Origin of the sequence: Leptospira wolffii serovar Khorat str. Khorat-H2 (assembly GCF_000306115.2) — a bacterium.
GTDB classification, from domain to species: domain Bacteria; phylum Spirochaetota; class Leptospiria; order Leptospirales; family Leptospiraceae; genus Leptospira_B; species Leptospira_B wolffii.
Window position 1 is genome coordinate 1 of sequence record NZ_AKWX02000020.1, and the last position, 57,212, is coordinate 57,212.

Annotated in this window: 56 protein-coding genes, 1 tRNA gene and 1 pseudogene (1 of these 58 running past the window's edge); 28 read left to right on the forward strand and 30 right to left on the reverse strand. The window is 45.9% G+C overall.

Features of this window, described 5'->3' with window-relative positions; genetic code table 11:
* Together LEP1GSC061_RS21695 and LEP1GSC061_RS13215 are read left to right on the forward strand one after the other, a co-directional pair.
* Positions 1-944 (forward strand): polymorphic toxin type 50 domain-containing protein (locus LEP1GSC061_RS21695; protein ID WP_040508828.1); only part of this gene is annotated, 944 nt, incomplete at its 5' end.
* A gap of 27 nt (positions 945-971) precedes the next feature.
* Entirely contained in the window at positions 972-1,259 is a 288-nt protein-coding gene (locus LEP1GSC061_RS13215; protein WP_040508830.1) for a hypothetical protein, read from the forward strand.
* Positions 1,260-1,362: 103 nt separating this feature from the next.
* Here LEP1GSC061_RS13215 and LEP1GSC061_RS22050 read toward each other — a convergent pair.
* Positions 1,363-1,545 (reverse strand): annotated as a pseudogene (locus tag LEP1GSC061_RS22050) (IS481 family transposase); the annotation flags it as partial.
* 116 nt (positions 1,546-1,661) lie between these two features.
* Between LEP1GSC061_RS22050 and LEP1GSC061_RS13220 the strand changes: the two are divergent.
* Positions 1,662-1,916: a hypothetical protein gene (locus LEP1GSC061_RS13220; protein ID WP_040508832.1), complete on the forward strand. Its 255-nt coding sequence runs from the start codon at positions 1,662-1,664 to the stop codon at positions 1,914-1,916.
* Positions 1,913-2,446, forward strand: a complete 534-nt coding sequence (locus LEP1GSC061_RS20865) for an Imm63 family immunity protein (RefSeq protein ID WP_052006552.1) — start codon at positions 1,913-1,915, stop codon at positions 2,444-2,446. Before LEP1GSC061_RS13220 ends, LEP1GSC061_RS20865 begins: the two co-directional genes overlap by 4 nt.
* 177 nt (positions 2,447-2,623) lie before the next feature.
* On the opposite strand, the gene LEP1GSC061_RS13230 is transcribed toward LEP1GSC061_RS20865, so the two are convergent.
* From LEP1GSC061_RS13230 to LEP1GSC061_RS13240, 3 genes are all read right to left on the reverse strand, one after another.
* Positions 2,624-3,751 carry a glycerate kinase gene (locus tag LEP1GSC061_RS13230; RefSeq protein WP_016546609.1) on the reverse strand — a complete coding sequence of 376 codons (1,128 nt, stop codon included), beginning with the start codon at positions 3,749-3,751 and terminating at the stop codon, positions 2,624-2,626.
* A gap of 310 nt (positions 3,752-4,061) precedes the next feature.
* Positions 4,062-5,171 carry an alkene reductase gene (locus LEP1GSC061_RS13235; RefSeq protein WP_016546169.1) on the reverse strand — a complete coding sequence of 370 codons (1,110 nt, stop codon included), beginning with the start codon at positions 5,169-5,171 and terminating at the stop codon, positions 4,062-4,064.
* 77 nt (positions 5,172-5,248) lie between these two features.
* On the reverse strand, positions 5,249-5,725 hold the full coding sequence (locus tag LEP1GSC061_RS13240; RefSeq protein ID WP_016546047.1) for a MarR family winged helix-turn-helix transcriptional regulator: 477 nt from the start codon (positions 5,723-5,725) through the stop codon (positions 5,249-5,251).
* A gap of 140 nt (positions 5,726-5,865) precedes the next feature.
* Here LEP1GSC061_RS13240 and LEP1GSC061_RS13245 point away from each other — a divergent pair, with 140 nt between their 5' ends.
* The gene (locus tag LEP1GSC061_RS13245) at positions 5,866-6,702 is read left to right on the forward strand and encodes a DUF4097 family beta strand repeat-containing protein (RefSeq protein WP_016546879.1); all 837 of its coding nucleotides are present in this window, start codon (positions 5,866-5,868) and stop codon (positions 6,700-6,702) included.
* A gap of 2 nt (positions 6,703-6,704) precedes the next feature.
* Here the strand turns inward: LEP1GSC061_RS13245 and LEP1GSC061_RS13250 are convergent, their stop codons facing one another.
* From LEP1GSC061_RS13250 to LEP1GSC061_RS13265, 4 genes are all read right to left on the reverse strand, one after another.
* On the reverse strand, positions 6,705-7,850 hold the full coding sequence (locus LEP1GSC061_RS13250; protein WP_016546252.1) for a CapA family protein: 1,146 nt from the start codon (positions 7,848-7,850) through the stop codon (positions 6,705-6,707).
* 34 nt (positions 7,851-7,884) lie between these two features.
* Positions 7,885-9,006, reverse strand: a complete 1,122-nt coding sequence (locus LEP1GSC061_RS13255) for an LIC_10091 family lipoprotein (protein ID WP_016546555.1) — start codon at positions 9,004-9,006, stop codon at positions 7,885-7,887.
* A gap of 163 nt (positions 9,007-9,169) precedes the next feature.
* A complete protein-coding gene (locus LEP1GSC061_RS13260; RefSeq protein ID WP_016546003.1) occupies positions 9,170-9,955 on the reverse strand; it encodes a hypothetical protein in 786 nt (261 codons plus the stop codon).
* 121 nt (positions 9,956-10,076) lie between these two features.
* Positions 10,077-11,261, reverse strand: coding sequence for an acyl-CoA dehydrogenase family protein (locus LEP1GSC061_RS13265; RefSeq protein ID WP_016546061.1), 1,185 nt, complete (start codon positions 11,259-11,261; stop codon positions 10,077-10,079).
* 231 nt (positions 11,262-11,492) lie between these two features.
* Between LEP1GSC061_RS13265 and LEP1GSC061_RS13270 the strand changes: the two genes are divergently transcribed.
* From LEP1GSC061_RS13270 to rsmA, 9 genes are all read left to right on the forward strand, one after another.
* Positions 11,493-13,910, forward strand: a complete 2,418-nt coding sequence (locus LEP1GSC061_RS13270) for a glycosyltransferase family 39 protein (protein WP_016546244.1) — start codon at positions 11,493-11,495, stop codon at positions 13,908-13,910.
* Positions 13,911-14,060: 150 nt separating this feature from the next.
* Entirely contained in the window at positions 14,061-14,357 is a 297-nt protein-coding gene (locus LEP1GSC061_RS13275; protein WP_016546280.1) for an LIC10362 family protein, read from the forward strand.
* Between the two features lie 97 nt (positions 14,358-14,454).
* A complete protein-coding gene (locus LEP1GSC061_RS13280; RefSeq protein ID WP_016546583.1) occupies positions 14,455-15,216 on the forward strand; it encodes an electron transfer flavoprotein subunit beta/FixA family protein in 762 nt (253 codons plus the stop codon).
* An 11-nt stretch (positions 15,217-15,227) separates the two neighbouring features.
* A complete protein-coding gene (locus tag LEP1GSC061_RS13285) occupies positions 15,228-16,187 on the forward strand; it encodes an electron transfer flavoprotein subunit alpha/FixB family protein (protein WP_016546755.1) in 960 nt (319 codons plus the stop codon).
* 32 nt (positions 16,188-16,219) lie between these two features.
* Complete coding sequence (locus LEP1GSC061_RS13290) at positions 16,220-16,810, forward strand: LolA family protein (RefSeq protein WP_016546690.1); 591 nt, start codon at positions 16,220-16,222, stop codon at positions 16,808-16,810.
* On the forward strand, positions 16,811-18,640 hold the full coding sequence (locus tag LEP1GSC061_RS13295; RefSeq protein ID WP_198014275.1) for a hypothetical protein: 1,830 nt from the start codon (positions 16,811-16,813) through the stop codon (positions 18,638-18,640).
* Positions 18,637-19,614: a tryptophan--tRNA ligase gene (gene trpS / locus LEP1GSC061_RS13300; protein ID WP_016546440.1), complete on the forward strand. Its 978-nt coding sequence runs from the start codon at positions 18,637-18,639 to the stop codon at positions 19,612-19,614. The genes LEP1GSC061_RS13295 and trpS overlap by 4 nt, the downstream gene beginning before the upstream one ends.
* A gap of 69 nt (positions 19,615-19,683) precedes the next feature.
* Positions 19,684-21,579, forward strand: coding sequence for a ComEC/Rec2 family competence protein (locus LEP1GSC061_RS13305; RefSeq protein WP_016546044.1), 1,896 nt, complete (start codon positions 19,684-19,686; stop codon positions 21,577-21,579).
* Positions 21,551-22,432 (forward strand): 16S rRNA (adenine(1518)-N(6)/adenine(1519)-N(6))-dimethyltransferase RsmA, encoded by an 882-nt coding sequence (gene rsmA, locus LEP1GSC061_RS13310; RefSeq protein ID WP_016546303.1) that lies wholly within the window; start codon positions 21,551-21,553, stop codon positions 22,430-22,432. Before LEP1GSC061_RS13305 ends, rsmA begins: the two co-directional genes overlap by 29 nt.
* Position 22,433: 1 nt before the next feature.
* Here rsmA and rsgA read toward each other — a convergent pair whose 3' ends face one another.
* The 4 genes from rsgA to LEP1GSC061_RS13330 all read right to left on the reverse strand — a co-directional run bounded on the left by rsgA (position 22,434) and on the right by LEP1GSC061_RS13330 (position 27,074).
* Positions 22,434-23,555: a ribosome small subunit-dependent GTPase A gene (gene rsgA / locus LEP1GSC061_RS13315; protein WP_040508839.1), complete on the reverse strand. Its 1,122-nt coding sequence runs from the start codon at positions 23,553-23,555 to the stop codon at positions 22,434-22,436.
* Positions 23,556-23,715: 160 nt separating this feature from the next.
* Entirely contained in the window at positions 23,716-25,236 is a 1,521-nt protein-coding gene (locus tag LEP1GSC061_RS13320; RefSeq protein WP_016546594.1) for an HDOD domain-containing protein, read from the reverse strand.
* Between the two features lie 84 nt (positions 25,237-25,320).
* Positions 25,321-26,142: an ABC transporter permease gene (locus LEP1GSC061_RS13325; RefSeq protein WP_016546622.1), complete on the reverse strand. Its 822-nt coding sequence runs from the start codon at positions 26,140-26,142 to the stop codon at positions 25,321-25,323.
* Complete coding sequence (locus tag LEP1GSC061_RS13330; protein ID WP_016546486.1) at positions 26,139-27,074, reverse strand: ABC transporter ATP-binding protein; 936 nt, start codon at positions 27,072-27,074, stop codon at positions 26,139-26,141. Before LEP1GSC061_RS13330 ends, LEP1GSC061_RS13325 begins: the two co-directional genes overlap by 4 nt.
* Positions 27,075-27,241: 167 nt before the next feature.
* Here LEP1GSC061_RS13330 and sixA point away from each other — a divergent pair, with 167 nt between their 5' ends.
* Together sixA and LEP1GSC061_RS13340 are read left to right on the forward strand one after the other, a co-directional pair.
* Positions 27,242-27,724, forward strand: coding sequence for a phosphohistidine phosphatase SixA (sixA, locus tag LEP1GSC061_RS13335; protein ID WP_016546369.1), 483 nt, complete (start codon positions 27,242-27,244; stop codon positions 27,722-27,724).
* Between the two features lie 53 nt (positions 27,725-27,777).
* Positions 27,778-27,849 (forward strand) — tRNA-Pro (locus tag LEP1GSC061_RS13340).
* 35 nt (positions 27,850-27,884) lie between these two features.
* On the opposite strand, the gene LEP1GSC061_RS13345 is transcribed toward LEP1GSC061_RS13340, so the two are convergent.
* Positions 27,885-28,724 carry a penicillin-binding transpeptidase domain-containing protein gene (locus LEP1GSC061_RS13345; protein WP_016546228.1) on the reverse strand — a complete coding sequence of 280 codons (840 nt, stop codon included), beginning with the start codon at positions 28,722-28,724 and terminating at the stop codon, positions 27,885-27,887.
* 28 nt (positions 28,725-28,752) lie between these two features.
* Positions 28,753-29,010, reverse strand: a complete 258-nt coding sequence (locus LEP1GSC061_RS13350; RefSeq protein ID WP_016546230.1) for an LIMLP_16025 family protein — start codon at positions 29,008-29,010, stop codon at positions 28,753-28,755.
* Between the two features lie 118 nt (positions 29,011-29,128).
* Here LEP1GSC061_RS13350 and LEP1GSC061_RS13355 point away from each other — a divergent pair, with 118 nt between their 5' ends.
* A complete protein-coding gene (locus LEP1GSC061_RS13355; RefSeq protein WP_040508841.1) occupies positions 29,129-30,169 on the forward strand; it encodes an arylesterase in 1,041 nt (346 codons plus the stop codon).
* Positions 30,170-30,190: 21 nt separating this feature from the next.
* Entirely contained in the window at positions 30,191-30,688 is a 498-nt protein-coding gene (locus tag LEP1GSC061_RS13360) for an acyl-CoA thioesterase (protein ID WP_040508844.1), read from the forward strand.
* On the opposite strand, the gene LEP1GSC061_RS13365 is transcribed toward LEP1GSC061_RS13360, so the two are convergent.
* From LEP1GSC061_RS13365 to LEP1GSC061_RS13380, 4 genes are all read right to left on the reverse strand, one after another.
* Entirely contained in the window at positions 30,669-31,301 is a 633-nt protein-coding gene (locus LEP1GSC061_RS13365; protein ID WP_016546478.1) for an SGNH/GDSL hydrolase family protein, read from the reverse strand. The genes LEP1GSC061_RS13360 and LEP1GSC061_RS13365 overlap by 20 nt on opposite strands.
* Position 31,302: 1 nt before the next feature.
* Positions 31,303-32,799, reverse strand: a complete 1,497-nt coding sequence (locus LEP1GSC061_RS13370) for an ArnT family glycosyltransferase (RefSeq protein ID WP_016546743.1) — start codon at positions 32,797-32,799, stop codon at positions 31,303-31,305.
* A gap of 23 nt (positions 32,800-32,822) precedes the next feature.
* Positions 32,823-33,158, reverse strand: coding sequence for an STAS domain-containing protein (locus tag LEP1GSC061_RS13375; protein WP_040509148.1), 336 nt, complete (start codon positions 33,156-33,158; stop codon positions 32,823-32,825).
* Positions 33,159-33,338: 180 nt separating this feature from the next.
* Entirely contained in the window at positions 33,339-33,923 is a 585-nt protein-coding gene (locus tag LEP1GSC061_RS13380; RefSeq protein ID WP_016546533.1) for a tyrosine-type recombinase/integrase, read from the reverse strand.
* A gap of 262 nt (positions 33,924-34,185) precedes the next feature.
* Here LEP1GSC061_RS13380 and LEP1GSC061_RS13385 point away from each other — a divergent pair, with 262 nt between their 5' ends.
* On the forward strand, positions 34,186-35,280 hold the full coding sequence (locus LEP1GSC061_RS13385) for a hypothetical protein (RefSeq protein WP_016546289.1): 1,095 nt from the start codon (positions 34,186-34,188) through the stop codon (positions 35,278-35,280).
* A 67-nt stretch (positions 35,281-35,347) separates the two neighbouring features.
* Here the strand turns inward: LEP1GSC061_RS13385 and LEP1GSC061_RS13390 are convergent, their stop codons facing one another.
* The 3 genes from LEP1GSC061_RS13390 to LEP1GSC061_RS13400 all read right to left on the reverse strand — a co-directional run bounded on the left by LEP1GSC061_RS13390 (position 35,348) and on the right by LEP1GSC061_RS13400 (position 39,068).
* Complete coding sequence (locus LEP1GSC061_RS13390) at positions 35,348-35,911, reverse strand: hypothetical protein (RefSeq protein ID WP_016545972.1); 564 nt, start codon at positions 35,909-35,911, stop codon at positions 35,348-35,350.
* An 82-nt stretch (positions 35,912-35,993) separates the two neighbouring features.
* Positions 35,994-38,447, reverse strand: coding sequence for an ATP-binding protein (locus LEP1GSC061_RS13395; RefSeq protein WP_016545998.1), 2,454 nt, complete (start codon positions 38,445-38,447; stop codon positions 35,994-35,996).
* Between the two features lie 189 nt (positions 38,448-38,636).
* Positions 38,637-39,068 carry an SET domain-containing protein gene (locus LEP1GSC061_RS13400; RefSeq protein ID WP_016546756.1) on the reverse strand — a complete coding sequence of 144 codons (432 nt, stop codon included), beginning with the start codon at positions 39,066-39,068 and terminating at the stop codon, positions 38,637-38,639.
* Between the two features lie 383 nt (positions 39,069-39,451).
* On the opposite strand from LEP1GSC061_RS13400, the gene LEP1GSC061_RS13405 reads away from it, so the two are divergent.
* From LEP1GSC061_RS13405 to LEP1GSC061_RS13420, 4 genes are all read left to right on the forward strand, one after another.
* Positions 39,452-39,934 (forward strand): RNA pyrophosphohydrolase, encoded by a 483-nt coding sequence (locus tag LEP1GSC061_RS13405; protein WP_016546242.1) that lies wholly within the window; start codon positions 39,452-39,454, stop codon positions 39,932-39,934.
* Positions 39,931-40,377 carry a globin domain-containing protein gene (locus tag LEP1GSC061_RS13410; protein WP_016546359.1) on the forward strand — a complete coding sequence of 149 codons (447 nt, stop codon included), beginning with the start codon at positions 39,931-39,933 and terminating at the stop codon, positions 40,375-40,377. Before LEP1GSC061_RS13405 ends, LEP1GSC061_RS13410 begins: the two co-directional genes overlap by 4 nt.
* A gap of 22 nt (positions 40,378-40,399) precedes the next feature.
* On the forward strand, positions 40,400-40,687 hold the full coding sequence (locus LEP1GSC061_RS13415; protein ID WP_016546638.1) for an acylphosphatase: 288 nt from the start codon (positions 40,400-40,402) through the stop codon (positions 40,685-40,687).
* Positions 40,688-40,802: 115 nt separating this feature from the next.
* Positions 40,803-41,918, forward strand: coding sequence for a hypothetical protein (locus LEP1GSC061_RS13420; protein ID WP_016546750.1), 1,116 nt, complete (start codon positions 40,803-40,805; stop codon positions 41,916-41,918).
* Positions 41,919-41,924: 6 nt separating this feature from the next.
* On the opposite strand, the gene LEP1GSC061_RS13425 is transcribed toward LEP1GSC061_RS13420, so the two are convergent.
* Positions 41,925-43,205 (reverse strand): MFS transporter, encoded by a 1,281-nt coding sequence (locus LEP1GSC061_RS13425; RefSeq protein ID WP_016546735.1) that lies wholly within the window; start codon positions 43,203-43,205, stop codon positions 41,925-41,927.
* Between the two features lie 179 nt (positions 43,206-43,384).
* Here LEP1GSC061_RS13425 and LEP1GSC061_RS13430 point away from each other — a divergent pair, with 179 nt between their 5' ends.
* The 3 genes from LEP1GSC061_RS13430 to LEP1GSC061_RS13440 all read left to right on the forward strand — a co-directional run bounded on the left by LEP1GSC061_RS13430 (position 43,385) and on the right by LEP1GSC061_RS13440 (position 47,266).
* A complete protein-coding gene (locus LEP1GSC061_RS13430) occupies positions 43,385-45,316 on the forward strand; it encodes a gamma-glutamyltransferase family protein (RefSeq protein WP_016546024.1) in 1,932 nt (643 codons plus the stop codon).
* A 97-nt stretch (positions 45,317-45,413) separates the two neighbouring features.
* The gene (locus tag LEP1GSC061_RS13435; RefSeq protein ID WP_016546138.1) at positions 45,414-46,433 is read left to right on the forward strand and encodes an aldo/keto reductase; all 1,020 of its coding nucleotides are present in this window, start codon (positions 45,414-45,416) and stop codon (positions 46,431-46,433) included.
* Between the two features lie 125 nt (positions 46,434-46,558).
* Positions 46,559-47,266: a hypothetical protein gene (locus tag LEP1GSC061_RS13440; protein ID WP_016545980.1), complete on the forward strand. Its 708-nt coding sequence runs from the start codon at positions 46,559-46,561 to the stop codon at positions 47,264-47,266.
* A 71-nt stretch (positions 47,267-47,337) separates the two neighbouring features.
* Here the strand turns inward: LEP1GSC061_RS13440 and LEP1GSC061_RS13445 are convergent, their stop codons facing one another.
* The 5 genes from LEP1GSC061_RS13445 to LEP1GSC061_RS13465 form a co-directional block, all read right to left on the reverse strand.
* The gene (locus LEP1GSC061_RS13445) at positions 47,338-48,042 is read right to left on the reverse strand and encodes a DUF4136 domain-containing protein (protein ID WP_016546660.1); all 705 of its coding nucleotides are present in this window, start codon (positions 48,040-48,042) and stop codon (positions 47,338-47,340) included.
* Between the two features lie 82 nt (positions 48,043-48,124).
* Entirely contained in the window at positions 48,125-48,811 is a 687-nt protein-coding gene (locus LEP1GSC061_RS13450) for a potassium channel family protein (protein ID WP_016546150.1), read from the reverse strand.
* A gap of 9 nt (positions 48,812-48,820) precedes the next feature.
* The gene (locus LEP1GSC061_RS13455; RefSeq protein WP_016546084.1) at positions 48,821-50,617 is read right to left on the reverse strand and encodes a TrkH family potassium uptake protein; all 1,797 of its coding nucleotides are present in this window, start codon (positions 50,615-50,617) and stop codon (positions 48,821-48,823) included.
* Between the two features lie 5 nt (positions 50,618-50,622).
* Positions 50,623-51,399 (reverse strand): hypothetical protein, encoded by a 777-nt coding sequence (locus LEP1GSC061_RS13460; RefSeq protein ID WP_016546447.1) that lies wholly within the window; start codon positions 51,397-51,399, stop codon positions 50,623-50,625.
* Positions 51,400-51,413: 14 nt separating this feature from the next.
* Entirely contained in the window at positions 51,414-52,739 is a 1,326-nt protein-coding gene (locus LEP1GSC061_RS13465; RefSeq protein WP_016546330.1) for an amidohydrolase family protein, read from the reverse strand.
* A 98-nt stretch (positions 52,740-52,837) separates the two neighbouring features.
* On the opposite strand from LEP1GSC061_RS13465, the gene LEP1GSC061_RS13470 reads away from it, so the two are divergent.
* Both LEP1GSC061_RS13470 and gmd read left to right on the forward strand, forming a co-directional pair.
* Positions 52,838-54,202: an MATE family efflux transporter gene (locus LEP1GSC061_RS13470; protein ID WP_016546677.1), complete on the forward strand. Its 1,365-nt coding sequence runs from the start codon at positions 52,838-52,840 to the stop codon at positions 54,200-54,202.
* 122 nt (positions 54,203-54,324) lie between these two features.
* A complete protein-coding gene (gene gmd, locus LEP1GSC061_RS13475) occupies positions 54,325-55,347 on the forward strand; it encodes a GDP-mannose 4,6-dehydratase (RefSeq protein ID WP_016546625.1) in 1,023 nt (340 codons plus the stop codon).
* A 62-nt stretch (positions 55,348-55,409) separates the two neighbouring features.
* Here gmd and LEP1GSC061_RS13480 read toward each other — a convergent pair whose 3' ends face one another.
* The 3 genes from LEP1GSC061_RS13480 to LEP1GSC061_RS13490 form a co-directional block, all read right to left on the reverse strand.
* Positions 55,410-56,291, reverse strand: coding sequence for an LIC_13355 family lipoprotein (locus LEP1GSC061_RS13480; RefSeq protein ID WP_016546023.1), 882 nt, complete (start codon positions 56,289-56,291; stop codon positions 55,410-55,412).
* A 280-nt stretch (positions 56,292-56,571) separates the two neighbouring features.
* Positions 56,572-57,180, reverse strand: coding sequence for a DNA-3-methyladenine glycosylase family protein (locus LEP1GSC061_RS13485; RefSeq protein ID WP_016546616.1), 609 nt, complete (start codon positions 57,178-57,180; stop codon positions 56,572-56,574).
* A gap of 8 nt (positions 57,181-57,188) precedes the next feature.
* Positions 57,189-57,212 carry the 3' portion of a Crp/Fnr family transcriptional regulator gene (locus tag LEP1GSC061_RS13490; protein ID WP_016546753.1) on the reverse strand. 1,194 nt of this gene lie beyond the right edge of the window, so the window shows 24 of its 1,218 coding nt (coding positions 1,195-1,218); its start codon lies beyond the right edge, outside the window — the gene reads right to left on this strand; the stop codon is at positions 57,189-57,191.

The following is a 57,212-nucleotide window of genomic DNA, read 5'->3' on the forward strand; positions in this document are numbered from 1 at the left end:
ATTATGATGCAAGTATTGCGAGGTTTGTCACCGCGGATTCGATTATCGACGGACAGGAAGACACGCAAGGCTGGAACCGGTATATGTATGTCCGGGGGAATCCGATCCATGCGAAGGATCCAACCGGGCATGAGAGCCTTAGTGAGAAAAAAGCCAGATTTGAAAAAAGTTCGCAGATTAACATAACCGGGGCTGCTCCAACACTTTCGGATAAAGCATTGGCTTTCGGAAAGGGGTTCGCTATCGGAATAGTTGTAGGAGCGATACTTGGCTATGGAGCGACCGCATTGGTCACTGCCATATCGATGGCTTGTCCCCCTTTGGGCATAGCGGTAGCGTTTGGACTTTTTGCAACGGGTATGCTGATGGCATATTCAGAAGGGAAAGCCCTGTATCAAAATACGGATCAGAGCGGACGACCCATTGGAGATCTTGAATGGTGGGAGCGAGCAGGTGGTTTAGCTAGTGGCGTCGGGGTTGGAATGGCGACGGCTAAATTTGCCTCGAGATCGGCATCCGAAGTCGGTAGTAAAATTGGAAACGCAGCCAAGAATTTCTTTAAATCAGGAACGAGTGAAAGTGCAGGTACCAGTGGCGGAGGAATTGGAACTGGACAAGCGGGGGGAGGGGCAGTATCCCCAAATATTCTGTCGAAAATTCCTGGAAACATAAATGTTACGGCACAAAGCAGGCACATTCCGGGCCCAACTTATTCAAAAGGAAGATCTATCCTAACTGAAAGGGCTACGAGCTTGCTATCTGACTTGCATGCCGGGAATGCTAAGATTCTAAGAGAAAACCAAAATAATATTGTCGTTGATTTTGGCAAAACGATCGGGAGACATTTAGATAAAGGAGTCGATAAGGGGGCAACGCGATATGGGACAGTCCATTTTGGGGACAAGGGTGCCCATATTGTGCCAGCATCTCCCAATCAATATTAGCTTATGACAGAAAGAGGAGAATATATCTTGGCACTTAACCAATCTCTTATTGGTACAATATACGATTCAATTCGAGCTGTAACGATTAGAATAGTCGACCATGATGTTTTGGTAAGATCTTATTTAGATAAAATTCCGGATGCAGATGACGAAGAAGAGCTTTCCTCTATAATGGCTGAATTTATGTCATTTTTCAAATATAACGAGTTTGAGAGTTTGAAGTGGGAATGCAAATACTCGAAGGGAAGACTTAACAATTTGGAAGATCCAGATGAGATATTTGTTTTCCTTCGAAAAGAAGCAACCATGGAATAGTGAATTTAGCGAATAGTCTGGAATAAATCGCCCTCTAATAATGTTGATATTCCAAATGTGTACAGAGCTAGTATTCACCTGACACTTCTTCTGAACGCTTGTTCTAATTTTCTACTTGGTGGACCTCCGGCTGTTTTGTCTTAATGCCCTCAATGAAGACTTGGAAAGGAGTTTTTCCGTTCATATTTCTACCTTGATGAGCTCGCTTGTAATTGTATTCATCAAAGAAGATTTCCAAATCGATCTGCATTTCTTCAATTGACTCGTAGAATTTTGTTCTGCCAGCTTATATAGTTTTGCTATTGAAAAATTCATTGCATCTTCTCTAGTATATTTTCATTCAAAGGTAGTTTGTATATTTCGATTACTTCGTGTCACAAATGAACTCCAAAGGTATCAAGAATGATTGTGAAAGTAATTGGCCAAGGTGAGAATGGAAAAGTTTTGGTAGAGACCGAATATGGCCGGATGACTACCAATTGGGAAGGGACTCTTCCTACTTTTGGAATGGAATGCCCTGTCGAAATTTCGTTAGATAATGTATCTATTACAAACGTTAGCGAATTTGGCGCCAAAGGAGGAAACACTCAATACAAATTCGAAGGTGGAATTCAAAAATGGATCGATAGCGGACATATCAAGGAGCTTAAGCCATGAAACAAGAAGGAGCAAAAAGAATAACGATTAAAACGATAGAGGCACTTGTACACAAAATGGGTAAGACGATCAATGCGAAGACGATAGATTTACCGAAATTTAGATATTCTGGAGATTTCGCATTCCCATATGTTGAAGTTAATGATAAGGGACTGCACTATATGATAGCCGAACGCGGAGAAGAGATTCGGAGAGATACGACAAATAATCTTGATGATCTTTTGTATATTATCTTTAAAGACGTTGCATTCAATATTGCCGCCAGGTATGAACTTGCCAACAGGATTCCTGATTCAGATCCTCGAAGACAAACCTTTGCCATGAGGAAAGAAATACTAGAAAAGTTAAATTTCAATTGGGGTAAAAAGATTCAAATAGAACTGAATAAGATTTTGAGTGAGTATCCTTTTGATGATTTTGCTCAAAAAAGGGGAGGTCTCTGCAATGAATATAGGAAGAACGGCTTATCTAATGCTGAGACATGGGCGAAGGCATGTGAGAAGTATCCACTACCAAAACCTAGTATTTAGTTTTTAAAGGCGAATTATTCTTCTATATGCGAATTTCTCTTTTCCCTCTTCATACTAAACCAACTCCATTGTCCCACTTCCCTCTCGCCGCTTTTTCCGACAGCGAGAGATCCATGTCTCATAGCACCTTCATCTATTTTTATGGATCATCCTAACTTCGGATTTCGTGAAATAAAATTATTTCATCACGGATAGAGCTCGTGTAACGGCTCTAGAAAGCTCATCAGCTGCTGCTTTACGTGACGGCACACTACCATCGGTTGAAACAGCTATTGTCTTTGGATAATTGGCTGCGTCTAACTTGTCTCGATCGGCCACGGCTCCGCTGACAACCAAACAGTCCGCTCCAACCTTACGGCAGAGGTGGACTACTGCATCTACGAGCTTACCTGCCAAGGTGCCTGCATCTGTTCTGCCTTCCCCGGTTAGGACCAAATCACCCGGACGGATCATGTCGGCCAATCCGGATTCCTCCAAAAAGAAAAGAGAGCCCGAGCCGAGCGTTGTCTGCTTTTTTGCCATTCCAAGAAAAGGAAGCGCAATTCCACCTCCTGCACCGACTCCGGCCGGCCAATTTGAGTCACTTTGTTCGGCGAATTCAGCCCACAAACGGGAGAGTTGCTCGAGTCCATCTTCTAATAAAGCCACATCGCTTTGCGTAGCTCCTTTCTGAGGGGCAAACAATTTGGGAGCGCCCATCGGACCCAATAGAGGATTGGTTACATCCGAAAGCATTTTGATATTGGCTCCTATCGAGGTAAATGCGGCAGGAGATACGAGTCTCCGCGCATTCGGCAAATTTCGAAGAGAATGCACCGGGTTACCTTTGCCATCCAATAGCTGAAATCCTAATTCAAGTAAGATTCCTAGTCCACCGTCGCATACTGCCGTGCCTCCGAGAAACAAAAACAACTCCCTTTTTTGCAAGGTCAACATATGGCAAACCCAACGCCCAAGGCCACTGCTCGTTCTGTCGAGAAGAGGAAGTCGGCGATTCCCTCTAAAGTTTAACGAAAGTAGTCGCGCGGATTCAAAGTAAGCATCGGTCTCGCCAGTGAGATAACAAACAGAGCGCTTGAGCCCTCCTGCATCGGGGAGGATTTCTGCCTGAAGATTCAGCTTTGGTCGCAGCGAGTGAAGAGCAACAAGACTCCCCTCTCCACCATCCGCTAGAGGGAGTTCGACCACCTGGACCGCGTCACCCCAGGCAAAGCGAACACCTGAACACATTGCCCTTGCGGCACGCGTTGCACTAAGAGTTCCTTTGAATTTGTCGGGTGCAATGAGGATACGGTTATAGCGCATTCATACTCCAGGTCCTGAATCGAGCCTAAAAGTAAAAAGTCTATACTTCATGAAGATCGTTTTTGAAGTCAAAAACGGATTCGGACAAGCAAATTTTACGGATTAGAATATATGATGAGGAGAATGTTCACCGATCCATTAATAACGGAGTCCGGATTGCGACGATCAAGGAAAGGAGCTTAAGAGGTTATCAACAAAGAATTTAGATGAATTTCTCTATTAGGTTTTAATACATTTCATTAAAAATATCTACAAAGTATGAACCTCGCCGCCCTTCTCGACGGCGAGAGTCGAGTCCTTGCCGAATCGATTAACCTTTCGCGCCGAATAGAGCCGCAGTCGGATAATCCGTGTAGCCTTTTTCTCCAGGAGTGTAAAAGGTAGATTGGTCCGCTTCGGTAAGAGGAATTCCGTTTTGGAATCTTTCCACCAGATCCGGATTGGAAATGAAAGGGCGACCGAAGGCGATGAGATCCGCGTTTCCTTTTTCCAAATCGGATTCCGCACGAGCCGGATCGTATCCGCCGGAAAGAATATAGGTGCCTTTCGGATTTCCCGACTTGTATTCCTTGCGAATCGTATTTACAACGGTTTCGGTCGGCTTAGGCGCTCCCATAGAGGAATGGTCCACGATATGGATATAAACGAGGCCTATTTTTCCTAAAGAAATCGCGAGATCTTCGTACTGCTTTTCGATTTCGTCGTGATTTTCCAAGCCGTTAAAGACTCCGTAGGGAGAGAGGCGGATCCCCACCTTTTCCGCGCCTATGGCTTGCACTACTGCCTTAGCGACTTCGACCGCGAAGCGATTTCGGTTTTGGTAACTTCCACCGTACTCGTCGTTTCGTTTATTTGCGGAAGGATGTAGGAACTGTTCGATCAGGTATCCGTTGGCTCCGTGAAGTTCCACTCCATCGAATCCTGCTTCGATCGCGAGCTTGGATGCGTTTACATATTCTTGGATCGTATTTTTGATATCGGAAGCATTCATTTCTCTCGGAACGGAATAAGGTTGGTTTCCTTCCGCATCCGTCCAAACATTTCCTTCGAGTCCAACTGCAGAAGGAGCGACTAACTCGGCGCCTGCCGGTAAATTGAGTGGGTTTCCCACTCTTCCCGAATGCATCAATTGCACGAATATACGGCCTTGGTTACGATGCACTCCGTCTGTCGCCTTCTTCCAAGCCTGTGCCTGCTCTTGGTTAAAAATCCCCGGAATCCGAGCGTATCCCAGTCCGTTAGGAGAAGGGGAAACTCCCTCCGTTACGATGAGTCCTGCTCCGGACCTTTGGGTATAATATTCCGCTACTAGATCGTTCGGAACGTTACCGATCGACCGAGATCGTGTCATTGGGGCCATGACGATCCGGTTCTTGAGCCAGTTTTTTCCGAGTAAATAGTTCGTATATAGTCGATTCATAATCACCTCGATTCTTAGACTCTTATACTTTGAATTTGAACTATTTATTGTCAAATATTCCGAAATTCGGAGGGATTTTATTGTTTTAACTTTCCGAGGCCCGTTCTGGAAACAGCGATCAGTTTCTGGCAAAGGTCTCGAAACTTTACGAGATCCTCCACGGAATATTGGGAAAGTACGGTCTCCACTCCGTCCTTCATAGGTTGGAAATATTCTAAAATCTCCAGAATCCGATCCGGCAGAGGTTCCACTAAGACTTTTCTCCGATCATCCGGATCGGGCACTCTTCTGGCAAATCTGGCCTTCTCCAGCCGGTCTATGACGCCGGTTACAGCTCCTGTGGTCAATCCGGTCAGCTCCGCCAATTTCCCAGCAGTCATAGGACCGTAGATATTCAGGAAGTCCCCCGATTCCATATCCGTACTATTGATTCCGACCTTATCGGCTACCGCTTGGCTGAAGAGGGTGGAAATCGAACTCATCTCCCGCATCGTCATGGAGAGGGATTCATGAATTTCCGTCCGGGTCGGTTTTTTACTTGCAGATTTGGCCATATCTCTTAGACGGTATTTATCTTAGTCTCTAAGATATTTAGAGCCCAAGTTAATTTGTATTTGAGAATCAGGTCCCCATAGGAAAACAATTCCGTCAAGGAGGAACCTGTTTCCCGGAAAAATCCGGAGGATTCGAAGCGATGAAAGAAATCCAAAAGGAAATCTACCCCTTAGATCTCGAAGATGTAGAAAGAATAGAATTGGTCGGCTACGGAGGAGAAGTCGCCGTATTTTCCGGAAATGAAATCCCCGATTTGGAAATCTTTCGGAAAGGAAAAATACAAATCCGCATAGAGAAAAAGAAGAATGTACTACGGATCTTTACGGAAACCCCTTTGTTTTCCTCCGAATCCGCCGAGGCTCGTATTCATCTCAAAATCCCGGAAGGAATGGAAATCAAAATCATAGGAGAATCCGTACCTGTAAGAATGAAGGGCTCCTTCGGAATCGTTCGGATCATCGGCAACGAGGGAGACATTCGTCTGGAAGACGCATCCGGTTCTTTTTCCATAATATCCGCGAAAGGGGATATAGTTCTCAGGAATTTGCAAGGAGAAGTGAGCGCCTCCACCCAGGACGGGGATATTATCGCTCATTGCATATTCGGAAAATATAAATTAATCTCTTCTACGGGAACGATGACTTTAAGCGAAGGAGAAGGTAGTTTTACGCTCTTTTCCAAATACATCTTAAGGATCCGGGACGTTCGGTTCCTTAAAGGTTTAGAGAATTGCCTCTATTGCAAAGGAGGGATACATCTTTCCGGATTATCCGCCTTGGATCCTTCCATCATTCATATTTCGGCGCCGGCCGGTAAGATCAGTACCGAGCTTGGCGGCTTCGGAATTTCCGGTTCGGGAAGAAGAATGATAGCGACCTCATTCGGGCCGGAACCTTCTATGCTAAGATTGCATTCGGACGAGGAGGTTTTTATTTCTTCTTCCGACAGATTCCGTATGGGTAGAATCGCGGTCTGATTCTACTTTGGATTTCCCAATCTATCTGTAGTATCCTTATAGAACTGTTTCATTCTCAGAAAAGCGTTCTCGGGAAGTTTACGAGGTTGGTCGTTCGATAAATACTTTCGTACAGGCAAAAGACGAAATTGCGTTTTACTTCCCGTTCTATCAATGTAAACCCATACGGGTTCGTAATTGATATCGGAAACCGTTAGCTTTCCGTCTTCTTTGGACAGGGAGAATTTTAGGATGATCCCTCCGTCCACATAACGACGGTCCTGGCCCGAAATGAAATTTCCCAAAGAATAGATGAAGAATCTTTCTTTTTCCAGACCGAACTTGTCCTTCACGATCTTCTTTCCGAATCTTTGGAGAGAATGAGGATGACCGCCTAATACGATATCCGCTCCCGATTGAAAAGCATGATCCACCATCTCGACTTGAAAAGGATCCGGCTCATGCAGATATTCGGTCCCGAAATGGTACATGACCACGATTCCATCCGGCTTGGACTTTTTAGCCAGGGCGATATCCGCCGCGATCAATTCCTTATCGATTAGATTTACCACCGTTCCGGCGGGGATCTCCAAGCCGTTGGTTCCGTAAGTATAATCCAAAAATACGAGATTCAGATCTCCGACGGAAACCGGCAATATTCTATTTTTATCATATTCTTCCTTAGTTCTGTAGGTCCCGAGATGTTTGATACCCAAGTCCTCCAACACGGATACGGTGCGAACCACTCCCAATTTGCCCTTATCGCAGGAATGGTTATTTGCCGTGGAAAGAACATCGAACCCTATGTCTTTGATCGCTTTAGCTAAAGAATCCGGCGCCCCGAACTGTGGGTATCCGGTATATTGTTTAGGATCTCCCGGAAGAGTGGTTTCCAAGTTTCCCACGGCGAGATCCGCCTCGGAGATGATAGGAGCTACTTCTTGGAAGACTTCGGAAAATTCCCAGCAATCGCATTCTTTACTATAAGCTGAATCGATTTGGGTTTGGTGGGACATGATATCCCCCACTGCTACGATTTTAACCGGCGAGGGTCCGCCGGAAGTTAACTGAACGCTCTGCGGAGAACAGGGAACCGAAAAAGCCAGTAAAAAAGAAAGAAAAAGGACCTTTTGAAATTTTATATTTTTATTATAGATCCTTTTTATCATATTCGCCTCTTTTATCGGGAAAGTCCTTTTGTTCCTATTTTTTATCTCCGCCCTGAGCCGTCGATTTTGCGGCGGGACTGTCCGGAAGATTTTCGATTACGGAAAATCCTTTTACCACTGGAGTTCTACTTTTCAAGATACGAGTAGTGGACAACGGATTTTCGTTCTTCAGCCAGGTCTTGAAATTCTCCAGAGGCTGGATATTATAGTGAAACGGATATTCTTTCGGGAACATCTCTCCGTCCGGGAAACCGTATACTCTAGCTCCCTTGGTAACCGTTCTTACGACTAAGCTCTTGGAGTCAGAGTATAGATTCAGAAAATTATTCTTCATTCCTTCCGGATAACGGAAGTATTCCTCCGCGTTGGAGGTATATAGAATGCGGATCGGAATTCCTAGTCTTTCCGACTTTTCCGCTACGGATTTGAAGGTTTTTCCCCCGAGCAAGTTTCCATCCACCGCCAGAATCCGACCGTCCAAAACCATTTGTCTCAAAAACTCGTAGTCTTTCGTGTCATTATGAAAAGAAGTAAACTGAGGATAAACCTTGGAAATCTTATGCAAGTCCCCCAATCTTTGGGGAACTCCCCCTTTTCTGAGAGCAATTTCATAGGATTTTATAATTACGTTATATTCCGGGTCGGTGGAGAATCGTTTTTCCAATACCCCCAGAGTTTCCTTCTTATTCTTCACATCCCATAATTTTTCGAATTCCGCGTAATTGGGAGCCAACTCCAGAAAATACAGATGGATACGATTGATGGAAACCGTTACAGGATCGAAGTCCGTAAGATAGGCGTAATCGCTCTTTGCCCATGCAATCAAGGTCAGATTCTGATCGGTTCCTACTCCTACATAACCTCCACCGAGACCTTCCACTCTGGATTTGAATAAATCCAGTCGTCTTTCGTTAGAAGCGGGATAATGGTCCGCATGCAAATGTCTATCCGCAGGAGGAGGATCGGTTTCGGTAAGGACCAAATCGTCACGGTCTAGAGAGATCCTACCTTTAGAATGGGAGGATTGGGAATTTTGGAATGAGGAACAGGACTCCGCGAATAACAGGGTAAGAAGGACCGCAACCAGAGAGAGGAAAACTCTCCCTTTTGTAAGTTGGGTTTCCGAGTCCCTTCTTCTCGTTCTTATTTTTTTCATGAGTATTTTAAAGCATCCCTTTCGGCCTAGTCGCTAGTAGGCCCTGAAAACAGAACTTACAAATAGGCCCTTATACGGGAAGAACTTTACGCGCCGAAGGAAGATGGGAAACGGGAAGCGAAGCATAAGAAGCGGGAACGAACTCCCGCTCGTTAAGTATCGGTTATAAGTAAACCCCGAAACCCATAGTCGCTTTAGGACCGTTCATTTGCAGCGTTTGCTGGTAATCTGTATACTTGATCCAGTAATTATTATATTCGCCTTCCAGGAAGACGTAAGCTCCTCCTAAATTGAATCTTACCCCCAAGCGACCGAAAACCTTACCCGAATAGCAATTGAAATCGCAACCTCCGACTCCGAGTCCTAACATGAAGTAAGGATCCACCGTTTTACGAGCATTCATGTGCAGGTTCAATGCAAAATCAAGAGTAGTTACGTTTAAGCCTAACTTTTGTGCCGGAGGATTTGCGAGTGTAGAAAGAAGTGTAGAGTCGATACTTCCCGTACTTGCTTGCTGTTGCAAAGCGGCGAAAAGGAGCGTATTGTCCTGCGGAAAGGTAAATTGTAATACGTCCGCATTCATCCCGAACACGAAGCCTATGAACCCGGGAGCGTATTCGGCGTAAAAACGAGACCCGTAGGAATTCACTTTGGGCGGTTCGGGAGTCTTAGACAATAAGGCTAAAGTCGCAAAATCGATGGAACCTCCGCCGAACAAGCTATTAGCAAGATAGGTGGATGCTATCGCGGCATTCGGATTTCCGAATATTCCGGGATTTTGGACCGTCGGAGCCCCGAATCCGAATCCGTATTGGACCGACCAATTGCTATTGTTTTGATTTCCCGATTCTCGGTCCGTAGCGAATAGACCGGACGAGAACAGGCAAGACAGGAGTGCATAGCTAAACGCGGCTTTTAGGCAGATATGGAAAACTTTCTTCCGCTTCATTTTTCGATTTTCCTCCAAAGGAATAAGGGAGTCGAACTCCCGAATTCCATATTAAAAGTATCCGTATCTTACGAGAGACGGACTCCCTAACGCTAAAATACGAAAGATTATAGGGCGAGAATCAGGCTGAGGTGGTGTAGACCTTTTTCAGGTCCGCAGCGATATTCTTCTGCATCGCCTCGTTCGTTCCTCCTCCTATAGAGAGAAGAATCGCATCCCTATGCAACCTTTCCACAGGATATTCCCGGCAATAACCGTAGCCCCCCAATACCTGAATTGCGTTTCGGGAAACTCTCTCCGCCATCTGAGTAGCGACTAACTTGGCCGAGGCGGCGCCCAAAGAATTCCTGTTTTCCGGATGAATCTTGGAGGCGACATCGTAAACCAAGGCCCGGGCCGCCAGATAATCTGCATATGACTCCGCGACCAAACGTTGGATCTGTCCGAAGTCGATTAGCTTCTTATCGAACGCCTCTCTGTGAAGAATGGAATATTCGCACATGATCTCCACGCATCTTTTAGCGATCCCCAAGGATTGAGCGGCCAGAGTCACTCTTTCTATCTCCAGGTTTCGCATCATATGCGTGAGGGCCCCGTCTTCCTGCCCGATAAGGTTTTCTGCCGGCACTTCCACATTCTCGAATACTAACTGGGTGGTAGGAGAGGATCTCATCCCCATCTTCTCCTCTTTTTTACCCACGCTAAAACCGGGATAGGAACTTTCCACGATGAAAGAAGTGGTCCTACGGGAATCTTTATGAGTTTTTGCGTATATTAGAAAAACCTGTCCTACGTTTCCGTTCGTAATGAACTGTTTGATTCCGTTCAGAACGTAACGGTCCCCTCTTTTCACGGCTACTGTAGACATTCCGAGTACGTCGGTCCCCGCTCCGGGTTCGGTCATACCCATGCCTCCGATCCATTCTCCGGAAAGGACCTTAGGCATATACTTCGCCCTTTGGGAAGAATTGCCGCTATGGAAGAAATTATTCACGAACAGAACTTCGTGGGCAAGATAGGAAAGTGTGAATCCCGGGTCGTATGCGGAGAATTCTTCATGGATGATCACGCTCGCTACCGGGTCCAACCCCATGCCCCCTTCTTCCTGAGGGACGGTGACACCGAAGATCCCTAATTCGGAACCGAGTCTGCGAAATAGATCCTTGTTGAATTTTTCCTCGTCGTCGTGATCCTTCGCCTGCGAATCCAAATTTTCCTTGGCGAACGCGCTCACATTCTCCCGAAGAGAAAGATGATCCTCCGTCGGGTTATAAAGATCGGCCCTCATTTCTCCGGCTCCTTTCATTTTTGCCTCTGCACTATTTCTGTTGAATTTTTTCTAAAACCTTCGAAAAAGCAACCTAGTTCCGATCGAATTCCAGGTGGTTCGGTTTCCTCGGCAAAAAAAAGAGTAACAACTCGAATGAGACAAATTTTCTCCCGCTCGAAAGATTCTTTTCGAAACCTGCGATCATCTTCCGGAAATACGGACTTTACAAAAAAAACAGTTCGATTCTAATCGTATTCGGTAGAGCTATTGGTAATTATTTTATTTCTTCTAGTCTTTTTTGCATTCGCATATTTTACCTCGATTTTTCTCAAAACCAAAGGTTTCGTAAAACCTCTTTCCAGAAACGCAACATCAGTAACCGTAACGGCGTTAATCATAGGTTCCATCTCTCTATTTCTCGTAATTTTCGATTCCTATAAGATCGCATATGTGATTCTGATTTTATTCTTTTTGTCCGTCGCAGCTTGCGTTTCCTTATTCTTTCTAAAAATCAGCCCTTTCCTAAATCCAATGTCAGGGTTCGGTAAATCGAAAGATTTACCGGCGAGTATCGCGCTATTCTTTCTGGTATTCGTATCCGCCTACTTATACTTCTTTTTTCCGACCGAATACATCAAAGGCGATCGGGATCATGGAGTATATGTCGTATACGGAAGCCAGATCCAAAAAACGGGCGGTCTTGACTTCAACGATCCCAATTACGAGGACCTGCATAAGATCTTAGGGGATAATATCGTTCACGGTTACCAGTCAATCGAACCGAATTCGAAATTCCATTCAGGATCCCTTTCCCCGCGGTTTTACCCTTTGTATCCGACCTTTTTAGCGTTAGCGTCGGATTTATTCGGAATCGACGGAGCCATTCGGGTGAATTCCGTTTTCGGAATACTTTCGGTTATTTTCATATTTCTGATCGTAAGAAGACTGATCGGACCTTGGGGTGCCCTGGTAGCCGCCGCTTTTTGCGCTCTAAACCCGGCACAATTGTGGAATGTACGCACCACACTCTCCGAGACCCTGGGCCAATTATTGATCATTTTCTCCGCTTACTTAGCTCTGGATTTCTTTCGAAAGAATAAGTCGTGGATGTTTTTTGCCGGAGTCGTCCTTGGCCTTAGCAGCTTCAATAGGATCGACAGTTTAATCTATTTTCCGGCAATCGTACTATTCATCGCATATCTACTTTTCATGAGAAAGAAATACCTTACGAAGGGATTGTATTTCCTTTTCGGGTTTACGATTCTTTCCGCTCTGGGGATTCTTTACGGACTTACCAATTCCAAACCATATATTTTATATCTTTGGAATGCTAAACCTCTCCTGAAGCTGACCCTTTTATGCGCCGGCTCCTTACTTTTCCTGATCGCCCTACTCGGGCTTTCTTATTTCGAAATGGGTCGAGCCTTTGTGGAAAAAGTCAGGAGTATAATCCTTAAAAATCTCCTCATTCTTAGGATTCTTATTTTTGCGACCCTGTTTTCTTTAGTATGCTTTGCCAATTTCGTTCAACCTAAGATCAGCGCCCGCTTCGCTTTGGACGATATTAGTTTTTTCTATAAGAACGGCTTCCTATTCTTCCAATTCTACGTTCCTTTCGCACTGATCGTAATCGGCATCTTCGGATTGGATTTTCTCTCGTTCCGAAAAAAGTATTCGGGAGCCTGGATATTCCTACTTTTAGGATCCTTTCTCTCTTTCACTTATTTATACGAACCTAGCGTTATGGCCGATCATTTTTGGGCTTCCAGACGTTGGGTCTTATTCTCCGTACCTTTCGTATGTATCATGGGGGTTGTGGGAATTTATTCCTTCCCCGTAAAAACCTCGTTCGTCAAATGGATCCTGATTTTTTCGACAATTATAGGATATTCCTACCATTTGTATAAACGGGACAAGCTGATCCTGTTCGAAAGAATGTATTCCGAATATTCGGAGGAATTCGAAAGGTTAACTTCCTCCCTTCCTGAAGAAAAAGCGATCTACTTCACGAAGAAAGAGGATATTGCAAGCCCTCTTCGTTATATTAGCGGAAAAAATACGTATCTTATCCACAGAGTGCGGCCCTTCCTACAGAGAGTAAATCCTCTTTTGGAGGCTGGCTGGAACGTTTACTTGATAGATCAGGATTTTCATCTCAAAGATGAAAACGTCTCTTTGGAAAAAGTGGAGAGGATACGACTGAACGGTAATTTTCCGATGGATACTATAAACCGTTATCCGGATTTGATATTGCGCAGAAAATTACAATACCAGGTTTATAAAATCGATCCCAAAAAAGAGAACGATCGGGTATCTCAAAATACTTTCTCCGTCGGCCCGGAAGATTTTGTTTACGATGCGGAGCCTGTGATATCGGATAAAAAAAATCCGGATAACCGTTTCGATAAGATTGTGGCTTACGATTTTTATCTGGCAGGAAGGTCGAAGGAAAAATATAGAGCGGAATTCATCGGAAATTCCCTGGACAAGGCGAAATTCAGCGTCACTGCAAACCAGTCTTCCTTCTTAATTTTATCGGAATCCCGAGGAACCGGGGACGGTCGTAAAGTCAGCGTTGAATTTATGCTGGAAGATAAGCCGGCGGATGATATCCAAATTCGCATCCATTCCACAAAAGCTCATCCGGCAACTCTAGAATCCTTAAATTTACGTCGCGTTCCTTGATCCGCCTCCGGGTTTAATTTAATCGGGCTTCTATCGAATCCCGCTGGACATCCCGAAAGGTTCCGGAGCATCTTATTAGCGGGTTTCCTCTCGAAGTTCGAATGCGAGAACCCGGAAAGGACTCCTTTCCTTTTACTTTAGGGGACATTGATGCTATATTCTGTCGTATTAACTTTGATCTGCGCGAGTACCTTTTTCTTAGGCCTCCGAGGATTAGCTCCCGCTTCCAAAAATCTAGACGGGATACGGGAGACCATCGAGTCCTCCTTCTCCTCTCCCTTACTCGCTTCTTCTTGGATTTGGTTCCTTTTTCTTTTATCTTTCCTTCTACTTCCTTTCTTTTGGGGCCTGACCTTTCTATTAAAAACGGACTGGAACGTGGTAGTGATTATAGCCGGGCTTTTTTGGGTCTATTTTTGGAGCAGAACACTCATTCTGTTCCGATAGGCCATATTTCCCGAAATGACGCAAAAAAAGTAGTTTGCATCGAGGCTTTTCGGAAATTTCGTGTTTATAGCCCTATTTATTTGGAGAACGAAAGTTCATGAAGATCATCGTTTTAGTGAAACAGGTGCCTGACACCGAAACGAATATCAAAGTCGGGGACAAGTCCATCAACGAAGCCGGAATTAAATGGATTATCTCTCCGTACGATGAATTCGCAATTGAAGAAGGTCTTAGACTGCGTGAGAAAAACGGAGGAGAGGTCATCGCTGTTTCTCTCGGTCCGGACCGCGTCCAAGAATCCTTACGCCAAGCTTACGCTATGGGAGCGGACCGTGCCGTTCAAATCAAAGTAGACAATTACGTTCCTTTCGATACGGTTCTAACCGCAGAACTCATCGCCAATTTTGCAAAATCAGAAAATGCAGACGTCATCATCGGCGGACGCCAATCTATCGACAGCGACAGCTCTCAAGTCGTTATCCAAGTAGCGGAAGCACTCGGAATCGCTCATATTGCATTCGCAGTTAGCCTAGAGATCAGCGGAACTACCGTTAAGTCCACTAAAGAAGTGGAAGGCGGAACTCAGGTTGTGGAAACTTCTCTTCCTGTTGCAATCACCGCTCAAAAAGGCCTGAACGAACCTCGTTATCCTAACCTGAAAGGGTTGATGGCGGCTAAAAAGAAACCGATCGAAACTAAAACTCCTGCGGACCTGGGCAACCCGGCAAGCAAAGTGGAAGTTGTAGGATTGGAGCCACCTCCACCACGTATTCCAGGACGTAAATTGGAAGCTGCGGACGCAAAAGGTTACGCAGAGCAGCTGGTCAAAGCGCTTCGCGAAGAAGCTAAGGTTATCTAAGGAGAAGACCCGTGAGCAACGTATTAATCGTAGGCGAACTCAAAGACGGAGAACTCAAAAAGATCTCCAAAGAAATCACTTCTGCGGGCCGCAAAATCGCGGATGCCCTCGGAGGAAAAGTTACCGCTCTTCTGATAGGATCCGGAGTTGAAAAATTCGCAGGAGACCTCGGAGCGGTAGGTGCGGACAGCGTAGTTACCGTTAATGCAGGCGACTTCAACGCTGAAACTTGGGCTAATTTAGTAGCCGGAGTAGTTAAGGACAAGAATCCTTCCGTGATTCTTCTTCCTCACACTTCCCAAGGTAAGGACTATTCTCCTCGCCTTGCGGTGAAAGTAGGCGCGGGGATCATCGCCGACGTAGTCGGTCTTTCCGTAGACGGAGGAAAAGTCGTAGCTAAGAAGCCGATCTACTCCGGAAAAGCTTACGGTAATTTCAAAATTACCAGCCCGATCGGAATTTTCACTATCCGCCCGAACTCCCAAGAAGTAGTTCAAAAAGCGGGAGCTGGCGCTGCAGAAGCGGCTAGCCCGGCAGCCGGAGATGCAAAAGTTAAGATCGTTTCTTCCGATTTAAGCGGTGGAAACAAAGTCCAATTGGCAGAAGCCTCCATTATCGTATCCGGCGGACGCGGTATCAAAGGGCCTGAAAACTGGCCTGTTCTCCAAGGCTTGGCTGACGTTTTAGGTGCTGCATTGGGAGCTTCCCGTGCGGCTGTAGACGCCGGCTGGATTTCTCATAGCCATCAAGTGGGTCAAACCGGTAAAACCGTTTCCCCGAACTGCTATATCGCCTGCGGAATTTCCGGAGCGATCCAGCACTTGGCCGGAATGGGATCCTCTAAGTATATCGTTGCGATCAATAAGGACGGAGACGCTCCGATCTTCAAAGTGGCTACCTACGGAGTCGTGGGAGACCTTTTCGAAGTCGTTCCGGCCCTGACCGACGAGTTTAAAAAAGTACTTGGATAATTTCGTCTAATGAAGCCATAGTAGGAACGATTATGGCTTCATCCAAGGGTATCTTATCCTTTTTGGGTGCCGCAGCTCTACTGATCTGCGGCACTTCTATTTTATCCGACCCGGGCAGGGATCGGCTCAATGCGATCATCGGAAAGATGAACGAAATCTCGAGTCTTCGGGCAAGCATCACGATCAATAACGAGCTGACCGGAACACTTTCTTATAAAAAACCCAACCAATTGCATGTGAAATTTTCGGATGGTAGGGTCATCGCTTCTAATGGGCGTTTTCTCTGGTTTTATTCTCCGGCTAGAGGCATCACCGGTAAGCAGGACGTCAAAGGCCTGACCGGGGGAATCGCGGGACTCCTGTCCGGATACGAAGAAGTGACGCCAGTAGGCGGATCTCTTCGTTTGAAATCGGCAAATAGAACGTACGAAGAAATCGTGGTGACGGTGGGACCGGACAATACGCCCAGAACTCTTAGAATGAAACATAAAGGAACGGGAGAATATACTTCCGTAAGTTTCTCCGGTGTGCAAACCGGTATCGGGCTTTCCGCTTCTCTCTTTAATTTTTCCGCGCCTTCCAGTTCCCAAATCGTGGAGAACCCGCTCAACGAGAGGGAATAGATCTTGTCCTCTTCTCGCACAGACGCCCATAAGGTCTTCGCAGACCTCTATCGCAAGTCGCGTTCTCCCGAACACCAACAGCAGATAGACGAAGTCATACAAAAATCCAACGACATCTTCATTCGTATCGACCTGATGAAGAAGGTCGATGAGGAATTCGAGCAAAAGAAAAGAGAAGATAGCAAAAAGCCGGAAGACGAAGACAAATCCTCCCGGCAGACCCCTTCTTCTTCAGCCGCCAAATCAGCTCCCAAACCGGTTAAGAAAACTACCGGAGATCCGGGTGCGGGACTTGGATTCTTGGCCAACCTCTTCGGCGGAAATGCGAATATCTCCAAATTCGCAAAAGAGACCGGAACGGTAGAAGTCGGTTTCTTAGGTAGAAACTCCAAAATCGCGCCTTCGGTAGAAAGGCTATTCAAGGCCCTGAAGGAAGATCAGATCATCTCCACATTACAGGCCTTGCGTTTAGCGGAAAGCCAAGGCTGGAGGCACTGGAGACCTTTAGTATATAATGTTGTTCTAAACTTCAATAAGTTCTTCAATAATTTCATTTCGTTGGACTCCCTCTTCATCGACGAGATCTCGCCCGAAATTTTCCTGAACCGTTCCTTAAAAATGCAGATGTATTATGCCCGCCATCTTTCCAGAGAGGACGCGAGAGACATTATACTTTCTAACGTTCCCGAGCTGGTGAAAAAGGATGAAAAGCTTTCGATGAAGCTTCCTTCCATTATTTCGGGGCTCAACTACGGACTGAATCTGGAAAACGGCCGCCCTAAATTGACGGACGCCATTCGAGCGTTTTACGTAGTCTCCAACAAAAAGGTGGTAAGCTGGGCCGAAATTCTGGACTCCCTGAACGTTCCGCCCATTAACGAGACCAAGTTCCAAGGATCTCCGGATATCACGAAAGAAGTCGAGACTACTCTCATCAAACTCGCCGACGATATCCTCACTCGGGTAAATAAGAAGGAAGAGCTTTACGGTCTTAGACAACGCTACTTCAAAATAGACGAGAATGGAAAGATCTCTTTCGATTTCTTAAACGGGGTCGTGGACGATTATTTCGTGCATCATATGCCGGAGAATATGAACTCCTCCGCCTTCAAGGCCTCCTATAAAGGGATGCCCCATAAACTCATCTATATCCTAATGCGCGATTTCCAATCCTGCTATACTCCGATGTTGGAAGGAACGGTTAAGATCGGCACCAAGAACCACAATAGGGACGTATTGATGACCCAACCCGGTTTATTTAAATCGGAAATCGAAGAGATCAATAACCTTCTGCGCCAATTGGATGCGTTCAATAAAAAGTATCCGAGCTTCCAATATACTTTCGCCACCTTCAACCAAAACACTTCCGGCAGTAACGTAGAAGACCAAATCACCATCAATCTTCTCCGATTATTATCGGAAGCGTCCGCCTTCATGGGCAAATTCGCCGAGAAGATAAATGTGATCGTGGAGAATCATCTCTTGGCCAAGGACTACGAAGCCAAGGGGCAATTGAACGAAAGAGTACTCGCTTCCAAGGAAAAAGTCATCGAAGAAGTGAAAGTACTACATAGATTCATTCCTTATTACGATTCTACGATGGTCTCCGGAAACAGGCTGAATGGTAAGACTATGGAATATGTTTTCGTAGATATGGCCCAACTACTTTTCAACTACGCAGTCATCTACAAGGATAAATTCACGGTAAACAAGCTTACCGCTCATAGAAAAATCGACGTAGAACTACAAGCTCTAAAATCTGAATACGAACGCTTATCGGGCAAACCTTTCGATAGTCCTCAGCGTTCTTCATCCTCGGAGGAACAATGAGGATATTGACCGGGGTTCAACCTTCTGGTAAATTGCATTTAGGAAATTACTTCTCGGTCATTCGCAAGTTGGTCGCTTACCAAGATAAGACCGATCTATTCTGCTTCGTCGCCGACTTGCACGCACTAACCACTTTCACCTCGGCGAAGAACCAAACGGAGAACACTTACGACGCCGTTTGCGATTTTCTAGCGCTTGGAATCGATCCGGATAAATCCACGTTTTGGATCCAGTCCGAAGTTCCGGAAGTGACCGAGCTCACCTGGTATTTGAGTATGTCGATCACGGTTCCGAAATTGGAGCTGGCGCATTCTTATAAGGATAAGGTGGCAAAAGGGATCACTCCTAGCGGTGGACTCTTCTTCTACCCCGTTCTCATGGCAGCGGATATTTTAGCTTTCGATAGCGATCGGGTTCCCGTCGGTAAGGACCAAAAACAGCATCTGGAATACGCTCGAGATATAGCGGAAAAATTCAACGCACAGTACGGGGAGACCTTCAAACTACCCGATCCGGAAATCGACGAAGAAACCGCAATCGTCCCCGGAGTGGACGGGGCCAAGATGTCCAAATCCTACGGGAACACGATCAACTTCTTCGACGACGAAAAGAAACTCAAGAAATCCGTAATGGGAATCGTAACCGACTCCGCAGGAGTCGACGAGGCCAAGGATTATGAAAAAAGCGTAATATATGCGATCCATTCCCTTTTTCTGGACACGGAAGGAAGAAAGGCTCTACAGAATAGATTCTCCACTCCCGGAACCGGATACGGAGATCTGAAAAAGGCCCTTTTGGAGAATATTCTGGATTATTTCGGACCTTACCGCAAAGAAAGAGAGAAGATTGCAGCCGATCCCACCTACGTAAAAGCCGTAATGAAAAAGGGTTCCGATAAAGCCAGAAATACCGCTTCCGCAATCCTAGGAAAAGTCAGGGATAGAATGGGAATCGGAATCTCCAGACTCGGATAATTCTCTTCTTTCTTAAAAAGGAACAAAAATTCCGTAATCGAAAAGCCTTCCTGGGGAAACGGATTCCCCATGGGAAAAATCCTAGAAGAAACCTACAGGGACTGGATCCCCTGCTCCCTTTTTTCCTTTTTCAATCTCGGACTACTCTTAGGGGTCTTTTTCGAGTCCTTCCTACCGGACGGCACTCTGTTATGGGTGTCATTGCATTCTATTTATATAATACTCTCCGGGTTTAGATTCCGCAGGAATCGAAAGCTTACTGCTCTTTCCTGGGGAACCGTTCTATTCTTCTTTCTTGTTTGCGGTGGATACACTAAAAGAACCGCACCCTTCCTTTCCGAATCACAGAGCTGGAAAAAGGAGTTTTCCATACGAGTAGAAGGGCTGCTGCGGGAAGCGGAAATACGAGGACAGGCAAAAGAGATTTCCTTAGGGTTGGTCTTAGGAGACGCGAAGAATCTCAGCCGCGAATTCAAAGAAGACGCGAGAGAAGGAGGGATACTACATTTATTCGCCGCGTCCGGTTTGCATCTGGGCATCCTACTCGCTTGCCTTTTCTTTCTTTTTCAAAGGATTCCTTTCTTGGGATATTATATCCCGAGATTCCTCCCCGTAATATTCGGATTCTTATATTTGGCCGCACTCGGATTTCCGGTATCCTTAGCGAGAGCCTGGGTCTTTTCTTCTTGGCTTCTGGTCCAAACCGTCTTTTTCCGTAAATCCAGATCCTCGGATTTACTGATAGGCTCCGCGGGAATTTTATACCTCTGGGATCCGAGCCGGGCTTTCGGAGTCTCTTTCCTCCTCTCTTTCGGAGCTGTAACCTCCATTCTACTACTACTGCCTTGCTTGGAAGTATGCTTTCCGAAAGTTTCGGAGGAGAACGGTCTAAGGACGAAAATCCTTATTTTTCTAAAAGAGAATATCCTAGTTTCGACCTCCGCAGGGTTAGGGACTCTTCCTACGCTGGTGTTCTTTTTCGGTACCTATAGCTTCGGATCCTTGGGACTCAATTTCATATTAGTGCCTCTCAGCGGTATATTACTTCCCTTACTTTATCTTTCCTTGGTATTACAGATATTCCTCCCCTTAAGCATTACGAAATTTTTATGGTTTATCGTTACTAAGATTCTGGAATTCCTGGAATTCACCACCGTATTCTGGGCGGATTCGGATTGGAGCCTTCCCAGATATTATAGAGGAAACGCGAAATCTTTCGCTCTCGCAATCTGGATTTTTCTGATCCTATTTCTCGTTCTCTGGAAATTATCCCGCAGAAACTCGGAGAATGTACGACCTTTGGATCTAAGCGGAAAAAACGTGTCGAAAAAGTTTCCGATGGACCTCATAAGCCATCATGCCTGGATCTTAGGCTTATTCATTTGCGTAGGACTTCATTTCCTTTTGGCATATTCTTCGGATTGGCAGAATAAGCCGCCTGTCTTCTTCGGGGACAAATTCAGTTTTATCGTCGAATCGGATCATTCGCTGAGTATCGTAGGTAAATGCAAGTACAGCGGTAAATTCTTATATAGATCCATCGGAAAGGACCCGGACTTATTTTGCGGGGGTAGGGATTCTATTCATGAAATCTATATAGAGCATGAGACCTGTCTAGAATGGGTGCTTCGTTGCTTAGGAAAAAGAAAATCGATCTCCCTAAAATTCGGAGGAGGAAGACTTCCTAAGGATTGGGAGTCCCAAGGCTGGATGCAGGTCCCTAAACGTGCGGAATTCGGACTTCCGTTTCCGGAAAGAAAGATGATCCGATTCGAAGTCGGAAAGGATTCTCTGACCGATTTACCGCGGAGAACGAAACAAGGAAACGGCCTAATTCTGTTGATATCCCGCTTCGGCAAAAAGGAGGATCCTTGGGAGTGGAACCTTTTACGAAAACGACTTGGAATCGGCCCCGGCTGGGAGTTTCTTGGAGGGGATGAGCTCCCCCGAATACCCGTTTTATAAGCCGACTGCGATTCGGGAATTCCTAACGGAACGTTCTTCGGCCCCTCTTAAGAAATGGGGCCAGAATTTCCTCATCGACCCCAACGCCGTTCGTTCCTTATTCCAAAGCGCAAATCCGGATTTATTAAAAAAATCGGATATACTATTGGAAATCGGCCCAGGATTGGGAGCCCTATCTCACGTTCTGGCCGCGCAGGGAAAAAAGCTGAAACTTTTCGAAATAGATCCCGTATATTCCGCATGGTTGAAGGAATTCCTACCCGAGGCCGAAATCGTATCGGGAGACGCAAGAGAGACTCTTACCTCTTCCATTCGGGAGAAATGTTTTTTATTCGGAAATCTTCCCTATTATATCACTTCCGAACTGATTCTTCTTTCTCTCGAAAAATTGGAAGGACTACTGGGTGCCGTCTTTCTGGTACAAAAGGAATTCGCGCAAAGAATCACCAAGGAAATCTCCTCTTTATCCGTCTATGCGGGGGCGTACGGCGGTTTCCAAAATCGTAAAACGATTAAGGCAGGTTCTTTTTATCCCAGCCCCAACGTGGACTCGAGCGTGCTATCCTACGAGGCAAACCCTCGTTTCCTAGACAAAAGACATTTCCGAATCTTGGAAATGATTTGTAGGATCCTTTTCTGGGGAAAAAGAAAGAAGATAGGCTCCTCTCTCAAAGAAGCCCCTCTCCTCTCCTTTTATCCCGAAGGATTACCCTTCGGTTTCGGCGAGGAATCGGTTCGTAACCTACTACGGGAATCCGTCGACTCCGCCGCTATTTCGTTGGACAAACGCCCGGAAGAACTGAAACCGGAGGATTTTTACAGAGCGGCAGAGAGTTTTCGATTTCCTTTATAGATCAGCGATACCTTTCGTTTTCTCTTTGCTTCTGCATCCTTTTCTGTTCCTTATGAATGGATTTCCATTTGGCTTTTTCGGCTCTGGATTCAATAGAATTCGAAACGGCAAGGTTCGCGCTCCTTTGCAATTCCCTTTTCAATTTCAGATAACTTTTGAATCGTTCCTCCGAAATCTTTCCCGAATCGATCGCCAATTTAACTCCGCAATCCGGTTCGGAAATATGAGAGCAATCCTGAAACCTACAATGCTTCGCAGCTTCGTAGATTTCGGGAAACGTATCCTCTAATCCGGATCCGTCGGACCAGAGTTGTATCTCTCTCATCCCCGGAGTATCCAGTATCCAAGCCCCCGAACCCAAACGGAACATCCACCGATTACTCGTAGTATGCTTTCCTCTGGAATCCGATTCCCGGACGTCCTTCACGCTACGAACGTCTTCTCCGACCAATAGATTCAAGAGCGAGGATTTTCCCGCCCCTGAGGATCCAATAAAGGCCGAAGTAGTTCCCTCTTTCCAATATTCGGATAGCTCTTTCATTCCGATTCCTTCATACACGGAAATAGAATGTACTGAAACGCCGGGAGCGGATTCCCTTACCGTTCGAATCTTCTCCTCTAATTCGGATTTTCTCTCCGAATACAAATCCGCCTTAGTGAGTAGAATGATCGGAGCCGCACCGCTTTCCCAGATTTGGACCAGAGTTCTTTCCAATCGCCTGGGTTGGAAATCGCCGTCCAATCCCTGGATGAGAAAGATACGATCCATATTCGCACAAATGGGATCGGGAGTAAGGAGTTCTCCCTTGGATTTCCTAACGAGTAAGCTCCTTCTTTGCAAAAGAGAATGGATCAAAAACTGGTCCTTCTCCAATCGAGTTGCAATGACCCAATCTCCCGCAATAGGATAATCCAAAGCGGATTCCGCTCCGAATCGTAAAGCTCCGGTTAAAATTCCGGTTCCTTCTTCCGAAGGAAGTTGCAATCTGAATTCTTGACCCTGCTCGCCTATGACTCTTCCCGGCATGGGAGAATCTAGCCCCAAAGATTTGGAAATTTTTTCCAATTCGGATTCGCGATCTCCGTCCCAAACGGATCGATCCGATACTTGTCTTTCGTTCATTGATTTTGGCCCGCCCGAATATTCGGGCATACGTAACTTAAGACCTCAAACGGTCCTGCCTCGAGGAGAGGCTCCAAAGAATTGGGTTACAAGGCGATTAGGCAATCATATGCGGCTTTCTTCCAATACTGAAAAAGGGAAAATTCCCTGTAAAGCCTTTTCAGGTTTGTCTTTGGAAAGACTTGTATTCTTGGATGACTTTCTTTCCGAACTCCAACCATTCTTCGTCTTTCTTGAATCCGAAATATTGAAGTACTTCCCAATGGATTGCGGCAGGATCCGCTTTTCCTTCGTTGCAATCTATGATCCAATCGGATAAATAAACGGAAAATACGATATCCCTGGATTCCTTCTTGGCCATAAGAGGTCTGTGATGGTATTCCGCTGCCACTCGTATCGAATCCGAAAAATTCCATTTCTCGCAGATCATTCCGCCCAAAGAGGTATGAGTGATTCCTAAAGCTGCTTCCTCGAGTCCTAAAGTGGACGGAAGCAGTTTCTTGCCCGAAATATCGGTCAATTTTGCGATCGTATCCCCTTCCAAGGAAAGAAGAAGCACTAGACCGATATTATGCAGAAGAGCGGCGCAAACCAGATTGGTTAGAAAGGTCTTCTTCCATCCCATTCTTTCCCCAAGTCGACGACAGATATATGCGGAAAGACTGGACATTTCCCAGATCTGCTCGAACTCCTTGTATCTTTCTTCCAGGATCTTCTTGGTTCCAAGACTGAGAAGAATATTATTTAATTCTGATAGACCGATCAGTTTAATCGCGTCGTCCAGAGTTTCTATCTTTCTGCCCTGAGCAAAGGAGGCGGAATTCGCCAATTTTAGGATATTGGTGGAAAGGGAAACATCCCTGGCCACCGACTCCGTGATTTGCTGGATAGAGGAATCCGGTTTATTGATCAGACTCATGATCTGATTCAGATTTTCCGGAAAAGTGGGAAGTTTATCTATCTCCGCAATAATCTCAACGGTTCTCTGGTAAGATGCGTTCCTATGCTTGAAGTCCAAGGGAATCTTAATATATGCCGAGGTGACTCCGTCTTCCGCCCTGAGCTTATAACAATCTGCGTCTATCCCTTCGTTCTTAAGCATAAGGAGGGACATGGCCAGCCCCAAACCGGCGCCTTCGGAGTCGTCCGCATGGTCCGCGAATACCTCGCCTAAGTCGTTGTATTCACGACTCTTTCCTATCCGATTCTCCACCCTTTTTAATTCTTCGGCTATGATCGGAGCGTTATTCGACACTCTCATCAGAAAACTGGTACGATTGAAAGCCAAGGTGATCAGGCAGTGAAATTTAACCTTTTCCAGAAGAGCCGCGTATCTTTCCTTATCCTTGATCATTTCCTTTTTGAAATTCTCCATCCCCCGAGTGTAATCGTCGGGATTGGAGATATTCAGATTATTTTCCGCGAAGAAAATCCGCTTGGAATTGGCTTTTACCGCGTTCATCGCGCTTTCTCTCAAAATGGAGAACACGGATTCTTTCAGGGAGATGGCGTCCAGGTAGACCAGATATCGGTCGAGTAGAACGCTCATTAATTTGTCTACGTTCTTATTTAGGGTAGTAAAACGAATGTAGAGAGGATTTAGCTTTTCGATGCGTTCATTTACGTTCCGAACGCTTAGATAGTATCCTTCCTTTTCGAAATGGTACCAATTTATATTCATTTTCGCTCGGCGGAAGGCCAGCTATATCCTACTCTTGAGGAGGTTTTGTCAACCCTAGATTGTCTCCCTCTCCGCCTAAGTCGTTTAAATCTCCCGACGGCGAGTCGTCCACCAAAGCCCGATTTTTAAAATACCGGCCCAAACGATCACTTGCAGAAAAGAATACGGTCCGTAGGACAGATAGCCTTCATTCTTTCCTTCGAATAGACCGCTTGAGTGGTGGTAAATCGTCCCTACCTGGGGCAGAATCCAATAGATCGCTTCGACGATCCATCTCTGGGTCTCGCTAACGGAGGGGCTCTTGTCTACAAGCCCCATATACACCACCTTGTCCAACATGGAGGTTACAAGCAATAGACCGAAACAGAAAAGTATGGAAAGAGTCTGATTAGAAGATAACGTAATCTGGAAAGCGAGCAGCAGAAAGAATCCGTAAACAAGAAACATCGCGCCCTGATACAGTAGGAAGTCCCACGGAATTTCCAAAGCGAACCAACTCTGCACACCGAACACCGCTAGGACAAAGACCAACATGATCAGAAGCAACGCCACCGCTTTGCCGGCCAAATATACCGCCGGATCTAAGGGACGACTCAGCCAAAGAACCAAAACCTGAGAATCTATATCCTGTCTGAGAAGGTCGGAACCGATGATGATCAGAAAAACGGTGACCCAAAGAGAAGTGATCGTAAAATAGAACGAGGCCGGAACACCCTGTGTGGACTCGCTCCCCACGGTCATGGAGCAGAATCTTTCTCCCATTAGAAAAACTAAGAGGAGAGAGAAAAGAAAATAGAGAGCCTTTCTCCGAGCCACCTGGACTAGAGTCAGACGGATGAGAGTGGGAAGCTGTTGAAAATACGTTTTGACGAAAAATACGAAGGAGTTTCCGGATGAGGGATTCAATTCTTTTCTCCTGCTTCTGTATTCCGATCCGCATCGGTGCCTTGGGTGAGGCGGAAAAATACCTCTTCCAAGGATTCGGTCCTTTTTTCATAGAGCAAAATATCGGCACCTCTTTCCACAAGTTCGGCGGGAAGTCTTCTAAGATCCGTGCCCGGCTTAGGAAGCAGTTCCCATTCTTTTCCGGATTGCTTGTACTCTGCGGAAATCTCCTTTAAATACGAATCCAGATCCCCTTCTAATTTGATACGAAGCCTGTCCTTACCCTGGCGGAGTTCGTCCAATTTGCCGTGAGCCATAATCTTGCCCTTATGCAGGATTCCCACTTCGGTACAGATCTGCTCCACTTCCAATAAACGATGGGAGTTGATAAGAATGGTCACTCCTCGTTTCGCGTTTTCCTCCAGGATCAAATCCCGAAACTCCTTGTAGCCCGCAGGATCCAGACCGGTTCCCGGTTCGTCCAACAAAAGCAGTTCGGGCTCGCCGCCTAACGCGTTTGCGAGTCCCAATCTTTGTAACATTCCTTTGGAATAAGTGGAGACTTTACGATCCGCCGCCGAGGCAAGTCCTAGCTTTTCCAATAATTCCTTACTTCTGGATTTCGCTAGGGAAGAAGGTAAAAGAGCCAATTTAAAACTAGCTTCCAGGAATTCTTTTCCGGATAAGTAAGCCGGCACAGCCATTCTTTCCGGAAGATAGCCTATCTTGGCTCGGGTCCGAGGAGAAGGTCTTAAACCCAATACCTCGCAGTCGCCGTCCGTTTGTTTGGAAAAGCCGAGAAGAATTCTGACTAAGGTGGTTTTACCGGCACCATTCTGTCCTAGAAGCCCGAAGACTCCTCCTTTAGGAACTTGGAGGCTCACTCCTTTAAGGGCTTGTACTCGGGGATAATTTTTACGTAGGTTTTCTATTTCAATTGCAAATTCAGGCATTCGAAAATCCTTAGACCAGGTGCCGAGAACGATAGTTCCCTAGGATTTCCAGGCAATCCTTTTTATAAGAGCTTGTCTCGAAACGTCGCTTGAGATTTAATTTTATAAAAACGGTTTCATCCCTCGACGATGCAGATATATAATAGAGAAGCGTCCTCGTTAATTCGATGAAAATTATTATTGCAAGGCACGGAGAAGCCATCCCTAATTCTCCGGACGGTCAGGACTCCTCCCGCATACTTAGTCCCAAAGGTGAGGCGGACGTCGAAAAGATGGCTCGTTTCTTTCAGACGGGATTCAAGATCAAAAAAATCTATCATAGCCCGTATCTCAGAACCAAGGCTACGGCGGAAATCTACTCCCGAATTCTCAAACCCGAATTGGAAACCGAATCCATAGAGTATCTTTTACCGGGAGAGGATTATCTTCGGATCTGCCCTCTTCTCAAAGACAATTCCAACTCGGATGCGATTCTTCTAGTAGGTCACAGTCCCGATGTAAGTATTTTTTCGGAAAATCTATTAGGGATCTCGGGAGTGGGAAAATCCTTTTTATTCACTCCAGGCTCCGCTCTTGCGGTGAATATTCCGAGAGAGAAATTCCAAGGCGGACAAATCATTTGGTTCGTATCTCCGGATTTTCTCTGCTGAGAAAAACCGGTTTACAGTCGCGGCAACTTCGAAAAATCATCCTACAAGAGAACCGGGGTGTAGCGCAGTGGTAGCGCACTTCTCTGGGGGGGAAGGGGTCGCTGGTTCGAATCCAGTCACTCCGAGTTCTCTAACTTCTAAACTCCGACTTTCCCCTCCCTCAATCCAAACTAGGCATTTCGCAGCCTACCAATTCGTAAAATCTACGGATCGTTCCCGTTCTTGAAGCTTTCTCTCCTCTCTGAAGAATCGTGTAGATGACATAATCTTTAGAGTCCTTGGAGTATAGACTTCCTTGAAACCAAAAGCTCGACTCCCAAGATCCCGTCTTACCGTAAACGACTGCTTTCTTATCGGGACAATCGGACCAAACGAGAACTTCCTTCCAGTCGGACACGAGACGATCGGAAAGCCCGAAGCCGTCTTGGAAAATCCCCGCCCAGAATCCGTGAATTTCTTCCGGGGTCTTGCGGATCCTCCCTCCGTGTTTTAGGCCGTCCATATCGGTCCACCAATCCGAAACGGAGAATTTACTCTTAGGAAGGTATCCTATCTTCTGTAAAACCGAGTGCAGCTTTTCCTTTCCCAGCTCGGGGAAAATCTTTTCGAAGTATTCATTAGAAGAATAGAATAAAGCCTCCCGTAAATCCAAACCGCGGGGGGAGGACGGAACATGCTTGTCGGAACATTCTACTCGTTCTTTCGTTTTATCTCCGGCTTGTTCCAATAAGGCCAAGGCCAAATAAGTCTTAAAAGTCGATGCAGGAGAATAATCCTTATTCAATAATCCGCGATCTCCCGAAATCGAGACGGAAAACCTTTCCTTTTGTCCTGCCTTGAATCTACTGGAAAGAAGTAGTTCCCGCAAACCGGAGGAAACCTTGTCGGACTCGGCCCGCGCCGAAATCGAAATGATGAAAAGAAGAAGGGAGAGAATGGGAAAAATTTCCCGAGAGAAAGGAATACGTTTCGGAGCCGGCGACCTTCGTACGTATTTCATAGCCGCGAGGATCCGAAAAAAGAAAATCTTATTTCTTTAGGAATTGTTTGAGGATGTTTTCGCGAATTTCCTCGAATTTCACGATTCCCCATGCCAAAGGTACTTTGAATTTCAGAGCGCTTTCGCTCAGATCCTTTTCTCCCTGGGATTTGAGTTCATCGAATCTCTTTTCGACCTTTTCCTTCCCGTCGTTCAGATCCTGGAGAAGTTTGTCGAAAATCTCTTTCGAAGTTTGGACCGCGCCGATTCCAGCGTTTACAAGATCGTTTAGCTTCTGGTTATCCATGCAGTTTCTTCCTTTTGATTCCACTTTTATGCACTGCACAAAAATAGCAAGAATAAAAATGCCCTCATTCTAGGAAACTAGATTGCCAGTGCCGGATTTAGGGCAGATCTTTGGGCCCATGCGAGCATCTATTTTCCTATCTTTTATAATTGTTCTAATCGCTTTTCTAGCCGGTTGTTCCGGAGAAGTGAAGGACATCCCTCTCCAAAATTGTTCCAAGATTTCCGGAATGCCCGGCCCGGAGGATCTGGCAATCGATAGGGAGTCCGGAACCCTTTTTATCTCCTCTCACGACAGAAGGATCGAGGACAGCGAAGGCAAATTGTATTCCATCGATCTGAATTCCTCCGCACTGGAGCCTAAACTTTTGGATACGGATTATCCGAAAAATTTCCGCCCTCATGGAATGAGCCTTCTGAATAAGAACGGCAAATATAAACTTTATGTAATCTCCCATATCGTTCCTTACCAGGAGCATTCCGTAGAAGTCTTCGAAAGAACGGAAAAGCCTTCTCCCAAGTCGAAATTCGGAAAATGGAAACATGTCCAAACGTTGAAGGACGATGTGATTACCAGTCCGAACGATCTGTCCGTGGTTTCGGAAAACGAAATCTTCGTCTCTAACGATCACGGAAAAGGAGGGTTCATGACCTATCTTTTTCACGACATGTTCAGGATGAAGAGATCCGAGATCGCATATTACAACGGAAAATCCTGGGTCTCTCTGGGAAATCCAATTTCCCTGGGAAACGGAATCCTATTCGTAAAACGGGAAGACGGAAAGGAGTATCTCTATCGCTCCGCATTCAACGAAGGTAGCGTTCTCAAATTTCCGGTCCAAAGAGAGGGGGGAAAAATCACATTAGGAGAACCTAAATCGATTTTTCTGGATAGCGGTCCCGACAATCTGGAAATCGACGAAAAAGGAAGAATACTCGCCGTGACCCATAAATCGGTGATGAAATTTCTGAAGCATGTGCGGGACAAGGACTCCCCTTCTCCCACCCAAGTGTTTTCCATAGCTCCCGACGATACCGCGACCGAGATCTATTCCAATTCGGGAGAGCAGATTTCCGCGGGAAGCACGGCGATTTCCTTTAAGGAAAAGATCTATATCGCTCAAGTCTTTAACGACTTCATTCTACAATGTCGCTACTGATCCGAGTATGACAAATCTCGAATGAACGAACAGACAAAGATAAAAACACCCAGAGATTCCGCCGCCGAAACTCGGCATATCGTGATGCCCGATCATACGAATCATTACGGAACATTATTCGGCGGCACTCTCATGTCTTGGATAGACCTGATCGCGGTCATGGTAGCCCAAAGACATTGCGGACGGGAAGCAGTGACCGCAAGCGTGGACAAGTTGAATTTTCTGGAACCGATTTCCATCGGAGACCATGTGATCCTGAAGGCTTCGGTGAATTACGTAGGGCGATCCTCCTTGGAAATAGGAGTCCAGGTATCCAAAGAAAATCCTTATACGGGGACGGTCGTTCGAGCTACGACCGCCTATCTCACTTTCGTGGCTCTGGATGAAAATAAAAGGCCCTGTCCTATCCCGGGACTGAATCCGGAAACGGAGTTGGAAAAAAGAAGATACGAGAACGCTCTCTTAAGACAAGAATCCAACCGAAACCTAGTCAAAAAGATCAAAGACTCGGAAGGTTGAATAATTTTGCGACTGCGGAAATATATACCGTCTTCATGATCGCATAACCCGCCGGTGTAGGATGGATCGGATCGGTTACGGGGTACAATTCTATCTGAGACTCCGCCGCCAAGAAAGGAGTTTCCATATCCGCCAATGGATGATTAGAGCCCAAACCTTTTAGAAAAAGATTCATATTCTGTATATCCGAACGATAAACTGTGGTGGGAATGGGTAGGACGGTAACCATAAGAACCGCGTTGGATCTGGATCCTAACTCGGAAAGAAGCGCGGAATAATTATCCGGAAAGAGCGCGATCGGATGGTAGAGTAAATCGTTCAATCCCAATTCGATGATAATCAATCTGGGCGTATTGGTAAGCGCCAAATTCAACTCAGGCAACCAGTCCGCAGCCCCTCTTAAGGAAACGCAGGCCTCGGTAATCGCAAAATTCGAGCCTAGTCCTTCTCTGAGTCCGAAGCCTTGGGACCTTTCACAAAGAGAATCTCCTAACACTGTTACAGAAATCGGTTCGGACCCCGGCAATAATCCGGAAAGAGAGCCGGCATCGTTTTGAGAATAACAGCCTATTAAAAGAAATGCGAGGAAGGAAATCGGATAGAGAACCTTCATATCAGCGTCTGCGATAGATCTCGGCTTCCGCTCTTGCCAATTTCCGGATCGTGGAAGGCTCGGCTAAAATCTTGGTCTTTCTGAATTTGGATTGGTTTTCATCCAGATAGGACTGTACGAATTCGTTTCTTTTTTGGCCCTCGGAGAACACGAACGTATCCACGGTTTCCAGAGTGGAAAGGAAGTCCTCTTTCGGTATGGGCAATTCTCCCGGAATGAATTCTAATATCCTTATATTCGGATTTTCTTTTCGTATGCGGAAATAAGGATCCGGGATGGCTTGCAGGTAGATTTTCTTGGATCCTTTGATTTCCGGGCGAAGGGTTTCGTAAAATTTCTCTCCCAGATCGAATTCCGGATTCGCGAATCCTATTCTTCTGTACGCGTTGAATAAAATGGCAAGATTGCTGAAGATTAGGATTGCTGCGATCGACTGCACCCTTCTACTCCGTATCCTTTCGAAGAAGAAACCTCCCAGCGCGGATAAGGGAATACATAGATACATCACATAATAATATTCCGTGGATAAGATCAGGAAGAATAGGATGGAAAGTGTCCAAAAGCCGAAGAACCAAGCCGAGCGAGGCTTATCCTTGATCTCCCCTCGAACCACCCAAAGACCGTAAGCCAAAGCCAGATAAAAGAATAGTCTATAACCGGGACCTTCGTATCCGCCCAGAATTACTTTGATCTTAGTAATAGGAGAAAAGGATTGGAATAAGTCCTTCTTTCTTCCGAATTGTGCTCCGAATTGGAAAAGAAAAATATCCCAATCCGGATGGATCCAAATTCCCCAAGCGAGAATGGGAACCGTTCCCCCCAACCAAAACATCCACGCTTTCCAGGATTTGGTTAGATGGATGAGAAAAAGAGCCGGGATCCCGAAAATAGCTCCGAATGGATGGGATAAAAAGGAGAGTCCCAAAAGAAACCCCGCAAGAAATGTTTCCCATTGCCTGAGAGAAGATCCCCTTCCTATACCTCTTGCAAGAACGAATAACGCAAGCAATGCCCAAAAAAGACAGAGAGCCTCCATTCTCGCCGTCCATCCCACTCTCAGAAAAAGGATATCGGTGAATAAGAGTAAGCAGGCTCCTAATCTAGCTCGAAAAGAAAAGTCGAAGTAACGGAGTAAAAACCAAAAGATCCAGACGTTTGCAAGAGTCAGTATCGCCGCAAAGAATCTAACGGTCTCTAATCCCTCTCCGAATAACGAAATTACGATTCCGTTAGATAGAAAGAAAACGGGAGGCATCCAAAGAGTTTTGGATTCCATCCCGCGGATCAAACCTTCCGACACATCCGTTCGAAAGGTTCCGTGGACCGCAAAATCCAAAGACGGAGAATAGAATAATACTTCGTCCGGCCATACAGGAGGAAATTCGAGTCCGGAAACTCTAAATAAAAGAAGGTAAAGAACCGAAAGAAGGGTTAAGCCTAATAAGGCGAGCAGTTCGGAATATTTCTCGGAATTACGGGAGAAAGACGGGGACTCCATGGGAAAACAAGGCCCCCTTTCGATTATTTTAAAGTAGCGAGGGCTTCTTGTTCCGTCTCGTAAACTTCGAACAAGTCCAATAACTCTACGACGTCGAAAACTTTTTTCACGTTAGGAGTAATGCTGCAAAGTTTCAACTTACGGTTTTGTTTTTCCAATTCGCGGACCATACCTACGAAGATACGAATCCCGGAAGAAGATATATAAGAGATGTTTTGCAGATTGATAACGATATCACCCTGACCGGCTTGGACGTCGTCCAGAAGCTTTGCTTCTACCTCGTCGGAGTGAGTGATATCCAGCCTGCCGTCTAATTGTACGAGGGTATGTTTCCCTACTTTTTTAGTCTTTATTTCCAAGCGAGGCTCCAAAGCGACGATCCTTAAGATCAATTTCCGACAAAGAAAATTTCCTTTTTTAGAATTAAAAGGGGAACGGAAAGTTCGCCGTAGACTAAAATAGTTAGGAAATGGGGTTTTACAAGAATTTTTTCCGGTTCCCATTTATAGTAACATCCGGAACCGGAAAATCTTTACCACTTAAGCCGCCGATCCTTGGATTTCTTCCAAAGGAAAAATCTTAGCCTTGGATTCCCGATCCAAAACCCCCACTAATTCTCTCAGGGATTTCTTCGAGGACAAACCCAACCTTTCCCGGATACTTTCCGGATCCCAACCCGCCTCGAATAAGTGGGCTGCTAAGGTCCTCCTAAGACCGACCACGCTTACTTCTATGCCGGTCAATTCTCCTAACTTAGAAAACATCTTTTGGACCGTCCGAGGATGGATTCTACCTTTCCTACCGGCACAGAGGAATTCCTCAGCCGTCTTTCCCTGGGCGGCAAACCAGAGGTCCCTTCTTAGGCTGATCGGAATCTCCGGGTTCCTGGAACTTAATTTGTGGGAACTATGGATTCGAATCCGGTTGGATTCCCAATCCAAATCCGCGACCCTCAACTCCACCAATTCGGAGATCTGCAATCCGAAAGAATAGATAAGCCGGAGCCATAAATAATGATTTTCGTTGGTTCTGGCGGCGTTCAGTAGGACACCGACCTCCTCTTTAGTGAATACTTTCTCCGATTTCAGGGAGCCCTCTTGGACACCGATCGTTTTATACTTCATGCAAATACCCTAATGTGATTTATCTTTTTTCCGGGAAGTTAAGAATATTAGGCAAATTGCATAGAATAATTTACCTTTTCGAAGATGGATAGACCGGAATATTGGTTATCTGAAAATGAATGAATGGAACACATATTCCTGAAATTCCGGACAGGGCCCCATTCTGTCGCATCCATAAGCATTTAGGACGGGAATTAGGCTACGATCTAAATCGTCATAAAAATGTTATCCGATCTTAACGTCTTCGGGTTTGGATACGAATATGAAACATTTCTGGAAGGCGGCTAAATTCGCTCTCTTCTGCCAACTCCCTAATCCTCCCCAGGTCCAAGAGACCGAAATTCGGATCCTTGCGGGAGATTCCGAAATCCCTGCCATTTTATATACTCCTAACGGCACGTCTTCGGGAACCATCCTGGCGGTAAACGGACTCGCCTATTTAGGGAACCGCGATCCTAGATTCGCCGCGGTCTGCAAGGCGGCCTCTGCGGTCGGATTTACGGTGATATCTCCCCTTCTTAAAGAAGTCACAGAATTCAAGATCCGACATGAAACGATCGGTAGAATCAAAGAGATGATTCGATCCGTTTCCTCCGATCGTAAATATTGTCCGGAAGGAAAGCTCGCCTACTTAGCTCCTTCTTTTTCGGGAAGCATGGGACTCGTTGCCGCAGCCGATCCGGAAATCGGAAAACGAATCTCCTCCATTCTCACCATCGGAGCTTACTGCGACGTGGAAACCACCCTCGATTACGTGATGACGTCGGAAGAAGGGGACGAATATGGAAGAATCATACTACTTTATAATTTTATAAAGTTATATCTGAAAGAAGAAAATTCGGAGCTGGAAGACGCGCTAAAGGCCTGCGTTTTGGACGGAAGCTTTTCCAGAGAAACTTTGGAACTTCCGAAAGTGCTGGAAAGAATCCAACCGAAAAATCGAGAACTATTCGAAAGGCTGAGAGAGGACAAACCGTTCCGTACGGAAGTTTGGAAACAAATCGTTCAAAATGCGGGTAAGGAAAGTTCCTTTTTAACCCAGCTCCAAGTAAAAGACAAACTCTCTCTTTTAAGCTCTCCCGTATCCATCGTACATGGAATCGGAGATAATGTGGTTCCCTCCCAAGAAGCGGTCGCGATGCGGGACGGTCTGCCTAGAAAGTCCTCCAAGTTAGTACTGACTCCCCTCATCTCTCACGGAGACGTGGGGATCTCTATCGCTCAAGTGCCCGCTATCGTGGACCTGATCAACGGTTTCGCCTTCTTCTTTAAGCATGCGGATAAGAACCGAAACTCGGGATTAGCGAAAGAAGACTGCGAAGAAGAGGAAGGATCCAAGGTCCTTCACCCGACCTGATCTTTTCGAAAAAAATCGAAAGCGAACCAGTTTAGGGACTTTAACGGATTTACCTCCTCGAAGATAGCTACTTAGTCGGAGCGTATCTCAAGTTAAAAAGAGAGTCGCCGATAGCCTCCTTTACGGATTCATAATCGTCGTACAAGTATATCGTGTAAAGGTCGGGGGACTTCTTTTTATGAATGGCGGTGATAATGGAATATTTGAATCCTTTTCCGAAATCGGAAGTCGCATCCACGAAGAAATTGGCACCCCAGTCCGCATTCTGTATTTTCACGAATTCTTCGGTTAATTCTTTGCTTTGGATTTTATCCATGCACTGACAAACGTTTGCAGCCGTGGTCAACGCCTGCTTTTTATATAATTCTATCGCTTCGAAATCGACTCCTTCCACCTTAGGAGCCGGAAGACCGATAAAATATCTTATCTCTAATTTTTTCGTTTTATGCCGAATGGCATAATCGTAATGGAGATTCGGGTTCTCCTTCACTTTTACGGGCTGAAAATTCTTGCTATGCTCGAATTCGATATTATAGTCCGCTAATATTTTCTCGAACTTCTCACCTTTCCAGGCGTAAGCGGAAACGATAGGTATGAATACGATTAAAAGGATTTTATAAGCGAATTTCATTCAGGATCTCCCGGTTTCGAATTTTGCGAAAGAATCCGAAATTTGAAAGTCATAAATCTTCCCTCGCGGAAAGAAATCCGGCTCAGACCTTCTTGGTATAAAGCAGGCCGATCAGGTCCCGGATTTTATAAGGTTTTTCGATCGTGTCCTTGATTCCTAAAGCGAGAAGTCTGTCTTTTTCTTCCTGACCGATTTCCGTTCCGGAAACCACCGTCTTCAATTCCGGATTTTCCAGTTTGATTCTTTCCAAAAACGAAAAAAGGGAAGGATTCGGAAAATCCAGATCCAATACGAAAAGCCCTATGGATGACCGGAATTTTTGCAATAATTCCGAGACCTTCTCGAATTCGTTCACAGCGATCGCCCTAATTCCGGAATCCTCCACTTGGTCGCGGACCAAATCGGATAGATACGGCTCTTCCTCCAGGACGAGTAAAACCGTTTCCACATTCGATCCGGACATCTTTCCTGTTTCCTCTTTTTCGAAGGAGAAGATCTTACGGGACGCCGTGGGAAAGAAGAGTCGAACGTTAGTTCCCCTTCCTATTTCGGATCCGATTTGAATGATTCCCTCGTGACTTTGGATGATTCCGTATACCATAGACATTCCCAATCCGCTTCCTTGGGATCTGGACTTCGTGGTAAAGAAAGGCTCGAAGACTCTTTTTTTCGTCTCCTCATTCATCCCTTCTCCATTATCCGAAATCTCCAGACAGATATACTCCGCCGGTTCGGACAAAGGATACGAGCTCTTGATGGATTTTCCCTCCACCAAAAATGCGCGGAGTAAAATTCTTCCTCCGTTGGGAAGTGCGTCCCTTGAGTTAATGCACAGATTGATGAGTACCTGCTCCAATTGTGAATAGTCCCCCACTATTTCAGGGAGCCCGAGTGATATCTCCTTTTGGAAGGAAATCTCCTTGGGAAAAGTAGGTACGAGTAAGGAAAGAGTGTCCTCCACTAAGCGATCGATGGAAATGGATTTGAAACCTCCTCCTCCTTTTCTAGCCAAGGAAAGAAGTCTTCTCACTATCGTAGCCCCTCTTCCGGCCGCAGCGTTAATGGACCGGGAGGCATCCAGAAGAGAATCCGATTTGCGACTTTCCAGCTCCATGCGAGTCGCGTAACCCGATATGATTTGCAGAATATTATTAAAGTCGTGAGCGATTCCTCCTGCAAGAGTTCCTATCGTTTCCAACTTTTTGGATTCGATCAATTGGCTTTCCAATTTTCTTCGGAGAGTGTCGTCCAAGATGTAACCCCGAATCGACCCGATCTTACCTTCGCGATCCCTGCTCACAAAATAATTTCCGGTAGTATGAAGGGGAGAACCGTTCTTGTTTAAGAAAAATTCCTCATGAGACTCCAAACGAGAAGCGGTATCTATCTTTTTAAGAAGAAGAGAGTAATCGTCGTAAGAAGGAAATAAATCCGCAAGATTCTTTTCGATCGCTTCGGATTGGGTATCGAAACCGAACATTCTCAGGAAGGAAGCGTTTACTGCGAGCAGATTTCCCTCGGCGTCCGCTATGAAATTCGCGGATAGATTTTCCTCGAAGAATTTCCTGTATTGCTCCCGATCGAAAATAAGTCTTGCCTCGACTCTTCTTCTTTTTCTAAGCTCCGTCCCCGTATCCGATGTGGCTCTTCCGGTCATAAGCGCAATAAAGCAGAGTAACGCTAGATTCAGAAAGAAAACGAGAGTCTGTCCGTCTTTGGACCATCTTAAGAATTGTGCGCCTCCTAAGATCGCGGGCAGTATCAAAGTGAATATCTGGACCCAGATATTCGCCGCAAGAGCCAAAATCACGCCATATCTCAAAGCCGCCCATAATACGAATAGTCCGAAAGCGAACCAATATTCCAAAGACGGCATATACCATCCCAGGACGGCGCTTATCAGAAAGCCCCCGACTATCTCCACATAATGTTTGGTCTTAAGATTCAGAAAACGAATCCTATCCCAAGCCCTTTCCTTATCCGAAACGGATCCGTTCGTCCTAGACCAACCTTTTTCCTCCATCCAAGGAGTGAACCAGAGTAGAATGGGCGCCGCGATTCCCAAAGTATCGAATAGGGTCGCCACGGTTCCCTGCATCACAGAGATCGGAAAATCGTTCCAAGATATGTCTGCGGTTACGAGAAGCCCCAAAGAGACCAAGAGTCCGTTACAAACGGAGGCAGGAGCGGCGACTAAGAAAACGAAGCGAGACGTTTCCCTCAAATCGGGTAACCAAGGCTTTCCCTTTTTCCATTTCGTGAAGACGAACCAAGATATCCCGACCGCCAGGACTTCCCAGAGCGCATATACCGGATAATTATCCACGTCATGCAGGCCCCAACGACTCGCATAAATAAGAGCGTTGGCGTACATTGCCGGCAATACCCTAGCGGGTCCCCACCAAAAACAAAGAACGATACCGACCGGAATGGGAAGATAACAGATGGAGACTCCCGTTCCAACCGTAAAGGTCAGGGAAAGTCGAGTCGCCAAATGGAAAATAGGTAAAGGAAGGGCCCAGGTCCATAGAGGCAAAGATTTGCTTTCTAGATAAGGAACCTTCTTCTTATCTTTTATGTCTGATGCGGAACCCAGAGAGAAGCCTCGGTTCCATTATTCGCAGTCGTTTTTTCGAAATCCAGCCTTTGATCGGTGTGATCGGAAAATAAATCGTTTCCAATCATAGAAAGGGGTCGAGTCCTACGGGATAAGTTGGGTCTCGGATTAGTTCCTTTCCAAGGGGGAAATATCCACATGGATCCAGTATTCGTCGCCGTAATCGAAGAATAGCTCCTCTCCGGCCTTGATTTTACGAAGTACTTCGAATCTAGCGGTCTTCCAGCGGGTGGAAGTCACAAGCTTAACGTTCGGCTTGGTACTATGATTAATATAGCGGGTATAATTGGATTCCTTACCTTCTCCGTAGATCCAATGGTCCTTGCAGATCCAGAGTAGATACTTGGACTCGCAGTATTTAGGAGAATTAGCCGACTTGTCGTTCAAGACACGTCCGGTATAATAGCCTACTGTATCCCCTTTGATGAGATCCTGCTTGGGAAAGAGTCCCATTCCGATTCCGGGAATTTTAGATTCTTTGATTTCAAAATCCTTTTCGGCAAAAACTTTGGGGCTTCGAACTCTAGATCTGACCTGCATCTTCGGAAACGGTCCTCCTAAAAAGGCGGGAATATTAATCCAAAGAATCTTTCGCCCAATCTTTGTCTATCCGCAAATCATTTCCGCTATGATTCCGCAAAACTTCTAGAACAAGACCTTACATTCTTCTTAAATCTAGTTAAGCAAGGTAGGTTCATAAATTCATTTCATATCTTTATGATGTGTTCTTCGTTACTAAAGGCCTAACGCTTCTTCTTATAACGTTTCTAAATGAGAATCAGTCTTGGGAAAAGGACATTTTCCTTCTCCTTCAACCATCAAGCCGTCGCGTTACTTGGAAACGCATACCGAACTTCAAGTTTTGGAGGACGGATACAGAATGAGCTTGTCCCAAGGGAGAACCGTAAGGACACTTTCCAAAGATGGATAAACCTTATAGAAAAAACGTGGGGATGGTGGTCTTTAACTCCAAAGGCGAAGTATTGGTAGGAGAAAGGCATAATTTCAAGGGCTCCTGGCAGTTTCCCCAAGGTGGAATCGACGAGGGAGAAGAACCCCTTCCGGCGGCTAAAAGAGAACTCTACGAAGAAGTGGGGATCTCCGATTCCAAGCTCGTTTCCGAATATCCGGAATGGATCCATTATGATTTTCCCGAGAGCTTGCATCTTACATCGAATCTAAAGAAGTATAAAGGCCAAACCCAGAAATGGTTCCTACTCTATTGGAACGGGAAGGCGGAAGATTGCGACTTAGAGATACACGAAAGAGAATTCGATTCCGTGCGCTTCATTCCTTTTCAAGACTGTCTTTCGACCGTGGTCTCCTTTAAAAGGGACGTGTATGAAAAATTAGTCTCCGAATTCGCACCCAAGATCAAAGAATATATTCTGCAAATAAAACCATGAACGACCCCGGTATCTATACTCCTCCCGGCGGCCCTCCTCCGGCCGACCCGAAATTACACTCTCTCTTTTCGAGTTTAGGAGAAGATAAGATCCGAAACTTGGTTTCACTTTTCTATGCACGCATTCCTACGAGCCCCATCGCTTGGATGTTCCCCGAAAATTTGGAGGAAAGCGTGGTGAAATCAGCGGATTTTCTGGTACAAGTATTGGGAGGACCTCCCTATTACGTACAAAAATACGGTCCTCCTAGAATGAGGGCCAGGCATTTCCCCTTTCCCATAGACGAAAAGGCGAGAAGGGCCTGGTTAGCCTGCTATAAGGACGCTTTGAAAGAATGGGATACGGATCCGGAAACAAAAGAGGTCCTATGGAAGTTTTTGGTGGATTTCTCAGGATGGATGGTAAATAAAGCTTCTTCCGCCTCCGAAGACGGTATATCTTAAATTTAAGGAAATCCAAGATTTCATGGCTGCAAAGAACGAATCCAGGGCTAAAATAAGAATAAGGGGAACCGTGCAAGGAGTGGGATTCCGCTATTACGTCCTGCAAAGAGCCCAGGAATGCCGTTTGAAAGGTTATACCATGAATCTGCCGACCGGTGAGGTCGAAGTCGTTGTAGAAGGCGACAAGGTATTTATCGAAGACCTATACAAGGCAGTCCAAAGAGGTCCCTCTAAAGCGAAAGTATCCGAAGCGACGATCCAATGGGAAGATCCGAAAGGAAACTTTCGGACTTTCGAGATCAAACGTTAAATCGACTAACGCGAATTCTTCTCCCATTCTCACGAATATAATTCGAGAACGGGAGGCTTTTCCCGTTTCGTAAATTTTACTGACGAAACTTTTATACGACGAAAGAGTGACCTTTATGCGCGCGAAGATAAATAGGAAAAAAAATTTTCTCGTTTCGCTCGTATCAGGGATTCGACGCGGCCTTCTATTATTCTGTATCCTTTTTCAAATTCCCATATTCTCGGTTACGCCCGTCCCGGCGTCCTCACTCGGTCCGCTTTTCGCCGTCCAAGAAGACCAAGGCATTCTTAGACTCGTATCCGTTTCTCCCGCCAATGGAAAAACCGGCCTGATTTACACGGGAGCCCAGGACAAGGGGATTCCAGTCTTCAGAAAACAAAATTTTATAATATTCAAAACTTCCAAAGAATTGAATCTATTGAATCTTAGTACGGGAAAAACCAAGGCTATCAAAGGAAGCTCCGACGCATTTCCGGGAAACTCCGGATTTTTAAGGGACAAGTCCTTATTATTATTCTCCAGAAAGAATGCGGATCGCTGGGAAACCGTACTCTACGATTACGAAAAAGACAAGGAACTGAAATCCCTCCCCGGCTCTCAACCGTTCGTTTCTCCGGATCAAAAGAGCGTGCTTCTAGTCGGAAACGAAGTCTTATATTCCGAAAGGGGAGAAGAATCTTTCCGGGTTCCCATTCATAAATTCCATTTCGATACAAATCAAATCAGCACTCTTGCCTGGATAGAAACCGATCATAAAAAAATCCAGATCACCGACGTATATGCCTTAGCGGAAGATACCGTCTTGGTGAGAATTGCGACCGAAAAAGAAAACCGACTCTATAAACTCCAGACTCAAAATGGAGATTTAGTAAAACTGAATCTTCCGTTTTATCCTTCCGTGTCCGGAGCGGACACCAAAGAGCAGGTAAATATCAGCTTCGGTCCCGAAGGAAAGATCGTCACATTTACGGAAAGGGCAGAAGGTAAACTCGGAAATATCGTGGTCGTGGATCTAAAGACCAAGCAAAGATACGATTCCTCTTTCGTAGGTTGCTTTCCCGTGGTTAAAAACGGACTTGTATACTTCCTGGGAGATCCGGATTTCGTAAAGGCCTCTAAGGACCAGGACTATCGCAGTTACGGAAGTTACACTTTGTACGAGTTGGATTATCGTAAAGATAAGATCCGCGCGGTAGCTCCTCTCTCCGGAAAAGCGGAACTGTTAGAATAGCCTAACTCAAGTCGCAAGTTCCGCGTCACTAGAAAACTTCTCTTCCTTCCCCGCCGTCGAAATCGCGAAGATCGAAAATGCAGTGGCCACACATAAACCTCCAGCGAGTAAAAACGCGGAATCGTAATGACCCTGCAAAGATCTGAGATAACCGGCTCCGAATGCCGCAGCCGCCGCTCCAATCTGATGAAATGCGACCACCCATCCGAACATCAGTCCTACTTTTTCTCTTCCGAATACCTTGGCGGTTAAGGAGACAGTGGGAGGAACCGTGGCGATCCAGTCCAATCCGTAAAATACCGCGAATAAGGACAATTTATTGGAATCCGGATCGAAAGCAGACGGTAAGAATATAAGGGACAAACCTCGTAATCCATAATATGCGAATAACAAAATTTTATTATTTACTCTATCCGATAGCCAACCGGACCCTACCGTCCCGATAAGATCGAAAATTCCCATCATAGCCAATAATCCCGCGGCTTGCACTTCCTGGATTCCGTGATCCGAGCAAGCCGGAACCAGATGTGTTCCCACAAGTCCGTTGGTACTCGCTCCGCAAACGAAGAAACTTCCGGCGAGTAGCCAGAAATTACGGGATCGTAGTCCGGTCTTTAGTGCTTGCAAGGCTTCTATAAACGGATTGCCGGACGGCGCCGAAAGGATTTCTTCTCCTTCTTTCGCTCCGTACGGAAGTAATCCGCTTTTCTTGGGAGAATCCTTCATGAGAAAAACGACTGTCGGTATGAGTACGCCTAAAACCGCGGCCACAGTAAACACCGCGTTTCTCCATCCCTCCTTTTCCGTAAGAGAAGCTAAAAAAGGTAAAAATACGATTTGTCCGGTCGCCGTACTCGCGGTCAAAATTCCCATGAGTAATCCTCTGTGAGAAACGAACCAACGATTGACTACGGTTGCACCCAAGACCAAAGCCGCCATTCCAGAACCGAAGCCCACCATCACGCCCCAGAGGAGAACAAGCTGCCAATTCGTTCGCATAATCGTAGTTAATAGGATTCCCGTAATGAGAAGAATAAGCGCTAAAAGCATGATACGTTTCAGGCCGAAGCGATTCATGAGTCCCGCCGCAAACGGCCCGACTAGTCCGTATAATAAAAGATTCACGGATACTGCGAAGGAGATGCCCGAACGGTCCCAACCGAACTCCTTTTCCAAAGGTAGAATGAGAATCCCCGGCATGGAGCGCACTCCCGCGGCTACGATTAAAGTGAAGAATGTGACGATCAATACGATCCAAGCATAATGGAAGGGAAAACGTCGGAACAATGGAAACCTCTGAGAAAAATAATAGGAAACGGAGAAGAAGTTTTCTTGTTCTTTTCGACTCTTTCCGATCGGGAAATGTGCGAACTATACCTGAGTTCGAACTAGAACCCGGCAAAAAAACCTTGCGAGCTATCCTAAGCCCTAATAGAAAGTTTTCCCTGTAAACAAAGGAAACTAGAATGAAGAGAATCAGACGAATCATCAATTACGTACTTTTGGGAATTTTTGCGATCGGGGTCGTGCTCTTCCTACTCTACCAAGCTTTTTCCCGTCCCGGAGAGATCCTTCCCTTTAACGATCCTTACCATCAGTCTAGAACCTCCGCCTCGGGATCGAGTGTGATGGTAGCAAGCGGTCATCCCTCGGCGACTCAGGTCGCATTGGAAATCTTGGAGAACGGCGGAAATGCTGCCGATGCGGGAATCGCAGCGTTACTCGTGTTGAACGTGGTCCAGGGAGAGGAAGCTTCCTTTCCGGGAGTCGCTCCCCTTCTTTATTATAATCAAACGGACAAAAAGGTTTCAAGTTATATCGGAGTGGGAACCGCCCCCGCAAAGGCTACGATAGAATATTTCAAATCCAGAGGATACGATTCCATTCCCACTCTGAAATACTCCTCTCAATTGGTTCCCGCTTCTCCGGACGTAATCGTATCCTTACTCAAAAAATACGGCACGAAATCCTTCGAAGAACTCAGCGCCCCCGCCGCCAGAATCGCGGAAGAGGGTTTTCCTGTGCACAGAATTCTAATGAGAAACCTAAACATGGGCGTCTTAAAAAGATTAGGATTCAGTATATTAATGCCTTATAATGCGAAAGTCTATTTGGGAGATAAATGGTGGAAACCCCTTTATCCAGGAGAAAAAATGCGGAGACCCGAATTGGCCGCCACATTCAAAGAGTTGGCCGAAGCGGAAACCAAAGCCAAACTCTCCGGCAAAAATCGGGAAGCCGCCTTGGACGCGGTTCGAGATTATTTTTACAAGGGACCTATAGCCGATAAGATCGCGAAGGCTCACACAGAAAACGACGGTACCATATCCAAGTCGGATCTAGAACGCTACTCTGGAGATTGGGAAGAGCCATTGAAAGGAAACTTCGGACCTTATACCATATTCTCCAACAGAACCTGGAACCAGGGAGTAGTGGTGCCTCTGGCTCTGCAAATCTTAGAAGGAATCGATCTAAAGTCCATGGGCCATAATTCTCCCGAATACGTTCATACGGTCGTCCAGGCCATAGAACTCGCGATGGCGGATAGGGATAAGTATTTCGGAGATCCGGCGTTCGTCACGGTTCCCGAAAAAGGTCTATTAAATAAAGATTATGCTTCTTCCAGGAGAAAGCTGATGCAATATCGTGCCTTCGGAAAGACTCCTCCTCCCGGCGATGCGTTTCTCTTCGAATCCCCCGCTTCGTCCAAAAGGATCGCTTATAAAGAACCGACCTCCTCCGAAAATCTCGCGCTTGCTTCGTCTTCGGGAGCGTTCCAACCTTCTTTTTGGGAAAAAACGGGAGGAGGTAAAGTGGGAAGAGATACGACCTATTTAAGTATCATAGACCGGAACGGAAACGCGCTTTCCCTAACTCCTAGCGATTTTCCGCAATCGCCTATGATTCCGGGGGACATCACTTTAGGAATCAGAATGACACAATTCCGATTGGATCCGGATCATCCGTCCGGACTCGTGCCCGGAAAAAGACCGACTATGACACCTAACGCTTCTATGGTTTTCAAAGACGGAAAATTCTGGATGAGCTATGGGACTCCGGGAGGAGACATGCAGACCCAGGCATTGGTTCAGGTTTTTCTAAATCTTACCGTATTCAAAATGGATCCCCAAGAAGCAGTGGAGGCTCCTCGCTTCCGATCCTTAAACTGGTCGGATTCTTTTTCTCCCCATAAATATTATCCGGGAAGAATCGAGCTGGAAAAAGACATCTACGGTAAGACGAGCAAAGCTCTCAAAGAAAAAGGATACGAAGTCGTGGAAAGAGATAAATGGGAATACGATTTTGGAGCTCCTTGTATTTCCTTAAAGGACCCGGTTACTGGAAAACTTATGGGGGGAGCAGATCCTAGAAAAGAATCCTGGGCCGAAGGAAGATAGCGATGAAAGGAATTTTCTCCGATTTATCGGAAATTCTTCGCACTTCCGTAGTCGTAAGAATAACGTTTTATAACAGAATATTTCCAAGGGAGATTGCATGAAAAAGAGAAGACTCGGTAAAAGCGGCATGGTGGTTTCCGAAATCTGCATGGGCACGATGACCTTCGGATCCTCTTGCGACGAAAAAGAGGCTCACCGAATTTTGGATCGAGCCTTCGACGCAGGAATCGATTTTTACGATACCGCCGAGATTTATCCTGTTCCTCCAGAGGCTCAATACGTACATGAAACGGAGCGTATCTTCGGAAAATGGCTGAAAACCAGAAAGAGGGAATCCGTCTTAATCGCAACCAAGGTCTGCGGTCCCGGACATGGTTGGTTCTCTCCTCCGGTTCGAGAAGGAAAGACCGCTTTAGATAGACGTAATATAAGAACGGCTATCGAAGGAAGTCTGCAAAGATTAGGAACCGATTATGTGGACTTGTACCAGACTCATTGGCCGGATAACGATTTCGGTTACGAAGAGACTTTGGAAGCGTTGACCGAGCTGATCGACGAAGGAAAAGTCCGCTACATAGGTAGCAGCAACGAAACCGCATGGGGAACAATGAAAAGCCAAGCCGTGGCGGAAAAATACCGTCTGGCACGTTACGAATCCATACAGAATAATTTCAGTATCCTGAATCGAAGATTCGAGGACGCGCTTTCGGATATTTGTCGGAGGGAAGGAATCAGTCTTTTACCGTATTCTCCTCTGGCCGGCGGAGTTTTAACCGGTAAATACAATAGCTCCGCTCTTCCGGAAAACGCCAGATTCAGTCGTTATGCGAAACTTCCTACGGAACGCCAGAGAAGAATGGCCAATCGCTTTCTAAACGAAGGAACTCTCGCTTCCACAAGAGAGCTCATGGAAATCGCCAAGGAAGCCGGAATAAGCGTAACCACTATGTCCGTCGCTTGGTCCAAGCAACACGATTACGTAGCATCGACGATCATAGGAGCGAATACCGTAGAACAACTGGAAGAGAGCCTAAAGGCTAGCGACCTCATTCTTCCCGACGAAATATTAAAGAAGATAGACGAGGTTTCGAAAAAAATACCCTATCCGATGGGATAAATCTTCCAAGAATTTGTCGCTCTTCGCCATTTCCCATATATATTGACATAACGAGAGGCTCAATGCCCCTAATCAGAAAAGGGGCTTCGCTCGAAACTTATGATTTTCCTAGCAGGCAAAAGACTATGAAAAAAATTTTAGCAATCGCAATTTTAACATTCCTAACTACAAACTGTGTTCATCATGCTCCTGGAGTCGGTGAAATCAAAATCATACGTGACGATTTCAAACAAAACACTTTCGTTCGCTTAAAACTTCGCCATGATACACAAGAATCCACACCTTCCGGATTTTTGGGGCTTTCCGAAACTTCGGTGGCAGCAGCTTACTTTGAGTATTCGAGAGAAATCACCGCTTCGGGAATTACCCCCACCTCTTGCGAATTCTTTTTCGGAGTGCCGGCTTCCGATCCGAACTTATCCGCTAAGGCATTTCTAAAAATAAACGAGAAACTATTTCCAATCGAACTCATGGATATCAAAGGAGATCTCCATTCCGGAACCAGTACCACTACAACCACGACTGGTGGATACGGATATAATCAGCCTGCAGCGACCGGAGGAGCTAACTTCGGCACGGGTAATACAGGATTTAATCAACCGAATGCGGGATTTCCTCAACACAGCCAAGGGAGAACGGTTACGACCACTAGCTCTTACACTTATAAAATACAAAGAGCGAGAATCCAATTTACCAGAGAAATGGAGCGTCTTATTTTGCCCGCAGAGACTCTAATATACCGCATTTATTATGGGGAAAAATTCTATACTTTCGAAATTTCCTCGGATGATCTGGATACGTTGAAAGATTTTTTGGTGAGTAAGGGACAGTAACATATACGGAAAAATGCAACTATGCTCGGAGGACGGCCTAATCCTGCGTAAGATTGGAAAAGACTGAACGATCACTCCTCCTTCCAGACTTCTTCTTCCGAAACCACGACGGATTTCTCTCCGGAGAAATCCGGGAAATTCTTAAAAAAACTCGTAATCAGATAAGGAACCACATCGAATAAGGGCCCGGATCTACCCTCGCCTTCCACATTCGCTTTCAATAATAAACTAGAAGGTAAGCCTCTGTATCTTCTTCCGTCGTAGATCTCTATCTTAAAAATCACGTCGTAAAAAGTTTCGTCATAGTAACTCTTGGAATTTCCCCGATAAGAATCCGAATAATTATAGTATCCGTATAGACTTCCGAAACCCCCGCCGATTCCTCCTAAAATCGGAACGTTACGGAATCTATTGGAAACTCCTCCGTAGGAATGATAACGCATTCCTCTACGTGAAGTCCAACCTCCGAATGCACCCAATTCTATAATCGGATCGATTACGGTCCCTCTAGGATACACAAGAATATCATAATGTAACAATAAATCCGCTCGGCTTTCCTCCACTTCTTCGTAACCCTTTTCCATAAGCTTTCCTCGGATTAAATCCGCGTGTTCCATGATCTGGGGCTTGGGAGCTTCTCCCGTAAAAGGTAGAAAGGCGTAGGTCTTAGAATAGAGAGTCAGATTACGCGATTTAGCGATTTCCACTTGGGACTTCACCTGTAAGGGAGAGCAAGCGATCCAGAAGAGAATGCAGAAAATAAACGGAAATTTCATAACAGACTCAAGGTTTTCGACCGAAGCTTAGGTCTATTCGACTCCACTTCGGTTCCCGTTTTCCCTAAAAAAGGAGATTATCCTAACGCTTGCCTACCAACTTTTCCAGATCCTCGTTCCTACCGAAAAGCACGAGGATATCGCCCTCTAAAATCTGTAAATGAGGCGAAGGGATGCCCACTATCTCTTCCGAAGGATTCGATTTTCTGCGATTTTTCTTAGGCCTGCGAACCGTAATCAGATTCAAATTCCAATCCTCTCTGAGCTTCGCGCCGGAAACGGTTTTGCTAACTAAAAATTTAGGGGCAAGAGTTTCGAGAATTCTAAACTCGTCTCCCACAAGAGTAACCCCTTTAATACTACTATGCGAAAGTTGCTCGGCCATAGACTGAGCGGCCTGTTCCTCGGGATTGAAAAGATTTTCTATCCCCAACATATTCAGGACTCGTTTATTTAGGTCGGATTGATAACGTGCATAGATATTCGGCGCTCCGATCTTACGAAGCGCATCGGCGGTCACGATCAGATTCTCGAAATTATCGCCTATAGCCAAAACCACTGCATCCATTTCGTCCAAACCGTGCTCTTTCAATTCGGATTCGTCGGTGGAATCCATAGCGACGCAATACGTACAATATTCCTGGATACGGTCGATCTTTGTCCGATCCTGATCTACGGCCGTCACTTCCTGTCCGTCTTCATGAAGTCTCTTTACCAATTCGATTCCGAAATCACCTAAGCCTATCACCGCGATTCTTTTCTTTCTCATACGATCTTCCTATCCGACCACGACATATTCTTCAGGATACCAATAATGCCTCGGTTTCCTTTTCGGAACAAAGGCTAACAGAACGGTTAAAACTCCCACTCTACCTACGAACATCACCGCACATAAGAGCAATTTTCCCGGAGATCCGAATTGCGGAGTGATTCCTCTGGATAAGCCCGTGGTTCCGTAGGCAGATACGACTTCGTAGCATAGATCTAGAAATGGAAAACCTCCATCGAAACATACTAGAAAGAGAATCCCGGTAAATATTATAAATAAAGAAAGTACTATTGCAACCGCGGCCCTAGACAGGGAGCTTTCAGCGATCGTCCTACCGAACACATCCACTCTTTCTTTTCCGGTTAGAAATTGATAAAACTGTAACACCGCCAAGGCAAAAGTAGAGGTCTTGATCCCACCTCCGGTGGAATTCGGAGAGGCGCCCACCCACATCAGAAATAAACTAACGAAGACCATAGGAGTTCCCATTGCGGCGATATCTAGAGTATTGAAACCCGCGGTCCTGGTAGTCACCGAATAAAATAAAGAATGAAATAATCCGTCATACCAAGGCAAATCCTTCAGAGTGAAATTCCTTTCTAAAACCCAATAAGAAATCCAACCGATCAAAAGGAGAAAGCACGTAACGACCAAGATGAGTTTGGATCCCACGGAAAATCTAAATCGGTTAGCGTTACCTCGGAAACGGATCTTATTCAGCATCTGGTTTGTCGTCGGAAACCCTAGTCCTCCGAACACGATGAGAAGCATTAGAATCGAAAGAAAAGAATAAGACTCCTTTAAATAAGGATCCGCGAGTCCCTTAGGAAAAAGCGAGAATCCCGCATTACAAAAAGCGCTTATTGCGTGAAAGAGACTGTGGAAAAAAATCTCCTTTTCGGATAATCCGATTTCCCTAGGCAAAGTAACGAAGAGTAGAATCGCTCCCACGGCCTCGATCGCGAATGTTTGGTAAGCGACCTGCCTCAGAATGGATCCTGCGCGACCGATCGTCTCTTGGCTAAATAAGTCTTTGACTAATAATTTTTCGGTCACCGATACCTGACCTTCCAAGACCAAAGCGAAGAATACTGTAAGAGTCATGAGACCTAAACCGCCCAATTGGATTAATAGCACCAGAATCGTCTGACCGGTCCCCGTAAGATCGACGGAAACGTCTATTGTGCTCAGGCCGGTTACGCAAACTGCGCTCACCGCCGTAAAAAAAAGATCCACCAAAGGAATAGGCCTCGCTTCGGCCTTAGGTAGGCATAATCCCGCCGTCCCTACCAGAATAAGAAATGCGAAACTCAAGGTCATGATCAAGGAGGGGGAAATTCTTCCTAAAGAAACTCTGGCCCTTCTTAAAAAATGCGCGAGACTTCCCAATGTCAGGGTGACTTGGCTGATGGTGAGAAACAATAAGGCGACTTCTTCGGTTCGATTCTTAGAGGAAGAAATAAAGGTTTCGATTTTCTCCTCGAATAAGAACTGAAGCACTACCGCCATTACTACGAAAGCCTCCACCTTATGTAATTTCAGATAATTACGATACGTCTCCAGAGTGAATAGAAAACTCAAGATTTCGTAAATCACCAAATACCATACGACGCAAACCGTGCCGATCCGAAGCGGGTGAACCCAAGTCTCCGGATAATAGAATCCATACAATAAAACTAATATAAATAAGGATACGATTCCGGAAAGACCGAATGCGTATCTTAGAGTCGGCTTGATATACCGCTGAAAAAAAAGACAGACACGATTCCAACTTAGACCGAAATCGGGCCGATCTCGAAAAACCATATTTTTCAGAAGGAAGAACGGAATAATTCCAATTCCATTCTATATTCCAAATTGCGCGAGTAGACTCCTAGTCCGGGAATAGCGCTAGGATGAATGATTTCGGAAAGTTTGTCCGGAACAGTAGGATTCGGTGTAGGGCTCTGGGGTTGGTTCTCCAATTTCATTTTATCGTAATCTCTTAAATCCAACCATGCGTTTGTAAAAGCCAATGTGGCTGCCGCCCCGAAAACGATCCAACCTCCCTCGAAAGTTTTTTGGTATCCCGGGTTCGCCGCGCTTAAAGTACCGTAACTGAAACCTGCAGCCAAGGGCAAGGTCATGAAGAATATGATGGAAAACCTACGGAGTCTACTCTCCGTATAAGGCTCCTGGTCCTTTCCGAATTCTTCCAACTTTCTCTTTCTCTCTCTGGCTTGTTCCTGTTGCCTCTCCAAGGCTTCGGTATTGACCTCTCCTGTAATCGGATTGAACAAACCGTCGTCGTTACGATTCACCACCGGGTTAGTGGTTCTTCGAGTTCCTTGGGAACCGGTCGCGGAAGGAAGCCCGTTCTGAAAAGGAATCTGTACATTCTTAGGATTGACCAAAGGAGGTTTTTCGAACTTGGGAGGAATGGAATATTCCCTAAAACCGTCGGGAGACTTTTCATCTTTATAATTTCGTAAATTATAATCGTAAGGATCCGAGAAATCGCTCTGGGTCTGGGCAAGCAAACCGAAGGACAGAAAAAAAAGGAGAATGGCCGCCGAACTATGCGATACAGGAATCGAGAGTCGTTTCATTTTTATTTTCCGAATCACACCTTAGATCCGACTCTACCCGAAAGTATTTCCGAAGTAAAAGAAAAAGATTCCTTACGTATATGATCCAAATGGTCACCGGAAAGACCAAGCTCGCCCGCCTTTCGGTATTCTTCCCGGATATCCGTTCCGAAAATACCCGGGTCGTCGGTGGAGATGGTGAACTTCATTTTCTGAGACGCGAATTTCAGAAGCGGGTGATGCTCCTTATCCCGAACCATCCCTATATATTCGTTGGAGCTAGGGCAGGACTCTATAACCGCATTCGTGGCGCGAATTCTATCCATACAATACGCTTGGAATACCCTTGTTTCCGAGATATGTTTTTCCGTAACGGAAATTTCCACATTCTCTTTATGTCGGATCGAATCGATTTCCGACTCTATTTCCTTTCGGGAAGGAATTTCTCCGTATCGGGAAATTTCCTCCCGATTTTCGAGCTGAAAAGATAGGCTGTCCAACCTTTCGGCTACGGATTCCCGAACCGTTTTACCTGCGTAGGATCTAGGGTCCAAACCTAAGGCGATGGCATGCCCCAATCTATGGGCTCCCCATTCTGCGGCTTCCAGAACCCAGCGAGAGGCGGAAATCAGGGTCTTGTCCTGAAAAGATTCCCCCACATGATACAATACGCTCAGAGCAGTGGAAGACTGAGCCCGATTATCCTTTTGAACGCTTTCCAAAAAGGACTTTTTATCCTTAGGGGGAAATCCTTCTTCTATATAACAAAAATCTAATCCGACTAAATATTTACGTATCAAGGAATCCTTTTCCATCAATTCCTTCAAGACTTCGTATTCGCGGAAACAATCCCCGTCCCTATGTAGGGAGATGACCAAGCGAGAGACGGCCTTCCTCCCGAGTTCGGATTCCGCCTCTGCAAACCCTTCGCATGCCGCTAGGGTTTTGGAATACACTCCTTCGTAAGGTTCAGTGGGAGAATACATCAGTCTATATTCTCCACACACCACACCCTCGCGGTATTGATCCGAAGTGACTCTCTTGGAAACGAATCGAATTTCGTTCGGATCGAATTTGGATAAGGCGATGATTAGATTGAACTTGGCCTGAAACTCCGGAAAAGGACCTCTATGATTGAAGAGATATAACTTACTAAAGTCCTCTAAAGAAGAATAATCCTGGAAGAATGTTTCGGGACGAACTGCATGACCGTAATATTGTTGATATGGTTTTGTGAAAATCTCCCAACGAGGGTTCGGATTTCCCAAGCCCATCTCCCGCAAAAGCTCCGGCCTAAGACTACCGTAAAGATGATTATGTAAATCCGCGAAGCCTTGATTCTTATCCAGATCGTATTCCATAGGCTTTCCACCATCCTAAGTTTCCTATCGTTACGATAAACCGTTTTTTCCGAGAAAAAGGTTGTTGGCGAGTAGGCCCGCTCCAACCTGGAAAGCAAGTGGTCTCACTCTTCAAAAAAATACGTAGATCCTACAGACCGAGTAGATTAAACGTTAAAATACTTTCCCTCGCCTTACCGGTAGTCTTCGGAATGTTAAGCCAATCCTTAGTTTGGATCACCGATACCGTAATGGTCGGCCACCTGGGAGAAAATGCGATCGCAGCCATGGGCATAGGCGGAATCACCTATTATACTCTCGTTGCATTTCTAATCGGCTTTTCCCTAGGTATTCAGATCATCGTGGCGAGAAGATTCGGAGAAGGGAACTTTAAAGAAATCGGAAATGTGGGAGTCGCTACCGTATATATCTCCCTATCTTTCGGAGTTTTGCTTTCCTTGATAGGTGCCGCGGTATCCGGACCGGTAATGAATTCCATCGGACCGGATCCGATAGTGAACACATTAGCAAAGGATTATATTTCTTATAGATTTCTGGGGAGCGGATTCTATTTTCTGGGCTTTTGCTTTCGCGGGTTCCTGGACGGTTTAGGCCACACACGAGCGGGCTTCGTTTCCATGGCGGTAACGACCGTTTCCAATATCGTGCTAAATTGGATTTTTATCTACGGAAATTTGGGAGCCCCTGCGATGGAAATCGCGGGAGCGGGATTAGCCTCATCCTTATCCGGACTCGCAGGACTTCTCGTATTTCCTTTTTTCTTCATATACTATAAAATTCGAATTTATTTCGAAGGCGTATCCTTTTTGCCCAGTCGGAAGCATATCCTTGAGATCGTAAAAGTGGGAACTCCTCCCGGATTCGAGGAAGGCTTCGTAAACGTGGCTTTCGTGATCTTCTCCAAGATCCAAGGACTCATCTCCGTTACCGCAGTCGCAGCTTCTAATATCCTATTCTCCACTTTGAGTTTCGCATTCCTACCCGGATACGCATTCGGAGTCGCCGCGACCACGATATTAGGCCAAGCCATGGGCGCTAAGAAATTTAGATTAGCCTATCACTCCGCATTTCGTTCGGCGTTCATTTCCGCCCATGTGATGGGACTACTCGGACTCTGCTTTATTTTCTTGGGAAAATCCATCCTATCATTGATCACTACGAACGAGAATCTGATCGAAGAATGCTATCCCGCTTTAGTCCTACTCGGAATCATACAGATCGGAGACGCCTATCATATGGTCATAGGAGCTGCTCTTCGGGGAGCGGGAATGCAGAATTACGTGTTCAGGGTCTACATTCTTCTCAGCTATATAGTGATGCTACCCTCGGCTTACTTATTGGGAGTCGTTTACAAAGGTGGAACCCTAGGAATCTGGGCGGCCATTTTCATTTGGATCGGCTCCCTATCCCTGACGTTCATCTATCAATTTCGCAAGAAGAATTGGATGAAGGGAGTCGTTTAGTAGAATAGGCTCTCTTTCCGATGTAGGAGATCCTACATTCCGGGCCAAAACTAGGAAAAGGCGGAAATCCAAGGCTTAATCCTTCTTGCCCGTATAGCAAAACCGGGGTTTTTGGTTCCAGAATGAAAAAGGCGCTGATTACAGGGATTACCGGCCAGGATGGATCCTACCTAACCGAGCTTCTCTTGGAGAAAAACTACGAAGTCCACGGAATCGTAAGGAGAACAAGTTCTCTGAACCGGGACAGAATCGAACATCTCAGAGGCAATTCCCATCTTTTTCTGCATTACGGAGACCTGACTGATTCCAGCAATTTGAATCGGGTCTTGGAAAAAGTTCAACCTGACGAAATCTATAATTTGGCCGCCCAATCCCATGTGGGAGTTTCTTTTGAAGTTCCGGAATACACCGCGGAAGTAGACGCGGTAGGAACTTTACGGATCTTGGACGCGATCAAACAAACCGGAGTCAAGTCCAGATTCTACCAGGCCTCCACTTCCGAACTATACGGAAAAGTGCAGGCGGTTCCTCAAGACGAGAAAACTCCATTCTATCCCAGATCCCCTTATGCAGTCGCCAAGCTCTATGCGTATTGGGCCGTAGTGAATTATAGGGAGGGTTTCGGATTACACGCCTCCAATGGAATATTATTTAATCATGAATCTCCTCGCAGAGGAGAAGGATTCGTGACTCGAAAAATCACCCTAGGCGTGGCGGGTATAGTCACCGGAAAGGGAGGTCCCATCCATCTGGGAAATCTGGATGCGAAACGGGACTGGGGTTACGCTCCGGACTACGTCAAAATGATGTGGATGATGCTGCAACAATCGGATCCAGATGATTACGTCGTCGCGACCAATGAAACTCATACTGTCCGCGAATTCGTGGAGGAATCTTTCCGTCATCTGGATATACAGGTGGAATGGAAAGGAAAGGGCGATCAGGAAAAAGGTTATAATAAGAAGGACGGCAAACTTCTTGTGGCTGTGGATCCCTCCTTTTACAGACCCACGGAAGTGGACCTCCTAATCGGAAATCCCGAAAAAGCAAAGACCAAACTCGGATGGGAACCTAAGGTCAAGTTTAAAGAACTCGTAGAGATCATGATCAAAGCGGATTGCAAAGCGGTAGGGATCCAGATCTAATCCGCAGGATATCCCTTCTTAAAGAGCGAAGGCCCCGCATTTGAACGGGGCCTTTTTTATACCTATCTGGAAATCTTATATCTTGCGTAGACTCCGTCTATATCCGGTCCGTTGGAAATCGCTTCCTTTACAAAAACGGCATTCGTATCCGGATTCTTCCATCGATTCGAAGAGGCCGAGGAAAGTCTTAAATAAGTAAATCCGTTCGTCTTCAAATCGTTCCTTAAAGTTTCGGAACATCCGGAACCGCCGGCGCTATTACTCGCTTCGCTCAGATCGTCCAAGTTGAATCCGTCTCCTCCGGAATTGTTGAGATCGAAAACCAAAGCCGGATCGTAGCCGAAATTATTATTGGTCTCGTGAAAGAGAACAGGCATCCTTCCCGCAAAGCGAGACCAATACGCGGGATCCTTGGAATAGCTCATTTCCGGTGAAAAGGTATAATCCGGATTGAAACCGCACCAATTCGTAAGATCGTTCCCTACCTCCACGATAATCATATCCATGAAATAATTCACAGGAGAAGCGGAGACCCGAAACCCGTTTTCGAATACGATAAAATCGATTCCCGAGCCGTTTCGAATCTTATAACCGTTCCATTCCAAGACCACGTAATCGTTGGGCGGAGTGGAAGTGCTATTGTACTGCAAGGAAAAGACGTCCGTTCCGCCTCCGGTCATACCGCCCCCAAAGACTCCGTTGATTAGTTTATTCTTATCTTGAAATCCGGAACCGGTATGTCCCGGAGCGTCAGTAACCGTATCCGCAAGCCATGTGCCTTCCTGGACGCTCGGTCCCGGATCCACCGGAGGGGTCGAATTATCCGAAGACGGCTGCAGTAAGGCAAACAGCGCTTCCGTGTCCGATTTGGATGTGCCTTCTCCGCAATTCATATGCGAAAAAAGGAATATTAGAATAGAAATCGATACGATTCTATTTTTCATGCGTAAACTCCCAATTATTACCGGGAGTCGCCTATATCGCGATGGATGGAAGATCGGTCCCGGTTTGATTCGTCCGGGGCCCTGAAAAAAAAATTTCGGTACGAATGGTCGATTACGGGCGATCCATTCATGGGAAGATCCGACTTAAGAGATAATGTTCTCTATTACGGTTGCGCCGTCAGTTGGGGATTCTCACCCCATTCCTCCCGGAATTAAGACTAGGCTCGGTGAGGTGCTTAAAAATGCAAGGAAGGAATTCCTTCTTTTCGTAAAGAGCGGTTTAAACCGCTCTCCAGAGATACCAGCTAAAAATCGTTCGATAAGGGGAGAATCCGGAAGCGAATTCCAGAATCTCCTTCTTGGAGTCCTTAGAAATTCCGTAATGCGTTTCGATCGACTTTCTTAAGATCAGATCGTTCAGGGAAAAATGGTCCCAACGATCCAAGGAGAACATCAGAACCATCTCGGCCGTCCAGGGTCCAATGCCCTTAATTCCGCAGAGTAGCTCCAACACTTCTTTGTCCTCGAGCTTTTTCAGTTTCTTATCCGATAGATGGCCTTCTTCGTAAGCCTGGGCGATTCTCTTGATGGTGTCTATCTTTGCGAAAGATAATCCCGCCTTTCTCATCTGTGCCTTGGATAATTTCAGAAAGACGCCAGGCTCCGGCAGACGATTTCGATTTCCATAATATTCTATCACTCTGGATTCCATAGTGGAGGCGGCTTTTACGGAAAGCTGCTGGCTGATCACGGACCTTACGAGAGTGTAATAGGGAGTTCCTACCGGTTTATGAGTGCAAGGACCTACGGATTGAACGATACGTTTGGTGATCGGATCCTTTTTCTTAAGCCAGAGGACAGCCTTACGCAATCTCTCTTCGCGATCCATGGGAATTCTTAAGCCCGTTTTTTAAGCTTAGC

Bases quoted from the DNA above. Each gene is read 5' to 3' on its own strand.
- LEP1GSC061_RS13370 (WP_016546743.1), bottom strand. From the start codon at position 32,799: ATGGAGTCCCCGTCTTTCTCCCGTAATTCCGAGAAATATTCCGAACTG.
- LEP1GSC061_RS13435 (WP_016546138.1), top strand. From the start codon at position 45,414: ATGAAAAAGAGAAGACTCGGTAAAAGCGGCATGGTGGTTTCCGAAATC.
- LEP1GSC061_RS13405 (WP_016546242.1), top strand. From the start codon at position 39,452: ATGGATAAACCTTATAGAAAAAACGTGGGGATGGTGGTCTTTAACTCC.
- LEP1GSC061_RS13440 (WP_016545980.1), top strand. From the start codon at position 46,559: ATGAAAAAAATTTTAGCAATCGCAATTTTAACATTCCTAACTACAAAC.
- LEP1GSC061_RS13290 (WP_016546690.1), top strand. From the start codon at position 16,220: ATGGCTTCATCCAAGGGTATCTTATCCTTTTTGGGTGCCGCAGCTCTA.
- LEP1GSC061_RS13400 (WP_016546756.1), bottom strand. From the start codon at position 39,068: ATGCAGGTCAGATCTAGAGTTCGAAGCCCCAAAGTTTTTGCCGAAAAG.
- LEP1GSC061_RS13235 (WP_016546169.1), bottom strand. From the start codon at position 5,171: ATGAATCGACTATATACGAACTATTTACTCGGAAAAAACTGGCTCAAG.
- LEP1GSC061_RS13250 (WP_016546252.1), bottom strand. From the start codon at position 7,850: ATGATAAAAAGGATCTATAATAAAAATATAAAATTTCAAAAGGTCCTT.
- LEP1GSC061_RS13255 (WP_016546555.1), bottom strand. From the start codon at position 9,006: ATGAAAAAAATAAGAACGAGAAGAAGGGACTCGGAAACCCAACTTACA.
- LEP1GSC061_RS13385 (WP_016546289.1), top strand. From the start codon at position 34,186: ATGAAACATTTCTGGAAGGCGGCTAAATTCGCTCTCTTCTGCCAACTC.
- LEP1GSC061_RS13450 (WP_016546150.1), bottom strand. From the start codon at position 48,811: ATGAGAAAGAAAAGAATCGCGGTGATAGGCTTAGGTGATTTCGGAATC.
- LEP1GSC061_RS13415 (WP_016546638.1), top strand. From the start codon at position 40,400: ATGGCTGCAAAGAACGAATCCAGGGCTAAAATAAGAATAAGGGGAACC.
- LEP1GSC061_RS13480 (WP_016546023.1), bottom strand. From the start codon at position 56,291: ATGAAAAATAGAATCGTATCGATTTCTATTCTAATATTCCTTTTTTCG.
- LEP1GSC061_RS13330 (WP_016546486.1), bottom strand. From the start codon at position 27,074: ATGCCTGAATTTGCAATTGAAATAGAAAACCTACGTAAAAATTATCCC.
- LEP1GSC061_RS13350 (WP_016546230.1), bottom strand. From the start codon at position 29,010: ATGGATAACCAGAAGCTAAACGATCTTGTAAACGCTGGAATCGGCGCG.
- LEP1GSC061_RS13365 (WP_016546478.1), bottom strand. From the start codon at position 31,301: ATGAAGGTTCTCTATCCGATTTCCTTCCTCGCATTTCTTTTAATAGGC.
- LEP1GSC061_RS13220 (WP_040508832.1), top strand. From the start codon at position 1,662: ATGATTGTGAAAGTAATTGGCCAAGGTGAGAATGGAAAAGTTTTGGTA.
- LEP1GSC061_RS13240 (WP_016546047.1), bottom strand. From the start codon at position 5,725: ATGGCCAAATCTGCAAGTAAAAAACCGACCCGGACGGAAATTCATGAA.
- LEP1GSC061_RS13380 (WP_016546533.1), bottom strand. From the start codon at position 33,923: ATGAAGTATAAAACGATCGGTGTCCAAGAGGGCTCCCTGAAATCGGAG.
- LEP1GSC061_RS13305 (WP_016546044.1), top strand. From the start codon at position 19,684: ATGGGAAAAATCCTAGAAGAAACCTACAGGGACTGGATCCCCTGCTCC.
- rsmA (WP_016546303.1), top strand. From the start codon at position 21,551: ATGAGCTCCCCCGAATACCCGTTTTATAAGCCGACTGCGATTCGGGAA.
- LEP1GSC061_RS13230 (WP_016546609.1), bottom strand. From the start codon at position 3,751: ATGCGCTATAACCGTATCCTCATTGCACCCGACAAATTCAAAGGAACT.
- LEP1GSC061_RS13345 (WP_016546228.1), bottom strand. From the start codon at position 28,724: ATGAAATACGTACGAAGGTCGCCGGCTCCGAAACGTATTCCTTTCTCT.
- LEP1GSC061_RS13275 (WP_016546280.1), top strand. From the start codon at position 14,061: ATGCTATATTCTGTCGTATTAACTTTGATCTGCGCGAGTACCTTTTTC.
- LEP1GSC061_RS13265 (WP_016546061.1), bottom strand. From the start codon at position 11,261: ATGAAAGGAGCCGGAGAAATGAGGGCCGATCTTTATAACCCGACGGAG.
- LEP1GSC061_RS13355 (WP_040508841.1), top strand. From the start codon at position 29,129: ATGCGAGCATCTATTTTCCTATCTTTTATAATTGTTCTAATCGCTTTT.
- LEP1GSC061_RS13445 (WP_016546660.1), bottom strand. From the start codon at position 48,042: ATGAAATTTCCGTTTATTTTCTGCATTCTCTTCTGGATCGCTTGCTCT.
- LEP1GSC061_RS13320 (WP_016546594.1), bottom strand. From the start codon at position 25,236: ATGAATATAAATTGGTACCATTTCGAAAAGGAAGGATACTATCTAAGC.
- LEP1GSC061_RS13360 (WP_040508844.1), top strand. From the start codon at position 30,191: ATGAACGAACAGACAAAGATAAAAACACCCAGAGATTCCGCCGCCGAA.
- LEP1GSC061_RS13410 (WP_016546359.1), top strand. From the start codon at position 39,931: ATGAACGACCCCGGTATCTATACTCCTCCCGGCGGCCCTCCTCCGGCC.
- LEP1GSC061_RS13390 (WP_016545972.1), bottom strand. From the start codon at position 35,911: ATGAAATTCGCTTATAAAATCCTTTTAATCGTATTCATACCTATCGTT.
- LEP1GSC061_RS13485 (WP_016546616.1), bottom strand. From the start codon at position 57,180: ATGGATCGCGAAGAGAGATTGCGTAAGGCTGTCCTCTGGCTTAAGAAA.
- sixA (WP_016546369.1), top strand. From the start codon at position 27,242: ATGAAAATTATTATTGCAAGGCACGGAGAAGCCATCCCTAATTCTCCG.
- rsgA (WP_040508839.1), bottom strand. From the start codon at position 23,555: ATGAACGAAAGACAAGTATCGGATCGATCCGTTTGGGACGGAGATCGC.
- LEP1GSC061_RS13245 (WP_016546879.1), top strand. From the start codon at position 5,866: ATGAAAGAAATCCAAAAGGAAATCTACCCCTTAGATCTCGAAGATGTA.
- trpS (WP_016546440.1), top strand. From the start codon at position 18,637: ATGAGGATATTGACCGGGGTTCAACCTTCTGGTAAATTGCATTTAGGA.
- LEP1GSC061_RS13260 (WP_016546003.1), bottom strand. From the start codon at position 9,955: ATGAAGCGGAAGAAAGTTTTCCATATCTGCCTAAAAGCCGCGTTTAGC.
- LEP1GSC061_RS13280 (WP_016546583.1), top strand. From the start codon at position 14,455: ATGAAGATCATCGTTTTAGTGAAACAGGTGCCTGACACCGAAACGAAT.
- LEP1GSC061_RS13420 (WP_016546750.1), top strand. From the start codon at position 40,803: ATGCGCGCGAAGATAAATAGGAAAAAAAATTTTCTCGTTTCGCTCGTA.
- LEP1GSC061_RS13460 (WP_016546447.1), bottom strand. From the start codon at position 51,399: ATGAAACGACTCTCGATTCCTGTATCGCATAGTTCGGCGGCCATTCTC.
- LEP1GSC061_RS20865 (WP_052006552.1), top strand. From the start codon at position 1,913: ATGAAACAAGAAGGAGCAAAAAGAATAACGATTAAAACGATAGAGGCA.
- LEP1GSC061_RS13430 (WP_016546024.1), top strand. From the start codon at position 43,385: ATGAAGAGAATCAGACGAATCATCAATTACGTACTTTTGGGAATTTTT.
- LEP1GSC061_RS13455 (WP_016546084.1), bottom strand. From the start codon at position 50,617: ATGGTTTTTCGAGATCGGCCCGATTTCGGTCTAAGTTGGAATCGTGTC.
- gmd (WP_016546625.1), top strand. From the start codon at position 54,325: ATGAAAAAGGCGCTGATTACAGGGATTACCGGCCAGGATGGATCCTAC.
- LEP1GSC061_RS13465 (WP_016546330.1), bottom strand. From the start codon at position 52,739: ATGGAATACGATCTGGATAAGAATCAAGGCTTCGCGGATTTACATAAT.